Here is a 57,671-nt window from a genome sequence, read left to right as displayed (position 1 = left end):
TATTAAAAAAGAAATTTTATCACTTAAAATAAGTGATAAAGAAAAGTCAATGAATGTAGAAGGTAGAGACTTAATAGACGCTAAGCCTAAGCGTATTAAATTAAGAAGTGAAGAGTTAGCTGAAATTATTCTTCCTTTTGCAGATAAGATAGTAGATATGATTTATCTTGTTTTAGAAAAAACACCGCCAGAACTTTCGGCTGATATAAAAAATGATGGTTTTATAATGACTGGTGGTTTATCTAATATAAAAGGACTTAAAGAATTTATAGAAAAGAAAATAGATCTTAAGGGACACGTTTCAGATAATCCAGAACTTGATGCTATAAAAGGAGCTGGAATTATACTTGAAGATCCTGATAGATTTTTTAAATATAAAAGTAGGTAGTTATGTCATATAGGAGAAAGAAGAAAAGTAATAAATCTTTTATAATTACAATAATTTTATTAATTATATTAATATTTACATCAAATATGTCGGAAGGACTAGTTAAAGCTGGTAATAATCTAACTAATACAATTTTTGAACCAATAAATAAAGTTTCATATGCAATATCTTCAGAGATAATAAATGCTGTAGAAGATACATTTGGCTCCAAAAATACAAGATCTGAGTTAGAAAAGATGAAGGCAGAAAATAATAAATTATTAAAAGAAAATGCTAATTTGTCAGAGATAATTAATAGAGAAGATTATTTAAAAGCAGAAAGAAATGCAATAGAAAATAGTGACTATAATTATATAAAAGCACAAATTATTAACTCTGATGTTAACTCTATGCATGAGTCATTCTTTATAGACAAGGGAAAAAATGATGGTATTAGGGTAAATGATGTTGTACTTCAAGCTATAGGAAACACTGATTATTCATCAGCAGTAATAGGTAAAATTGTTTCTGTAAATGATACTACAGCAGAAGTTGAAACTATCAAAAACTCATCTAATGACGTTTCTTTTGTTAATTCAAGAAGTGGTGATTATGGAGTTATAGATGATTACAAGAATAAAACTATAAGTGGTTATATGCTTGAAGTAGATAGTGATGTAAAAGATTCTGACATTCTTTTGACTTCAGGAATAGGTGGAGTTTATCCAAAAGGGTTATACCTTGGAAAAATTTCTAATGTAAATATGTCCAATGATTCTTTAAGAAAAAACATTACAGTAGATTCTCCAGTAGATTTTTCTCACCTATATAGGGTTTTAATACTACAAAATAAAGGGGGGACAAAATGAATAAATTTAAAACATTAATTGTTGTCTTTGTGAGTTTTATCTTACAAATCACAGTTTTTTCTAAAGTTGATATATTTGGTGCAAATATTAATTTAATCATAGCTATGACAATAGCTTTATCATTAACATTGAGACCAAAGACTGGAGCATATTCAGGTTTAATTGTAGGATTATTGGAAGATTTGATGTTCGCAGATGTAATAGGTATAAGGGCACTTTCTTATTTTCTCATAGGAACATTTGTAGGAAATGATAGATTTAGGTTTAAGAGTGATAAAAATACTGGACTTTTGTTAAGTTTTGTATTCACCTTTATTAACTTTTTATTTGTAGGTCTTATAACTTATTTATTTAAAGGAGATTTACAAGTAATTAAAAACTACCTTTTTATACCAGTTATAATTGAAGCGATATTAAATACAGTGATTTATTTGATTTATCATTTAGTAGTAAACAAAATTATGTATATTCCAACATATAGAATATGAGGTGTAGGTTTTGAAAAAACAAAAAGAAAATAGGCTAACCTTGGTTCAAGTAATATTTGGCTTCTTATTTATTGCAATAGCTATAAAATTATTTTCTTTAATGGTAAGACAAGGAGACTATTACAGAGATTTATCTGACAATAGAAAGGTACAAGAAGTTGATGAGATAGCTAGTAGAGGAGATATCCTTGATAGAAATGGTAATGTTTTGGCTACAACTGTACCTTCTTTTGTAGTTCAACTTTATAAAGATCAATTAACAAACTTAAAAGATGAAGATAGGATAAAGGCTATTAATTCTTTGGTTAATATTTTAGAAGAAGCAGGAGTTAATTATCAAAACGAATTTGATATTAGATTAAATTCTTTCCAATATGAGAAAAAAGATGATTATTTCAATGAAGATAAGTCTCCAGAAGATAAGATTGTAGATATAATTGTTGATAATAATTTAATGAGAGAAATTGTAACTTCAAATTCAAATGAAAATGGAATACAATATGATACTATGAAAACAGCTTTGCTTGCTTTGAAAAAAAGAGGGATAGATATACCCTTATTAGTAAATAATGATGAAGATGGTCTTAACTTAAAATATAAGGATAATGCTGAGAGTAAATTAAAGTCTATAGGACATAGTATTAATGATGATCCAGTTAGTGTAGTGGTTGAATCAATTGGAGATGATAAATCTGTAATTAAAAATATTTTAGAAAATAATCAAGCTAGAATATTAGCTTATAATATAATTAAAAAACAAGGCCTGAATTCAAATATTATTTTAAAAGACTATGCTATAAGTGCAGACGAAAAATTTATACAAAAAAAAGCAAGCCTTAATAATATTTATCCTAGTATTGATTTAAATTCTAAGGCAAGTGATGATTTTTATGAAATAGTTAAAAAGTCATCTGTTAAAGAGTTTCTAAAATCTGCAAGTATAAATGAAAAAGATGGGTCTTATATGATACCAGCCAATGAACTTATAGAAAAATTGGAAAATAAAGGGATTTATGCAAATTTTACAACAGAAGTAAAAACTGAAACAAAAGATGATAAAAATATTTATTCTGTAGACATCAAATTTAAAAATTCCCAAGCAGGTGATCCTGTAGAAGAGCTTGCTGTACTTGCTGATAAAAATAATCTTTTAAAACCTGTTATTTTAGATAAAAATTATAAGTATTTAGCTCAAAATGCCAATACTCTAAATAATGTCTATCCTTCAATTGATATATCAGAAGATGACATCAAGGATTGGGATTATACCTTTAATATTGATAAAAAGAACTTTTTTGAATATTATGCTACAAAAGATAAGCTTCATGACAAGGATACTGTAATAAAAACTCTTAGTAAGTCAGATAGTGCTAAGGAAATTCTTGATTATATTAAACTTATATCAGGAATAGAAAATGATAACGATTATGAATCTATAGGTGTGCTTACTATTGATAATCTAATAAATAGGCAAGGATCTTTTGGTTTTAGGCCTATAAATTTGGTTTATAATCTAGATGAAGCTACAGTATTAAGAATAGAAGAGAATATAGATAAGGCAAAGGGAATAAGTGTTGCAACAATTCCTATAAGGTCTTATCCTAATAGAAATTTAGCAAGTCATATCCTAGGTTACATGGGGCCTATTGCAACAGATAATGAAGTTAAAAAATATGTTAATGAAAAATCTTATCTAAGAGATGAAATTATAGGTAAGACTGGAGTTGAGGAATCATATCAAGATAGCTTAAGGGGAAAAAATGGTAAATCAGTAGTGACTGTAGATTCATCTGGTAATAGAATTGAAACTTTATCAAAAACTGATTCAGAACCAGGCAATGATGTATATCTTTCAATTGATGCTAATTTGCAAGCACAAGCAGAAAATTCTCTAAAGGATGTACTGGCTGCTCTTAGACAAGGTAAATCATATAGTTCAGAATATGGAAATTTCACTCCTTTAAGATCAGCTCCTAATGCAACAAGTGGAGCAGTTGTAGTAAGTAATGTTAAAACAGGAGAGGTTCTCGCTATGGCTTCCTACCCAAGTTATGATCCAAACTTATTTGCGACAGGAATATCTGCGACTGATTGGGAAAGCCTACAAGTTCCTGATGATGCTAGTGTACTTGAGGCAAGGCCAATGATGAATATAGCAAGTCAAACAGCAGTAATGCCAGGTTCAACCTTTAAACTTGTAACAAGTTTAGCAGCACTTGAAAAAGGACTTGATCCACAAAAAACAAATTTGTGTAATGGTTTTATGGACATTGGTAATAAAAGATTTTCATGCTTAATTTGGTCAGAAACAGGTGGTACTCATGGTGAAGAGACCTTATATGGCGCTATAAGAGATTCATGCAACTATTATTTCTATTGTTTAGCTTTGGGAGAAAATCCAGCAACTGGAAACTCCTTGGGCATAAAGTTAGAGTTAAATGATATAAGAAAAGCAGCCGAGATGTTAGGACTTAACAATATTACTGGTATTGAGATAAATATACCCCAAGAAAGTAAGGGTAATATTCCATCAACCGATAAAAAACTTGAAGTAACAAAAGCAATGATGAAAAAATATCTTGATGGAAATCTTAAAAAATATATTAAGGAAAACACTAAAAAAACTCAGGCAGATTTAGATACAGATATTGATACAATACTTAAGCTTGCTGAAAATCCAAATTCTTTAGATAGAAATGGACTTATAAAAATGATAGATGAGATGGGATATGAACCTATAGAAATAAAAGAAGGGGATAGTGCAGGTCTAGTAGATACCTTAAAATATACTTATTTAAATCAAGCACAATGGGATATTACTGATATGTTAAATATAGTTATAGGTCAAGGTCAAAACTCCTACACTCCACTTCAAATGAACAGAGTGATATCTACTTTATCAAATGGTGGATATTTAAATAAATATACACTAATAGATAAAGTAACTAAGCATAACTCTAAGGATGTCTTATTTGAAAATCAAACTGAAAACAAAAAGATTGATATAAAAGATTCAAAATATTTAGAAGATATTAAATATGGTACTCTATTAGTATCTCAAAATAATCCAATCCTTAAAACAATTCCACTGGATATAGGTACAAAAACAGGTACGGCTGAAGTAGAAGGAAAAAATGCAGATGGAACTTTGTATGATCCTTATGCATGGATGGTTGGATTTGCTCCATATGATGATCCGGAAATAGCTGTATCTATGGTTTTAACTCAAGGAGATACTTCCTATAATTGTGCTCCTATAATGAGAGATATAATATGCAAATATTTTGATATTAAAATAAATCCAGAAGACCAAAAAATAAATAATCTAAAAAATGAACAAGAGCAAGGAATAAATCCAGCTGATAGACTTGGCGAGATTAATCAAGTAGATGAACATGAACATGGAGATGAATAATGCAAATATATTTAATTGAAGGTAAGCTAGAATATAGGCTTCCTTTTATGAATAATTTATCAAAGGATTTGTCTAAAGATAAAAGATGTCTATTAATATCATTTAAGAGAAATACTAGTCTGAATTTAGAAGACATTTACGACATGGAAGGAATGATTACATATGATATATGTGATCATTTCCTAAACTATGTTAGTTTAGAAAATGTGATTAACAAAGCAGATGAAAATATAGATTTTATAATAGCTCCTCTATTAGAGGATAAGTATGAAATAAAAAAGGATGATATAAATAAATTAATTGAGGACTTATCTTGCTATGATTATTTGATTTTTGATAACTTAGCTAAGAATATGATTGAAAATAAAAAAACCATAACGATAGTCAGCGATGAGGATATAAATAAGAAAATAGATGCAGATTATTTTTTTATAGAAGCAGAGGATGGCTTTGATGAGAGAATAGTGAGAAATGAAATCCTTGAAAAATCTTCTAAATTTTTAGGTGTAAAAAGAAAAAATGAAGACTATATAGATATTATTAACAATCTTAAGGATGACAAAAAAGCTGATATTGAGAAGCTTAGCTTTATAGAAAAAATAAAAATGAAATTTAAAAAATGACAGATTATATATTTATAGATGACAAAAATAAGGCCTTTGGTAAGGTAGTAGAAGATAAGCTTTATGAATTGAATTTTTACAATCCTGAACTATATAATATATACAGGGCTAGAGTTGTTGGAAGAATAGATTCCATAAATGCTTATTTTTTATTATATGATAAAGATAAAAGGGGCTTTTTAAAAACAAAAAAAAGCTTTAAAATTGGAGATTCTATTATCGTACAATTAGTAAAAGAAGGATTTGATGATAAACTTCCAACTATGAGTGCAAATTTCAGGATAGAAAATGAAGAATATTATCTATATAGATTTAAAAATAAAGGCTATCCTAAGTTAAAAAAGAACAGATTTTATAATAAGAAGTCATACAATGATTTGATAAATCTTAGAGATAAGATTATAAGAGAAGAAAACTTTACACCTAGTCCAAAGTTAATATTATCTCAAAATGAATTAGACTTCTATATTGAAGAAAATAAAGAATTAGAATTAGCTAAGGTGGATATAGTAAATGATAAATTATTTAAAGAGTCTTTAAAAAGTGTAAGAAAAGATAAGCTATATAGAGGCAATCTATCAATTATAATAAATGAGTTAGAAACTCTTACAGTAATAGATGTAAATTCATCAAAGAAAAATTCTACTCTTAATGAAAGCGACTTTTTCTATCAGATAAATAAATCCATACTCGAGTTTATTTTTTATAATATAAAATTAAGAAATATAGGGGGTATGGTTATTATAGATTTTTTAAGATCTAGTAGAAATGATAATTTAATTAATTTAGTTAAAGAAACAATTGTTAAATTCTTTGAAAATTATGAAATATTTGGATTTACTAAGATGGGTTTATTTGAATTAAGTATTGAAAGGAAAGGAGAAAGACTTAAAGATAAATTAAAAAAAAGGGGCTACCTCAAATAGCTCCATTTTTATTTTGGAAATTTCTTACTATGTTTTCCTTATATTCCTTTTTTAAATTTTTTAATTTAATTTCAAGCTTTAAAGCTTCACTTTTACTATTTATCTCTTTAAAAAAAACCAACTTACAGGGTCTACGACTTCTTGTATATTTAGCTCCTAATCCGCTATTATGTTTATTTAACCTATCATCAATGTTTTTACACCATCCAGTATAAAGACTGTTATCAGAGCATCTTAACATATAGACATATCCATAAGTCATTGGTATAAGTCCTCTAAAACATTCTTAATAATATCATAAGAAAATGCCCTATTAGCTAAAAACCTAAATACTTTATCCTTATCATGACCTAGGTCAAACCTTTTTTGAGCTAAAAAATTAGCCTTTTCGTATTCATCCTTATAAGTAATTTTATCCAGATATTTATCAATTAGCTTATCATCTATATGCTTAGCCTTTAACCTAAACCTGATTTTAGCCTTAGACCAAGATGAAATTTTTGACTTATCATTAACAAAGCTTCTTACATAGTAATCATCATCTATAAAATTAAAGGATTTTAAGAATTTAATAACCTTACTAATGTTATCATCTGAAAATCCCTTTCTATACATTTTATTTCTTAAATCAAAGCTAGTATTGTTAGAATATGAAATTTGTTTTAAGGCATAAGATTTACATCTATTATAGTCATTTTCATTTAAAATTTTCTTATAAAGATTAAAATCAACTTCATCACCAATGTTTATATCTAAATTATTATAAAACTCATAAGATAAATAAAAAATTTCGTTTGATATTGTAAGTTTTATAATATTTTCTTTTTCTGAGTAATCTATATTTTCTAAAATCATAAAGACTCAACAGCATTCATAACTATAGGAATTATCATAGATAGGGCTATAACAATAGCGAAAATTTTTAAGATAAGTTTACTTTTTGACTTTTTTTTCATGAAATCACCTCAATTTCTAGTCAATCCTAAAAATATTTTACTATAAGAGTTCTTTTTTGTAAAACTATAAGTTTTTAAAAAAACTTGCATTAACCATTAAAACGTGGTATTATAATCAAGTCAGAAGAGACAACTTAGAGTAAATATGAAAAATAAAAAGAATATTTTTAAATTTATTTGACAAGTAGCTTGATTGGATGTATACTTATATAGTAAGTTATTTACTTGGTGGGTATGGTCCAGTTGGTTAAGACACCTGGTTGTGGCCCAGGAGATCGAGAGTTCGAATCTCTCTACTCACCCCATATGCGGGATTGGCGGAATTGGCAGACGCGCTAGACTTAGGATCTAGTGAGATTTTCTCGTGAAGGTTCAACTCCTTTATCCCGCACCAATATTTAAAAGAAGTGTTAGTGTTTTAACGCTTCTTTTTTTGTTGTGGTTAATGAGTGGGAAATGGATTGTTTATCCCACTTTTTTATTTGATTTTTTGTGATTCTTTAAAATATATTACTCTAAATATTAGATTTAGGAGTATGTGTGCCTTAAAATTAGTAAAACCTATTAATTTTTGCAAAGCTTTGCCATCTACATTATTATTATGTACAAAAATTATAAAGCTTTAATTAAAAGAATAAGATATCTTTTTCTTAATATCAGCTTTCTTAAAATCTGGATAATACATTTTTTATTAAAAGTATTTTCTCTAATATTTCTATTTTCAAAAACACTTCTCTAAAAAATATATTTTAAGTTTTTTTCGTCAAATATATAATTTAAGTATAAAGTCTATTAATTATATGGGTAGTGGACGTAATTACACCTTAGAATCAGCAAGTAAGATGATTGTAAGAACTACTTTAAATCAAATGACGGGCGAGATATCTATGGATAATGCTAAGGATATGGGGCAAGATTTGATGGAGATATCGGCTCATGCTGGAGCTAGACCAAGCCATGCGGTATGGCAAGGGCAAGTTGTGTCTATATCGGGTGAGAATAGTAAGTATTTAAGTTTAGATGACATTGGATATGGAGAAGTTACTGGATTTATGGGTGCAAATTGCAGGCATAATTGGTATCCATTCTTTGAGGGGATATCAGAAAAAGAGTGGACTAAAGAAATGCTTGACGATATAGATCCAGAGCCTTTTGAGTTTGATGGTAAGGAATATACTTATTATGAAGCAACCCAAAAGCAAAGACAGATTGAAAGAACTATAAGAAAATATAAGCATAGGGTTATGATGTATGAAAAGGTGGGAGATGAAGAAAGTAAGCTAATAGCCCAGGTAAGATTACAAAGGCAAAGACAGTTATATAAAGATTTTAATAAGGCTGGAAAACTTTGCCCTGCCAGTGTAAATACTAACGTTTATGGGTATAATAGAAGTAAGGCAAGTAAGGAAGTTTGGGCGAATAGAAAATTAAATCAAACTTTATATGGGGATTATTTAGGTACAAAGAATTATAAAGATGCTGATAGAATTGTTAATAGGATAAAAGACAATAATCAGATGTGGCTACTTGAAGGTTTTAAAAAAGCTGTTGATAATGAAGATATTTCTGTTTTAGTAGGAATTGACAGATACATTGAATTTGCCAAAGAAATTGATGATAAACTAGTAGGTATAACAACCAAAGATGGGATAAAAATAAATGAATACGGGACCCATTTTATAGATAGAGTTATCGGTCAACATGCCCATGATGATATACCTAAAAAAGGTATGAGAAGGGGCGTTGACATAAACGAAATAAAAAAATCATTACTGAATCCTAATAAAATAAAACGCAGTATTGTAAAAAATGAAGAGCGAAACCAATATATAAATAGTGCAGTAAAAGTTACTTTAGATATAGACAGAGGTAGGCTAATACAAACTAGTCAAAACAAAAAAAGAAGGTAATTATGTTTATAATAACAGATTATGAGAGAGAGTTTATTACTAAATATCTTAAAAATGGAAAAGAAAAAATTAAAGAGGCAGAAACGTTAAACGATTTAGAAGATTTATTATCGGATATAGATTTGGAATTAGTCTGTGGCGAAAATGGTATGGATGAAAATTTTGATTTGACTGATTTTGGAAGAAAAGCTCAAAATATTCATGATGACATTTTCTTTAGAAATCATGATTATGATGAAAAAACATACTCTTATATAAGCAACTATTAATAACATATGAATTTTAAAATAAAGCACACTAGCACTTGTTAGATGTGCTTTTTTTAAGGGGAGTAATTATGGAAAGTGAAAATTGTAATGGTAATGGTATAGGTTTTTTCGGTTTATTAACCTTGTTGTTTATATTTTTAAAACTCACTAATCATATTAATTGGTCGTGGATTTGGGTGTTGTCGCCCTTATGGATAAGTTTATTAATTGGGATAACATTTATAGTAATAGCTTTAATAATAAATAAAAAAATAATCTAAAATAATCGTGCGATAATCGTGAGTTATTACGTTTAGAGGTAGTCATAGCCTAGTAATAATCATGAGTTAATCGTGCGATTTTTTTTGGAGCTTTAGTTTAATCAGGAAAAACACCAGACTCCAAATCTGGAAGATAAAGGTTCAAATCCTTTAAGCTTCGCCATGGTCAAAGCAGACCTAAAATGCAAAAAAACAAATATCTAAGTCAGAGCAACGACTTAAAAAGCTTAAAAGGAGATGTTTTATGAAGACGGAAGAATTAAAAGAGATAGGTTTAAATGATGAACAGATAGCGGCAGTTTTTAAGTTAAGAGGAAAAGAAGTTGAAGATTATAACCAACTTAAAAATAACTTTGAAACTTTAAAAACTGAAAATGAAAATTTTAAAAATCAAATTGCAAGTGCAAATGAGCAGATAGAAGCGTTTAAGGATATGGATATTGAATCAATTAAGGCAAGTGCGAAGAATATAAAAACAAGTATGAACAGGCACAAATCAAAGCTAAAGAGGATATGGACAATATAACTTTAAATAATGCTATAGATTTAGGCTTGGTTAATGCTGGTAGTAGAAACTTAAAGGCAGCTAAGGCTTTACTTGATATTGATAGTCTAAAGGATTCTAAAAACTTAAATGATGATTTAAAGGCACAAATTGATGGGCTAAAAGAAAGTGATTCATACCTATTTAAAACTGAGGAAGAACCAAAGCAAAGAAGCATGGGTAAGTCTGGATCTATAGGAGAAAAGGAATTAAAAGATATGACTTATGAGGAAATGCTTGAAGCTAACAAGAAAGGTATTTTATAGGAGGATTTAGATGCCTAAATTATTTGATAAGACATATTTTAATGCAGAAGTATTTGAAAAATACGTTGATACAATCGAAAGAGAAAGAACTAATTCAATAAATAGAAAAAACATTACAGCACTGGTCAAATATTTTAATAAAATGGGCTGTTGCAAAATTATGAATTCTAAAGTTGAATCATTACAAGTTACTTTTAGACAATTTGAGTATAGCCTGTCGGCTTATAGAGTCCAAATTGTCGTGGAGGAGTTTGTAATAATTTTAGAACGATTAATTTATTCTGCAATAGTCCATCGTACTATAGACAAAATATATTAAAATTTTAAGGATTTATCTGATTTATCCATAGGCTGAGTCAAGTGAAAGCTTGACTATTTTTTATAAAGATTTTATTTTTCTGATTTGGGTAGATATACATATAGTAAACTATCTAATAAAATTTTAAAACTTATAACTTATAACTTTATGAAAATTTCAAAATAGGATATAATTTTACTAATAGGAGGAAAAGTTTTGCGCAATATTAAAAGAGTAGTTTTAAAATTAAGTGGAGAAGCGCTTGCCAAAGACAAAGGATTTGGATTTGATGATGCTACAATAGACAATATTTGTAACAATATCAAAAAAACCAAAGAAATGGGTCTTGAAATAGCCATAGTTGTAGGCGGAGGAAACTTCTGGAGAGGTAGAAGTGGTAGAAATGTTGAAAGAGCTACTAGTGATACTATAGGTATGTTAGGAACAGTTATGAATGGTCTTAGAGTTCAAGATGCACTTGAGAAAATGAATCTTGAAACAAGACTAATGACAGCTATAAATATGCAAGAAGTAGCGGAACCATATATAAGAAGAAGAGCAGCAAGGCATCTTGAAAAAGGGAGAGTCGTTATTTTTGCAGCTGGTACTGGACTTCCATATTTTTCAACAGACACTACAGCTTCTTTAAGAGCTCTAGAAATTGGTGCAGATGTAATACTTTTAGGAAAGAAAGGTACTGATGGTATTTATGATAAAGACCCTAATAAGTATGACGATGCAAAAAAATATGATAGGTTAACCTACAGTGAAATTTTACAAAAGAGATTACAAATTATGGACTCCACTGCGACAAGTTTATGCATGGACAATAATATGCCGATTTTAGTTTTTGGTATAGATGATCCAAGTAATTTAGTTAAGATAGTTGAAGGAAAAGAAATAGGAACAATTGTAAAGGAGAGTTTTTGATGTACGAGAAGATTATTAAGGATACAGAATCTCAAATGAAAAGGGCGGTAGAATCATTCGAAATTAGAATTTCCAAAATTAGAGCAGGTAGAGCCAATGACTCAATATTAGATGGGATTACATTTTCATATTATGGAACCCAAACACCAATCAATCAAGCCGCAACAATTTCTACACCAGAACCAAGATTGTTAGTTATTAAGCCTTGGGATAGGTCAAATATTAAAGAGATTGAAAAAGCTATTAATAAATCAGATATAGGAATCAATCCTCAAAATGATGGTGAAGTAATTAGGCTTCCTTTTCCATCTCTTACTGAAGAAAGAAGAAAAGAATTGACAAAGCAAGTATCAGAGTATTCTGAAGATAGCAAAATCCAAATTAGAAATATAAGAAGGGATAATATGGATGTTGTAAAAAAAGCAGAAAAAACTGGGGATCTTACAGAAGATGATAGATATTCTATAGAAGAAGAAATTCAAAACATTACTGAAAAATATATTGATAATATAGATATAATAGTAGATAAGAAAAATAAAGAATTATTAGAAGTATAATTGAATAATATTAACTTAAAAAAGCTCAAGGAATTTTTTAATAAAGATATTGGAAATATTAAAATTAACTCCAATATCTTAGCTTTATTTTTAAAGCAACTCGCCTTATTGCTTGATTCATCAATATCGCTTTATGATAGTTTAGAAATAATAATTAGTCAAGGACTTGATAAGAAGCTTAATAAGTCTTTGACTAATATAAAGACAAAACTTAATGAAGGTTACCAGGCTTATGATGCCTTTAAATTTGAAGAAAAAGCCATGGGACCTTTAATTATAGCTTTTATAAAAAGTGGTGATGAAAGTGGAAACCTTTCTTATATATTAGATGAATTATCAAAATATTTAACCGAAGACAGCAAAAATAAAAGTCAGATTAAACAGGCTTTTATATATCCAGTAATACTTTTGTTAGTGACATTTATAGTTATTATTATAATGACTACAAAAGTTTTGCCCACATTTATATCGGTATTCGAAAATAGTCATAATGAGCTTCCACTGGCTACAAGATTTCTTTTGTCAATATCTGAGTTTATGACAAAGAATGGACTAAATATATTATTAATATTAATAGTATTATGTTTATTTTTAATATATTTAATGAGTAAGAAAGAATATAGAATAAAAATAGATAGTATTTTATTTAAATCTTTTCTATTTAAAAAATTTAGGATGCTTAATGTAGAATACCAAATCACTTCTCTGCTTTATATATTAAAAAGAGGTGATATTTCTATAATTGATTGTATGGATATAATAAAAGATTCTTTTAAAAATAAATATATTAAAGCTAAGTTTGAAAATATCAAAAGCAGCCTAAGGCATGGTTTGTCCTTATCAGATGCAATTAGTAAAGAAAATATATTTTCAAATCTTATGATTTCTATGGTGAAAATTGGAGAAGATAGTGGTAATATGTCAAGATCTTTGGAAAAGGCATCATCTTATTATGCCAATGAATATATTTTTAGGCTAAAAAGAATTTCTGCCCTCGCTGAACCCGTTCTTATACTTATAATGGCAACGATTGTAGCATTTGTTGTATTTTCTGTAGCAATACCGATGTTTGACTCGGTAAATAATATAGATTTCTAAGGAGGATAGTTATGAAAAAGATAAGAAAGAGAAATGGTTTTACCTTAATTGAGCTTGTAATAGTGATAGCAATCATAGCAATACTTGCAGCCATTGCTATACCTAGATATCAAAAGTCTAAAGATCAGGCAGCTATAACTGCTCATAATTCAAATGTATCTATGCTTAAGACAGCTGGGTTGGTTAAGCTAAATGAAATGAATGGCGTTGGCGAAGAAGTTACTTGGACAAAGGAACAACATGAAAAAGCTTATGTAGATAAGTGGCCTGAACTTCCAAGATTTGAGAATGATAATTTTGATAATAAGGTAACATATACTGTAACTATAGATCCTAAAAATGAAACGGTTACTGTAGATCCAGATGAAGTCAAATGATATACTGGATATTTGTATTTTTTCTGGGAACCATATTTGGTTCCTTTTCTCATTTATTAGTAGATAGGAATATTAGACAAATAAGTATAATATATCCAAGAAGTCATTGTCCAAACTGTAAGCATAAGATTTCTAACATTGATCTTATACCATTAATTTCTTTTATAATGCTTAGGGGAAAGTGTAGAAATTGCAACTATAAGATAAGCTTAACTTATCCCTTATTTGAATTGTTAGGTGCTGTTCTTTCAGTACTGGTCTTTAGATATGGAATTACTATTCAGAGCATTATTATTTTTTTTAGTTTGATTCTTTGCTTAGTAATATCAGCAATCGATATCAAAAGCTTATATATAGATATGGTATATATTTACATATTAATGTTTTTAGGACTCATTTATAGGTTTTTTTACCTATCTTTTAATATAGGATTTCTAAAAATTGTATTGATATTCTCCTTTATTTTCTTATTTATATATATTATTTCAAAAAGAAATATTGGAGATGGTGACTATTTTTTCTATCTAAGTTTATTTTTATTTATAAAGAATGAAAATATTGTAGAATTTTTATTTTATTCTATTTGGATAGGAGCTTTTTTTGCTATAATAATGGCTATTAAAAGAAAGTCTACTAAAATAATGATTGCTTTTTGTCCATATATATTTTTGTCTTATCTTTACATTATAAATATATGAGGTGGGTTATGAAAAAAAGAGGATTTAGCCTTGTAGAGTTGATTGTAGTTCTAGCAATAATCTCTGTATTATCAAGTATTTTTATTATTAGAAGCGGTATCTATAGAAATATAAAAGAAAAAAATGAAGCTAAAACCCTATTGGCAGATCTTAATTATTGTAGGGAAAAGGCGCTTTCTAGTGGTCACATCTATAGCTTTAAAGCTGTTGATGATACATATACTATAAAAAATATTACTGATATTAATAATAATGATGATAAATATGTAAAGTTTAGGTATTTAAGGGCAAATAAGACATACAAACTAAAATTTAGGTCGAATGGTGTTGTAGTTAATGCTCAGACTATTTATTTTAGTTCAGATAAGAGAAGATATGGATATATAATTTCTCCAATAGCAGGAAGGATAAGAATGAATGAATAAAAAACTTAAGGCTTTTACTTTGGTTGAAGTAATAATTGGTCTATTTTTAATTTCAGTAATTGCAATGTATCTTCTACCTTCCCTATATTCTGTATATAATGATTCAGATAAAATAAAAAGTGATTCAAGGTTAATTTTTGCTATGCAAGAAGTACTAGAATTATATAAGGAAAATGATGAAGGCACATATATAGAAAATTGTAATGGCTTTGACATAAATGTTGAGATAAGTGAATATAATTATAAGTTAAAACATATAAAAGTTTATAAAAATAAATATGTTCTTGACTTGGTGGTAGAAAAATGAAAAAACGTGGATTTACTTTATTAGAACTAATATTGGTTTTATTTATAAGTTCTATATTGATTTTATTGATAAACAATTTAATCTTTGTAAATTTCAAATTAAGCAATAGAAGTTTTCATCAAGAAATGGACTACAAGAATTCTACTAATTGCATGCTTTATATAGAAAATCTTATAAGAAGTTCTAAAGAAATAGAAGAAAATAATTCTAAATCAAATTTTATTCTTTACGTTCAAAATGAAGAATCACTATCCACTTATAGGTTTGAACAAAATGGCAATAATCTTTATGCATATATAAGAAATACTGATTCTAGAAAAAATAGGGAGGTAGCTGTTCCTATAGGTATTTGCAAAAATTCCAATATTGTTTATGATAAAAAAAGGCAAGGATTTGATATAAGTATTGATTTTATAGAAGAAGAATCGACTTCTTTTTATAAAACTTTTATAGGAAAAACTTATGAAAAATAAGGCATTTATAAGTATATATGTATTAATAATTCTTAGCATTATATCCATAAGTCTAAGTTTCATTTACAGGCAAAGTTTGAATAACCAAGATTTAAATGAAGATATTTACAATAAGAAAAAAATAATTTATAAACTTGAATCTTTAAATAATATAGCTCTAAGTAATGATGAGAGGCTTACTGAGTTTTTAGAACAAATTAACGAGAAGAAAGCTAGTAGACAAAAATTTTCTTATAAGATTGATTATATGGGAGAAGAAGAGAAATTATTAATATCGAAAATATCTGATAATAATTTTTTAATGGAAAAAGATATTTCATATAAAAAGGTAAGAGCGGAAAGTAAAGTTTTCTTGGAATTATATGATAAGTACCAACTATACAATGAAGATAAGATAATTCTTAATGACAAATTTGATGAATTTTTTAAAAATTTAAAATTCAAAGAATATGAATTTAAAGAATATGAAAAACTTGTTTTAGACAGGGACTTAGATTCAAAGATAAAAGTTACAAATGAGCTTATAATTAAAAATGATAGAAAAAATTCAATAGTAGAAGCTAAATCAAGCGAAAATAATGATAATAAGAGTCTAGATGATTTTAATGATAAATCAAAGACAGCTTGTAAAATAAGTGGTATACTTATAATTGATGGAAATTTAATATTAGAAAAGGATTTAGAAATTAATGGATTACTTATTATAAGTGGTGATATAAAATCGATAAATGATTGCAATTTAAGCTTAAACGGACAAATTATTGCAAAAAATGATTTTGATATAGACTATAATTATGATAAAAGCAGGTCATATGATTTCATAAAAGATATTTACAATCCTAAGATTCTAAAAGTTAAATCAAAAGAAGTATATTAAAGTATTTATGGAGGATGAAATGAAAATATTAGTAATTAACTGTGGTTCTTCATCACTTAAGTATCAATTATTTGATATGGATAATGAAGAAGTTCTTGTAAAGGGTCTTGTAGAAAGAATAGGAATTGATGGATCAAGACTTAAGCAAGAAAAAGGTGAAGATGAATTTATAATTGAAGAAGACATGAAAGACCATACCCAAGCTGTAAAACATGTATTTGATGCTTTAACAGATGAGGATAATGGTGTTATATCAAATCTTTCTGAAATTGATGCAGTAGGACACAGATTCGTACACGGTGGTGAAAAAATTACAAGCTCTGTGCTAATAGATGATGAGGTTAAAAAAGCAGTTAAAGAATATTCTAAATTCGCACCATTACACAATCCAGCAAATATGATGGGACTTGAAGCTTGTGAAAAACTTCTTCCAAATGTTAAAAATGTTGCAGTATTTGATACAGCATTCCACCAATCAATGCCAGAAGAAAATTTCCTTTATGGAATTGATTATAAATACTATGAAGAACAATCAATTAGAAAATATGGTTTCCATGGAACAAGCCATGACTTTATAACTCAAAAAACAGCTGAACTTCTAGGAAAAGATCAAAGTGAACTTAATATGATTTCATGTCATTTAGGAAATGGTTCAAGTATATGTGCAGTTAAAGATGGTAGGTCATATGATACAAGTATGGGACTTACACCTCTTGAAGGTCTTGTAATGGGAACAAGAAGTGGTGATTTAGATCCAGCTGTAGTAACATTTTTAATGGATGAATATGGATATGATACTAAGAAAATAGATAATGTATTAAACAAAGAATCTGGGGTATTGGGAGTTTCTGGAGTATCTTCAGACTTTAGAGATTTAGAAGATGCAGCTAATAATGGAAACAAGAGAGCTGAGATAGCACTTAAAATGTTTGCAAATAGAGCCAAAAGATATATAGCAGGATACATGGCAGAAGTTGGAAAAGTTGAAGCTATAGTATTTACTGGAGGAATTGGCGAAAATTCAATCACTATGAGAGAAGATATAATGAATGGATTTGAACAATTTGGTATAAAGATTGACTCTGAAAAGAATAATGTTCGTGGAGGAGCTCACCTAATATCTACAGATGATTCTAGAGTAAAAGTATTTGTTGTTGCAACTAATGAAGAATTAATGATAGCTAGAGATACTAAAAGACTAGTTTAACTTGACAATTTTAAAATTAGCTTATATAATATTTAAGATTGCTAAAACTCATAGCTAGGAGGTGTTAGAATGGCAGTACCTAAGAGAAGAACATCAAAAACAAGAAAAAATAAAAGAAGAGCTTCAGCTTACAGATTAAACAAAGCATCTTTTGTAGAGTGTCCAAATTGTAATGAACCAATGTTACCACATAGAGTTTGTCCAAGCTGTGGTTATCATAAAGGCAAAGAAGTTCTTGAGTTAGATTAAGATAGTGGTAACACTATCTTTTTTTTAATTTTAAAAAAAGAGGAAATTATGAAAATTATAGTAGATACTTATGGAGCTGATGATGGCATCGAAATACCTATAGAGGGTACTATAGAAGCCTTGAAAGAAAAAGATTTTATACCAGTCTTTGTTGGAGATAAAGAGGAAATTGAAAATATAATTTCACAAAGAATAGATATCTATGAAATTATAGATGCAAAAGATAGAATAGATAACAATGAAGATCCAGTAAGAGCTATAAGAAAAAAGAAAGACTCAAGCCTAGTAAAGGGATTTGAAAAATTAAATGAAGATAATTATAGTGGTCTTGTTTCGGCAGGATCAACTGGAGGACTTTTAGCAAGTGGCTTATTTATTTCTGGAAGAATAGAAGGAGTAAAAAGAGCCTGTATAGCAACAAGTTTACCAACTTTTGAAAATAAAACACTTTTATTAGATACTGGAGCAAATATGGACTGTAAGGCAGAGTTTTTAAGAGACTTTGCAATTATGGGAAGTGTATTTGCAAAAAATGTACTTCATATAGACAATCCAACAGTTTCTTTATTAAATGTGGGAGTGGAAGAGCATAAGGGAAATAAAGTAAGCAAGGAAACTTATGCACTATTAAAAGATACAGACCTTAATTTTAAAGGCAATATCGAAGCAAGAGACCTTTTTACTGGAAAAACTAATATAGTAATAGCTGATGGATTTGATGGTAATATTGCTATAAAAACTGCAGAAGGTATAATTAGCCTGCTTAGTAAGGAAATTAAAAATTCAATATATAAATCATTGAAAACTAAAATTGGTGGAGCACTTTTAAAGGATAGTTTAAAAGAAAATTTATCAAAGTATAATACGGATGATATAGGTGGAGCACCACTTTTGGGTATAAATCAATATGTCTATAAGGCACATGGAAATTCTAATAAAAAGGCTTTTAAGTCAGCAATTCTTGGACTTATAGACTATATAAATACAAATACAATTGAAAAAATAAGAGGAGAATTAAAATGATTAGAGACGAATTAATAGAATTAGTATTAGAAAATTTAGATATTGACAGGGATGATATTGATTTTGACAAAAATATATCTGATTATGACATAGATTCAATAGATATGCTTGATTTTATAATGGCAGTAGAAGATAAGTATGATATTGAATTTTCTGATGATGAACTAGATGAGATAGAAAAATTCTCAGATGTAGTATCTTTAATTGAAAGCAAAAATTAATGAATTTATCAAAAGAAAGACTTGAAAAAATAAAAAAATTTGAAGAAAGTATAGGTTACACATTTAAGGATAAAAATCTTATAGATGTGGCCTTTACACATTCTTCATATATAAATGAAACAAAAGAAGAAAATAAGCATTCTAATGAGAGACTAGAATTTCTTGGGGACTCAGTTCTTGATTTAATTGTAAGCGAAGAGCTTTATAAAAATCATAAAAATTACCCTGAAGGTAAGCTTACAAAAATCAGATCGAGAATTGTTTGTACTTCGTCATTTTCGAAAGCAAGTGAAAAATTCAACTTATCTGATTACTTATTATTTGGAAAAGGTGAAATTAATCATCAAGGAAAAAATAAGAAGTCTGTTAAGGCAGATACTTTTGAAGCATTTTGTGCAGCACTTTATCTAGATGCAGGTTATGATTATCTTAAAAATTTTTTACTTAAAAATTATTTAGGAACTGTTAAGAAACTTTTAAATGATGACCTTCTTTTTATAGACTATAAAACTAAACTACAAGAATATTTTAATAAGACTTCAAAAATTATATTGAAATATAAGCTTGTAAAGGAAGAAGGACCAGAGCATGACAAGACTTTTTATATGGAAGTTTATGCGAAAAATAAAAAGCTAAGTCAAGGCTTTGGAAAAAATAAAAAAGAAGCTGAGCAAATGGCTGCAAAGAAAGCATACAAGAAGTTAACAAATGTCTAAAAAAGAATATATTATTCCAATCTTTATACCTTTTTTAGGATGTCCACATGATTGTGCATTCTGTAATCAAGTTAAGATTACAAATTATAAGGATTCAATAAATACAGAAAATACAATTAAACAAATTGAAAGCTACCTATCTTATTTTCCCAAAAATGATAATTTAAAGGAGATAGCATTTTTTGGCGGGTCTTTTACAGGGCTAGACACAACTCTTATGATTTCTTATCTTAAAATAGCACTAGACTACAAAAAGAAGGGAATTATTGATAGAATCAGATTATCGACCCGACCTGATTATATAAATAATTCTATTCTTGATATATTAAAAAAATATCAAGTAGATATAATTGAACTAGGTATCCAGTCATTGGATGATGAAATTCTAGAAGCAAATGAGAGAGGGCATACAAGTCTGGATTCTCTTAATGCATCAAAACTTATAAAAGAATATGGTTTTATCCTAGGTCATCAAATTATGCCAGGGCTTTTTAAGGATTCTTATGAAAAATCTATAGAAACAGCTATAAAGTCTGTGAAAATGGAACCTGATATGGTTAGAATCTATCCTACCCTTGTAATAAAAGATACTAAACTCGAGATCTTATATAATGAAGGTTCATTTGAAGCTTTAAGCCTTGGTGATGCTATAAGAGTTTCATCTGAAATATATATGATTTATTTCTATAAAAATATTAATATAATTAGGGTAGGTCTTCAGCCTACTGATAATATAAACAAAGGTAAGGACGTGGTTGCAGGTCCTTTTCATGCTGCTTTTAGGCAATTGGTAGAATCTTTCATTAATAGGATTTATTTAGAAAAATTAATAAGAGACTATAATTTAAAAGAGTTCATAAAAATCAATATAAATCCTCGAGAAATTTCCATAATAGCAGGAAATAAAGCTTCAAATAAGAAATACTTTTATGATAAATATGGAATAAAGCTTAATTTCAAAGAAAGTGATAAGTCATATATATCTTATAAAAATGTAAATATAACATATGATATAGGTAAATTTATAAAAAATTATGTGGAGAAAACTTACGGTGGTGAATTAGTATAAAACTTGAAAGCGTTGAATTAAAAGGATTTAAGTCTTTTGCTAAAAGGACTAAAATAAAATTTGATAATCAAATTACTGCAATAGTTGGTCCGAATGGATCAGGAAAATCCAATATAGCAGATGCTGTAAAATGGGTGCTTGGAGAACAATCTGCGAAATCACTCAGGGGAAGGAACATGAATGATGTAATCTTTCAAGGAAGTGATGATAAGAATCCAATGAATATGGCGGAAGTGAATCTGTCTTTTGAAAATAAAGATAGGAAACTAGATAGCAACTATGATCTTATAAAAGTATCAAGAAGAATATATAGAAATGGAGATAATGAATATAGATTAAATGGAAAAAGAGTAAGGCTTAAGGATATAAAGGAACTATTTTTAGATACAGGTATTGGAAAAGAAGGATATTCTGTAATAGGTCAGGGGAGGATAGATGAAATTTTAAATTCATCTAGCCAAGAAAGACGAAATATATTTGAAGAGGCAAGTGGAATTGCAACCCACAAGTATAGAAGAGAAGAATCACTTAAAAAACTAAGTAAGGTAGATGAAGATCTTGAAGTTATCCAAAGGGAATGGGAATATAAGAAAAAAGATAATGAAAGATTAGAAGATGAAGCTAAAAATTTTGATAAGCATAAAGAAATAGTTGATAAGTTAGATTCTCTATCTCTAATATATTTAAAGTCTAAATCAAAAGGATTAAATGACAAGAAGAAAAGTTTATATAAAAAGCTAGACGAGATAAATCTTAAAAAAGAAGAAAAAACTGCCTATTTTAATAAGGTAAAAAAAGCTCTTGAACCTATAGCTAAAGAGTTGAATGAATTAGAAGAATTAAATGATTCTATGGAAAATGAATCTCAAAATCTCGAAAAAAAGATTGTAGATTTTAATAATCAAATTAAACTAGATTTTCAAAAGTTAGATTATAATCAAAAAGATTTAGATAGAAATACAAAAGATAAGGAAAATTATAAAAATAAATTAGAAGATACTCAAAATACACTTGAAATTGAAAACAAAAAATTAGAAAAAACTAAACAAGATATTAAAAATATGCTTAGTCTTAAAAGCAAAAAAGATAAAGAGAAGTCGAATATAATAATAGATCTTGATGGAAATAAGAAAAACTTAAAGAATATTTCCAAAGAAATATCTATTCTTGAAAAAAATGTATATGATTATGATTTAAATCAGAAAACTAAGTCTATTTTAAAAAAACAAAGAGAAGAAGAAAACCAAAGAATAAAAGAAAGACTTAAGAATTTAGAAAAAGATATTGAAAAAATATCTTCTTATAGTGAAATTCTAAGAAACAAATATCAAGATTTAAATGATAAGAAAGAAGAAAGCGAAAATAAACTCAGTGATATTTCAAAAAAAATTAATGAAAATTCCAATGAGATAGAAAGATTCAAAAATCTTATTAATCAAAATAATATCTCTAGTAAAGAAGAAATTTCAAACTATAAGATTCAAAAATCTCTTTTAGAAAAACATGAAGGGTATTTTTATTCTGTTTCTGATTTTTTAAACAAAAGTAAGGGAACCAAAATAGAAGACTTATATATTGATACTTTAGCAAACCTAATAACGGTTAAAGAAGGATATGAGAATATAATAGAAAATCTTATAGGACAAGGTCTACAAAATATTGTAACAAGGACTAAGATAGAAACTAGGGAAATAATTAATTTTGTAAATAAAAATAAACTAGGAAGGCTTACATTTTTACCTATTGACTCTATTAAACAAAGTAGAAAACCAAAAATTAATGAAGACGAAGTAATAGCTATGGCATATGAGCTAGTAAGATATGATCCAAAACTTGAACATATTGTTAACCATTTTTTATATAATACAGTAGTTGTCAAAAATATAGATGATGCAATTAGTTTATCTAATAAGATAAAAGGGTATAGAATAATTTCGTTAAATCTTGATCTCATAAATACTTGGGGTTCAATGGTTGCAGGCGTCAATAAATCCAGAAGAAGTAATACTGCTATACTTAATAGAAATAAGAAAATAAGTGATATAAGAAATAGGATTTTAAAATTAAGAGAAGATAAAAAAGACTTATCAAAAAAAATTACTATAGAAGAGAATAAGTTTAATGATAAAATTAAAGAAAAAAACAAGATTAGTCAGTATCTAGATGAGTTAAAAATGTCTATGGATAAGCTTAATAGAGAAATTGATAAGTCAAACTATGAATTAGAAAGTAATAGAAAAAGAATTAATGAATTAAATGAATCACTTAAATTAGAAGATTTAAAAGAAGATGACTCAAACATTGATGTTTATAAGAAAAATTTAGAAAATCTAAAAAAAAATAGAGAATCTTTAGAAAAGGTAATTGAAAATCTTACAACCACTTTGAATGATTTATCTAATAATATATTTAAATTAGAAAATAATATTGAAATAAATAAAAGGGATTTAAATATATATGTTAATAATATAAGAGATAAAGAAAGTGAAATTCAAAATTTACAAGATTCTATATCTTATTCTAATAAATTTGAACAGTCTATAAAAAAAGATATAAAAAAATTAGAAGATACAGTTGAAAAAATAAGACTTAAGATTGACTATTCAAACAAAAGAAAAATTGAATTAAAAGATAAAGTTAAAGCTATACAAAATAACATCGAGGATAAGAAACTCAAAAATTCTAAACTTATTATCGAAGCAAAAGAAATTGAGAAACTATTAAATGATCTTTCCATGCAGAGTGTGAAGATAAATTATAGTCTAGAGTCTATATCTAAGGACTATAAAAATTTGGAAGATGAAATTAGACCTTTTATATCTGAATCAATTGAGCTCTTAAAAGATAAGAAAATCTTTGATAATAAAATTTCTGTTAAAAAAGAAGATTTATTTAAATTACAAAAAGACCTATCAAAAGTAGGATTTTTCGATGAAAACTCTAAAGAATCTTATAAAATATCAAAAGATGAATTTGATTTTCTAGATAAACAAAAAACTGATTTGGAAGAGTCAAAAAAAGATATAGAAGAAATGATAAAAAAACTTGAAGTAGAGATGAAAAAAGAATTCATTAAAAATTTCAATATAATAGATGATAAATTTCAAAGAATATTTAAAGAATTGTTTATGGGAGGAAAGGCGAAACTTAGCCTTGACTCAGATGATTTCTTAAATGCAGGAATAGAAATAAGTGCATGCCCACCAAATAAAACTACAAAGTCACTTTCACTTTTATCAGGAGGGGAAAAGTCTTTGACAGCAGTAGCTTTATTGTTTGCAATATTTGAAACAAATCCAGCGCCATTTTCACTATTAGATGAAATTGATGCAGCAATGGATGAATCTAATATAAAAAGATATATAAATTATCTAAAGTCTTTATCAGATAAAACACAGTTCATAATGATAACCCATAGACAAACCACTATGCAATTAGCTGATAAAATCCATGGTGTAACTATAGAAGATAACGGAATTTCAAAGATATATTCTATTGATTTTGATAATTGAAGCTAAATTCTATTAAAGTAAAGTATTTAAAGGAGGCTTATATGGCAATTAGAAATATAAGACAAGTTGGAGATCCAATTTTAAGAAAAAAATCAAAAGAAATTAAAGAAGTTACAGATAAAATAAGAGTTTTACTTGATGATATGGCTGATACAATGTATCAAGCCGATGGTGTGGGACTTGCAGCACCACAAGTAGGTCTTTTAAAAAGAGTTATAGTAGTAGATGTTAGAGATGAGGATGGTTTAATCAAGCTAATTAATCCCGAAATAATAGAAGCTGATGGCGAACAAATTGGAGTAGAAGGTTGTCTTTCTGTACCTAATTTTAATGCAAATGTAAAAAGACCAGCACATGTTATAGTAAAATATTTAAATGAAGATGGAAAAGAAAAACAGATAGAAGCAGAGGGACTTAAGGCAGTCTGTTTATGTCATGAGATTGATCATTTAAATGGCAAACTTTTTATTGATGATTATGAAGAGGAAGTCAAAGATGTACAATAGAAAAATAAATATATGTTTTATGGGAAGTCCAAAGTTTGCTCTAAAAACTTTGGATGTTCTTTATAATAATGAAAATATAAACGTAGATTTAGTTGTTAGTGGTAAAGATAAAAAAAGAAATAGAAATAAATTTAGACCAACACTTGTTAAACAATATGCCCTTGATAAAGGAGTTGATGTCTTAACTCCTGATTCTGTAAACACTGATGAATTTCTAAAAGAACTTACAGATAGAAAAATTGATTTTATAGTTGTAGTTGCATTCGGGCAACTTATAGGAGAAAAGCTACTAGATAAATTTGAAAATAAGATTATAAACCTTCATCCTTCATCTCTACCAAAATATAGAGGAGCTAGTCCAATCCAATATACCCTCTTAAATGGTGAGAAAATAACGCATGCTACAGCAATGCTTATAGAAAAGGGGATGGATAGTGGAGATATATTAAATCAAAAAGAATATGAAATAAAAGAGGAAGATGATTTTATAAGTTTAAGTGAAAAGATGTCGGATCTTGGGAGTAAGGCGATTCTTGAAGCTGTTCTTAACTATGAAGAAAAGTTTGCCAAAAGAATAAAGCAAGATGACACTAAGGCAACTTTCACAAAAAAGATTGATAAGAAAATGGGTAAAATCGATTGGAATGAAAATAAGCAAGATATAGTAAATAAAGTTAGAGCCTTTGTAGAATTTCCTAAGGCATATTTTAATTATAAGGGTGAAAATATAAAGATTCTTAAAGCTAAGGCGATAGCTAAAGAAGACTCTAAACCATCTTTTGTATATGAGGCTAATAAAAATGACTTGATAGATATAGGATGCAAAGATGGGGCTATAAAAGTAGAAATTATACAATTTCCGGGTAAAAAAGCTATGGATGTAAAATCTTTTTTATTGGGAAATGACTTTGAAAAGGGAATATACATAGATTAGTATGGATGACTTTAAATTGATAGTAGATGGACTTTATGAAGTTTTTTACGAAAACAAAAAGTCTACAGATATTTTAAATAAAATAGCAAGCGAGAGAGAGGATATTTCATATATAACAAGAAATATATACGGAGTTATTGAAAGAAAACTCTATCTTGACTATATTATTAGTAAATTATCGAAGATAAAAATAAAAAAATTAGATAAAAAAGTCCTTCTAATTCTCGAAGTAGGTATATATAATATTCATTTTTTAGATAGGAAAAACTATGCTATTGTAAATGAATTAGTAAATGTTACCAAAAAAGAATCTAATAAATCAAAAGGTTTTGTAAATGCTATTTTAAGATCTTTTATAAGAGATGAAAAAAATTTATCTAAGATAAATATAAAAAATGAATACGAGTACTTATCTATAAAATATTCTTGTCCAATTTGGATAATCGAATATCTAAACCTATCCTATGATGAAGATTTTACAAAAAAATTTCTTTTATCATTAAATGATAAAAGATTCATATCTATAAGAGTAAATAACAAAAAAATAAGCAGAGATGATTTAAAGAAAATTCTAATAAAGAGGGGATATAAGGTTTCAGATTCAAAAATTTCCAAATTGTCTTTAAGAATTACAAATCCAAGTAAACTTGCAAGTACAAATGAATTTAAAGCAGGTCTTTTTACTATCCAATCTGAAGCATCCATCAAAGTATGTGAAGAACTTAATCCTAGAGAAAGATCAAATATTCTTGATCTATGTGCAGCACCTGGGACAAAGACTTCTCTTATAGGAGAATTAGTAAATAATAATGCAAATATTATTGCAAATGATATTTCTTTTAATAAACTATCAAAAATTAATGAAAATATAGAGAGATTAAACCTTAAAAATATTGAAATTACAAATTTTGATGCAAGTGAATATATAGCTGAATATAAAGAAAAGTTTGATTATGTTCTTTGTGACCTACCTTGTTCAGGACTTGGTGTTATGGATAGAAAACCTGAGATAAGATATAATAGAGATATGGATGGAGTGAAAAAACTAGCAAGTCTTCAAAAAAGAATATTAGATAGGGCATTTATGTATTTAAAAAAAGGAGGAATTCTTCTTTATTCTACTTGTACTCTGGGTATGTATGAAAATTTAGACAACTATATTTATCTTACTAAAAAGAAAAGACTAAAAAATATAGCAATAGATGATAAACCATATATTGAATACACTCCATTTGAAGATAATACAGACGGATTTTTTATGACGAAATTTGAAAAGATATAATTATGAAAAGAACTATTAATGACAAATCAATTGAGGAATTAGAAGAAATATTTGATAATTTAGGGATTAAAAAATTTAGAGCTAAGCAAGTTTTTAGGCAAATTCATATTAATAAATTAAATGATTTTTATAAGATGACTGATCTTTCTAAGGATTTAAGGAAAAGACTTGACTCGCTTTTTTACTTTCCTAAATTAAAAATAGTAAAAAAATTCAAATCTAAACTTGATAATACCAAAAAATATTTAATAGAATTAGATGATAAAAATATTATAGAAGCAGTTTTCATGCAATATGAGGATAGGGTGACAATTTGCATATCATCTCAAGTTGGTTGTAGGATGGGATGTAAATTTTGTGCCTCTACAAAAAATGGTCTTGAAAGATCCCTGCATGTATCAGAGATTATAGAAGAGATTTATCTATTAGAAAGAGAAAATTCAACTATAAACAACATAGTAGTAATGGGCATAGGAGAGCCTTTAGATAATTTTGATAATATTATTAAATTTATAGAAATAACAACAGATCCTAGAGGAAGAAATCTTTCTCATAGATCCATTACTATTTCAACTGTAGGACTTGTTGATAGGATTAGAGAACTTGCTGATTCTAAATTAGATGTAAATTTAGCAGTATCTTTACATTATGCCTTTGATGAAAAAAGAAAAAAATATATGCCAACTGCTAACAAATATAAGATTTCTGATATAGTGAAGGCTTGTGATTACTATTTAGATAAGACAAAAAGAAGAGTATCTTATGAATATGTGGTAATAGACAAGGTAAATAATCTAGAAGAAGATGTTAAAGAATTGTCTAAACTTTTTAAAGGTAAAAATATCCACATTAATTTGATACCTCTTAACCCAATTGAAGAGTTTAGACACTCAAAAACTAAATCCAGCATTATGAATCAATTTCAAAATAAACTCAATAAATATGGTCTCAATACTACAATAAGAAGATCTATGGGAAGGGATATTGATGCATCATGTGGACAACTTAGAAATAACTATGCGAGGTAGAAATGAAATTTAGTACGATTTCTAACATCGGCAAGGTAAGAAGTCAAAACCAGGATTACTATGGAAATTTAGAAATAGATAATCAATGTTTTTTTATTGTAGCTGATGGTATGGGTGGTTATAAGGGTGGCGAAATAGCCTCAAGGCTTGCTACAAAATATTACATAGAGTTTATTAAAAATTCTGATATAAAATCTTATAAATCACTTATAGACTTACAAGAAGACGCCTTAAAGGATGCAAATATTAAAATATTAGACCTTTCAAAGACCCATGAGGAATATTCTAATATGGGTACTACAGTGGTTTGTGTTTGCCTAGATTATGATAAAAAAACTTATCATATAACCCATATTGGGGATTCTAGAGCATATATTTATACTGATAATGAATTGCACCCTATCACAAGAGATCATTCTTTGATTAATGACTTAATTGATTCTGGATCTCTTACAAAAGAAGAAGCAATGAATTTTGATAATAAGTCTGCTATAACGAGAGCTGTTGGAGTAAGTGAAACTCTTAGACCAGAATCGAGATCTTGCGATATGAAAGATGGAGATTATGTCTTGATGGTTACTGATGGTTTAACAAACGAAGTATCAGACTTAGAGATTGAATCTATAATAGCTTCTAATAATTCTGCAGATATAATATCTAGTAATCTTGTCGATTTAGCAATAAAAAAAGGCGGTCATGATAATATCACAGTTACTACAATTATGATTTGAGGTTAGAATGGATAATATAATATTAGGAAATAGGTATCAGTTAAGAGAACTTATTGGCGTTGGAGGAATGGCCAAGGTCTATAAGGCTACTGATAGACTATTGCAAAGAGAAGTTGCAATAAAAGTATTAAAAGATCAATATGAAGAAGATGATGAGTTTGTAAAGAAATTCTCAAATGAAGCCTTATCTGCGGCTAGACTTAGTCATGTTAATATAGTAAGTGTATATGATATAGGTGAAGATTTAATATCTGGTAAAAAAATACATTATATAGTAATGGAGTATGTCAATGGAGAAACCTTAAAAGATCTTATTGATAAGAATAAAAATGGACTTTCAAATCATGATATAGTTGACTATTCAATACAAATTGCTCAAGCCTTAAGCTCAGCTCATCAATCAAATATAATACACAGAGATATAAAACCACAAAATATATTGATGGATAAATATGGCTTATTAAAAGTCACAGACTTTGGCATAGCAAGAGTATCAACCAATGCAACTATAACTTATACATCATCGATTCTTGGAACAGTTCACTATATTTCACCAGAACAGGCTAAGGGAAAATTTGTTGATGAGAAATCAGACCTTTATTCTCTAGGCGTAGTTATGTATGAAATGGCAACAGGAAAAGTCCCTTTTGATGCAGATAATTCTGTTGGTATCGCTGTAATGCATATACAAGATGAGGCTGTTGAGCCTAAAGAGATAAATAAAAATCTATCCAACAGACTAAATGATATAATAATGAAATTACTTGAGAAAAATCCTCAAGATAGGTTTACAAATGCTAAGGAGCTAATAAGAGCCTTAGAAGATGAAAATTATAATATAGGATCTATAAAAAAAGAACAAACAGCCAAAATTCCTGTAGTTGAAGATAATATAGAAGAAACAAGCTTTATTCCTATAGTTGAAGAAAAGATTCCTGCAGAAGAAAGAAATGATGAAGATAAAATTTTAGAAGAGAAAAAAGAAGATAAAGAAGATGATGAAGCTATATATGTCAGTCCTGGAGATGATAATAAAAATCTTAAAGAAAAAAAGAAGAAAAGAAAAATTTGGCCTATATTTCTTGTAATTTTAGCTTTAGCTTTAGGCGTATTTTACTATGTTAGAAGTTCTAACTCAAATATGGTTGAAGTTCCTACTGTATTAAACTTAAGTGAGGATGAGGCAGTTAAGCTTCTAAAATCAAAAAACTTAAAGGCTAATGTTTCACGCTATGCAGAATCTAATAACTATGGTGAAGGAAAAGTAATGGAACAAGATCCAAGTCCCAAGGCAAAGGTAAAACCTTATTCAACAGTAAACTTAGTTATAAGTCAAGGTAGAGAGGTTAAAGTTCCAGATCTTTCAAATATGACTGTAAGTCAAGCAGAAGAAAGCTTAAAAGAGGTAGGACTTTCTTTAGGAAAAACAAATAGTGAATATTCTGATACAGTCGAAAAAGATAAAATTATTAGTCAAAATCCAAGAGTTGGAGAAACAGTACAAAGTGGTAGTGAAATTGACATCAATGTAAGTCTTGGTAAAAAAGAACCAGAAGTTAAGAATGTAAGCGTACCTAACCTTGTAGGACAAACTGAGGAAAAGGCAATATCTATTGCAGAAAATTCTTCTATAAGTGTAAGAAATATAAATTATGAATATTCTGAGTCAATCGAAAAGGGAATAGTAATTTCACAATCTATATCAGCAAATACAGAAGTTGCAGAAAATTCTAAGATAGATCTTGTGGTATCAAATGGTAAGGATCCAAGTCGCAAAGAAAATACTGATAATAAATCTAATGAAGAAGAAAAAGATGGAAAAGACAAGAAAAAACAACAGGAAGCTGTAAATGTTAGTTTTTCAATTACTCCACCAAAAGATAAAGAAAGTTTTAATATAAAAATATATAAGCTTTCAGATGATAATCAAAAAACAGATTTATTATATAACCAAAATCATACTAGCAAAGAAGTTGGAGATGATGGTACCTTAAGTTTAAATTTTAAGTCAGTTGTAGGTACAAGGGTTCAAATTTTAGTTGATGGAGAATCCAAAGGAGTATATGAAGTAAATAAATGATTGGTAAAATAATAAAAGCCCAAAAAGAAATATACTATGTTTTAGCTAATGATGAAAGTTATATGTGTAAGGCAAGGGGAGTTTTTAGAAATCAAAATATAAAACCTTTAGTTGGGGACAATGTTGAGTTTGAAATTAGAGAAGATAATAAGGGATATATAAATAATATCTTAGAGAGAAAAAATGAAATCAAAAGACCAAATATAGCGAATATTGACCAAATCTTATATTTTGTAACTATAAAAAATCCCAGTCTAAACTTATTTAATATAGATAAGTACTTAGCCATGTGTGAATATATAAATATAGATGTTGCTATAATATTATCCAAAAAGGATTTAGCTGAAGAAAAAGACTTGGAATTTATAAGAATGTATGAAAATATTGGTTATAAACTAATATTTATAGATAATTATAATGACTTTCCAAAAGACAAAATTATGAATCTTTTAAAAGGTAAAACATCTGCAGTTTCTGGGTCATCTGGCGTTGGCAAATCTACATTTTTATCAAACCTTGTTGACTATGATATTGAAATAGGGTCAATATCTGAAAAGTCAAAAAGAGGTAAGAATACTACTAGACATATAGAAATATTCAATCTAGGTAAAAATACCAACATTTTTGATACACCAGGATTTGATAGTTTTGACCTAGACTTTATAGATGATGAGAAAAATCTTAAATACTGTTTCAAAGAATTTGACAATAAGTCATGTAAATTCAATAATTGTAACCATATAAATGAACCAAAATGTAAGGTTAAAGATGATTTACTAAATGGATATATTAGCAAGACAAGGTATGAAAATTACTTAACTTTATTTGATGATATAAAAAGAAGGAGAGAAAAATGGTAGAATTAGCACCATCACTTTTGTCATCTAACTTTTCAAATATCCAAGCTGACTTGGATAAGTTAAAAGATGCAAATATAAAATATCTTCATCTTGACATAATGGATGGGGTTTTTGTGCCAAATATTTCATTTGGCTTTGGATTAATAAAATCAATTAGAAAAAATAATGATTTTATTTTTGATACTCATCTTATGATAGATGAGCCAATCAGATATTTAGAAGAATTTAAAGATAGTGGATCTGATATAATTACTGTTCATTATGAAGCATGCTCAGACCTTAATAAAACTCTTGAAAAAATAAGAAAGTTAGGACTTAAGGTAGGACTAACTTTTAAACCAAAAACAAAAGTCGAGTGTATACTTCCATATCTTAAAAAAGTAGATGTATGTCTTGTTATGAGTGTAGAGCCAGGATTTGGTGGTCAGTCATTTATGGAAGATTCATTAGATAAAGTAAGAAATATTAAAAAATATATTGACGAGAATGAATTAAATTGCCTTATTGAGATTGATGGTGGAATAAAAACACATAATTTAAAAAGGGTGATTGATAGTGGAGTAGATCTTGTAGTAAGTGGATCAGATATATTTTCAAATGGTGAAATTAAAGACCAAGTTTTTAAATATTATAAAATATTTAATTCATAAAAAAGGACAGTTGCAAAAGTAATCTTGCAACTGTCCTTTTTTATGAAAAAATAATGCTTTTAGCACTATTGTCATTAAATATTAAGCTTTTTCAACTTTACCGCTTTTCATACATTTAGTACAAACGTTGATTGTTTTAACGCTTCCATCGATTTTAGCTCTTAATTTATGAACGTTTGGTTTAAAGTTTCTGTTTAATCTTCTATGGGAGAAAGTAACTTTGTTACCGAATTTTGTACCTTTTCCGCAGATATCACACTCTCTTGCCATACTTTACACCTCCAAGTCTTAGTTTAATCTTAGTCATTATATCAAATTTATATTAAATTATCAAATATAATCGCCTTTAGCTATTATATATAAAAAAAGACAAAAAATCAAATAAGAGTATAATAAAATTAGTTAAAGTAAAGAAAATAGATAGGAGGCTTTATGGATTATAAGTCAGTATATGAAGGTAAAAATTTTGGAATTATACTTTTTGATGAGCCTTTAAAACTTCATACAAATTTTGGAATAGGTGGACCATGTGATGTATTTGTGGAGCCTAGCAAAGAAGATGAATTAATTAATCTTATAAAATTTAATAAAGAAAATAACATAGAAACTACAATTATAGGAAATGGCACTAATATTCTTGTAACTGATAAAGGGATAAGAGGGTGCGTTATAGCCTTATCAAATAATTATGATAATATTGAAATAAAAGAAGACCACCTCATAGTTACAAGTGGAACTTTGTTATCAAAAGCATCAAAACTATCATTTAAAAATGAACTTACAGGAATGGAAGAGGTCTCAGGAATCCCTGGTACTATAGGTGGGGCTGTAGCTATGAATGCTGGAGCTTATGGGAGAGAGATGAAAGATATAATTGAATCTGTAAGACTTATAGATAGGTCTGGTAATATAGTTGAACTATCAAATCAAGAGATGGATTTTTCATATAGGCATTCTAAAGTTTTTGATGACGATTTAATTGTATCCTCTGCAAGCTTTAGATTGAAAAAAGGAAATCCTGAAGATATAAATGAAGCTTATAAAGATTTCACATATAGACGAACAAGTAAGCAGCCACTTGAGAAAAAATCGGCTGGGTCAACCTTTAAAAGACCGGTAGGATCTTTTGCTTCAAAACTTATAGATGAAAGTGGACTAAGGGGATATTCTAGAGGAGATTGCCAAGTAAGTGAAAAACACTGTGGTTTTATAATAAATAATGGTGATGCCAGTTTTGAAGAGATGGATAATTTTATAAAGGAAATTGCATCTATAGTTAAGGAAAAAACTGGTTTTATTCTAGAAAGAGAAGTTAAAATACTAGGTGATTTGTAATGAAGGTTAAAATAATTACAGGTCTTAGTGGCTCTGGAAAAACCACAGCCTTAAGAATACTTGAAGACTTAAATTATTATGCTATGGATAATGTGCCAGGATCCTTAATAGAAAGTTTTATATATTTAAGCAAGTCACAAGATAAGCCAATAGAAAAATTAGCCTGTGTAGTTGATTTTAGATCAATGGAAGTAGAAAAAAATCTTAAGGAAACTTTAACAAATCTTAAAAAAATCAACAAGGATACAAGCATCATATTTCTAACAAGTAGGGATGATGTAATAATTAAAAGATATAATGAGTTAAGGCGACCTCATCCTTTAGGCTCTTTTGGTGATGTTAAAGATGGTCTTGAAAGAGAAAAGATAATGTTATCTGATATAAAAGATATGGCAGATTTAATCATAGATACTAGTAATTATAATAACAAAAACCTAAAACAAGTTCTATTGAATATATCTGATAGGAAAGAGAGTTTTATTATTAACTTATTTTCTTTTGGATATAAAAATGGTTTAAGTCTTGACTTTGATGTAGTATTTGACATGAGATTTTTACCTAACCCTTATTATATTGATGATTTAAAACAATTAAATGGCACCGACAAAAAACTTAGGTCATATTTAGATGAATTTGAAATAGCTCAAGAATTTAAAAATGAAGTTTATAAAAACCTAATTAAACTTATACCATATTTTGCTAAAGAAGGAAAGAATTCTATATCAATAGGATTTGGATGTACAGGTGGTCAACATAGATCGGTTTATATGTGTGAAAGTATATACGAAAAGTTAAAAGAAACAAATTATATAGTAATAAAAAAACATAGGGATAAGGATAAATGGAGAAAATAAAATACTTAAAAAGACTGCCCTTTGAAAGTATAAAAAATGCTAGAGACCTTGGAGGTATGCCTACCTTAGATGGAGAAATTACCTCTTGGTCTAAATTTATCAGATCTGCAAATCTTGATGATATCACAGATAAGGATATATCATTATTAAAAGATTTAAATGTATCTACTATAATAGATTTAAGACGTGATGATGAAGTTTATAAAAACCATAAGAGATTAGAAAAAATAAATGAAAATTTTTCTTACCATCAGGTTTCACTTTCACCAAGGGCCATGAGATATGAAGAAATACAAAGAATAATAGATAAAAAAGATTCAATAGGAAAATCATATATATCTATAATAGATAATTACAAGGCTATAAGAAAGGTTTTTGAAATACTAGCAGATAATGATAAGGTTACACTTTTTCATTGCCAAGAGGGAAAAGATAGAACAGGAATCATAAGCATGGTATTATATGGTTTAGCTAATGTAGCAAGGTCGGATATAATTGCAGATTATGAGATATCTTCAGCAAATCTTGGTTATATTGAAAGGTATGATCAAGATGAAAAGGGATCTATTTTTAGAGTAACCAATCCTTATAATATGAAAGAGGCTATATCTTACATAATTAGAAAATATCAAAGTTTTGAATCTTATCTGTATTATGCTAAACTTGATAGAAATTCTATAGATAAATTAAAAAAGAAATTAATTGAATAGAGAGTGATTAGATGTCTTTTTCAAAAAGATGTAAAAAAGAAATATTAAAAAAAGAGCCTGAAACAAGTCAAATAGATGTGGAATTATTAGCCTACCTATACTTCTCAGGTTCTATTAGAATTAGAAATAATTCATACAAAATATTATTTAAAGCAAGTGAGAATATAGAAGCAAGATATATTTATAAAATTATAAAGGCAAAATATGATTATTCTCCTGCCATAGAAATTCAAAACAAAAGAAAATTTTCTAAAGATAGATCATATGTTGTCATAGTTGAAGATAGTTACATAGCAGATTTAATACTTGATTTAGCAGATTATTATCAAATATTTGATTTGGAAAAATTTTTAAAAAAAATAAAAACTCAAAAAGAAAAAAAAATTATATTGAAACTAGCTTTTTTGTTAAAAGGCTCAATCAATGATCCTTACAGAGGTTATAACCTTGAAATAAATTTATCTGATAAAAATGAGGTTTATTTAATAGAAAAACTTATGAAAGATTTCAATATAGATGCAAAAATAAATAAAAGAAATGATAATTATAGTGTATATATAAAAGATTCAGATAAGATATCAGACTTTCTAGCTATAATTGGAGCAAATAAATCCTTATTTGACCTTGAAAATGTAAGAGTTATTAAATCAATAAGAAATGATATAAATAGGCAAAATAATTTTGATAAGGCAAATATAGATAGAACAATAAAAGCATCTTTTAATCAAGTAGAAGCAATCAATAAGCTTAAAAGAAATAAAATTTTTGATAATCTATCAAAAGAATTAAAAGAACTTGCTGACTTAAGAGTAGAATACCCTTATATTTCTATAGAGGAATTAGGAAAGATGGCAAATCCTCCTTTAAGTAAAGCCAAGGTTAATTATAGATTACAAAAGTTTATAAAACTTGCAGAAAGTGATAATAATGATGAGTGATTTTACACATTTACACCTACACACAGAATATTCTTTATTAGATGGATTCACAAAAATTGATAAGCTAATTAAAAGGCTTAAAGAGTTAAATATGAAATCTTGTGCCATAACAGATCATGGCCAAATGTATGGAGTTATTGAATTTTATCAAAAATGTAAGAAAAATGGCATAAAACCAATAATTGGTTGTGAAGTTTATGTTTGTGAAGATGATTTATCTATAAAGACACCTGCTAATAAAAGATACTATCATTTAATACTTCTTGCCGAAAACAACGAAGGTTATAAGAATCTTTTGAAAATAGTTTCAAAAGGATATACTGAAGGATTTTATTATAAACCTAGAGTTGACTTTGATACTATAAAAAAATATTCAAAAAATATAATTGCCCTATCAGCTTGCTTAAATGGTGAGATTAATCAAAGAATTTTAGAAAATGATATAAAAAGAGCCTATGAGACTTGTGAAAGATACTTAGATGTTTTTGGTAGAGATAATTTTTATCTGGAAGTTCAAAACCATGGTTTGAAGGAACAAAAAAAAGTAAATGAAATCTTATTAAAGATGCATGAAGATCTTGATATTGAATTGGTTTGTACTAATGATGTTCATTATGTCGATAAAAAAGATGCTTATTATCAAGATGTACTCTTGTGTATACAAACAGGTTTTTTACTTAAAGATGAAGATAGGATGAAGATGCCTGTTGATGAATTTTACTTAAAAGATTCTTCTATGATGAAAGAAATTTTCAAAGAATTTCCTCGTGCATATGAAAACACTAAAATAATTGCAGATAGGTGTAATGTTGAAATTAAATTTCATGAGCCACATTTGCCTTATTTTACAAAACTTCCAAAAGATTTATCTAATCTAGAATATTTAAAAAAACTTGTATATAAAGGGCTAAAAAGAAAATATAAAAATATAACAAAAGAGATAATAGATAGGACAAAAAAAGAAATCAATGTAATTAATAATATGGGTTATGTAGATTACTTTCTTATAGTATGGGACTTTGTAAGATATGCAAAAGACCATAATATAGCAGTAGGCCCAGGAAGAGGATCTGCAGCAGGTTCTATTATTTCATATGCCCTAGATATAACTAAAATTGATCCTTTAAAATATAATTTACTTTTTGAAAGATTTTTAAATCCTGAAAGAGTATCTATGCCAGATATAGATATAGATTTTTGCTATGAAAATAGGGACAAAGTTGTAGATTATGTCTATGAATTATATGGAAAAGACCATGTATCTCAAATTGTAACTTTTGGTAGAATGCAGGCAAGAAACGCAATAAGAGATGTTGGTAGGGTTATGGATGTATCCTATAATAAGGTAGACAAGATAGCAAAACTTATTCCTCAAGCAATAGGAATGACAATAGATCTTGCCCTAGAAAATACAGAAAAATTAGCCTATGAATACGAAAATGATGTGGAAACAAAAAGAATGATTGATACAGCAAGGGCTATAGAATCCCTACCACGTCATACATCAATTCATGCAGCAGGAGTAGTTATCTCAAAAGATATTTTAACAGATATAGTTCCTCTTTCCATGAGTAATAATCAGATAGTAACTCAATTTAATATGGTAGAAATAGAAGAATTAGGGCTATTGAAGATGGACTTTTTGGGTCTTCGTAATTTAACCGTAATACAGGATACTGTAGAAGATGTAAAGAAAAACAAAAATATTGATATAAATATTGAAGATATAGATGAAAATGATTCAGAAGTTTTAAGTCAATTTACTAAAGCTGAAACTATAGGTATATTTCAATTTGAATCAGCTGGTATGAGAAATTTCCTAAAAAATTTAAAACCTAGAAAATTTGATGACTTGGTAGCAGCAAACTCATTATTTAGACCAGGTCCTATGGATCAGATTCCAAATTATATAAAAAATAAAAATAATCCAAAAAATATCACTTACATTGACGATAGTCTAAAACCTATACTTGAGCTAACATATGGAATTATTGTCTACCAAGAACAGGTAATGCAAATAGTACAACAACTTGCTGGATTTTCCTTAGGAGAGGCAGATAATCTAAGACGTGCCATGAGTAAGAAGAAAATGAGTGTCATGGAAGAAAATAGGGATATTTTTGTAAATGGAAAACTTGATGAATCTGGAAATGTGGAAATTAAAGGTTGTGTTAGAAATGGTATATCAAAAGAAAAGGCTAATAAAATATATGATGAGATGATATCTTTTGCCAAATACGCATTTAACAAATCACACTCAGCTGCATACTCATTAGTTGCCATGCAAACTGCTTATTTAAAATATAATTTTAAGGAAGAATATATGGCAAATCTTTTAACTTCTGTAATGGGAAATACTTCAAAAGTATACCTTTATATTTCTGAAGCTAAAAGGTTGGGAATAAAAATTCTACCACCTGATATAAATAAATCAAAAAAAAGATTTGTAGTAGATGATAATAAGATAATATTTGGTCTATCAGCTATAAAAAATGTTGGAGCAAATTTGATAGATGCTATAGTTATGGCAAGAGGAAATTCTAGATTTAATAATTTTAAAGAATTTCTTGAAAGAGTAAATGAGGTTGATAGGACTGCTTTAAATAAAAAGGCTTTAGAATCTTTGATAAAGGCTGGGGTATTCGATTCTTTGGGACATAATAGGTCAACTCTTATTGCAAGATATGAGAATGCTTTAATATCTGTTCATGAAAATGAAAGGATAAATGTAAAAGGTCAAATCAATTTATTAGATTTTGCAAATCAGAGTAGTACTTATAAAAAAAACCAGGAATCTATCAAAGAAATAAATGAATATTCTCAAAAAGAGAAATTAAAGAATGAAAAGGAGGTCTTAGGTTTTTATATATCAGATCATCCTTTGAATGCAATTAATAAAAAATTAGAAGGTTTTGTTAATTTTAATTGTGGTATAAATGAAGAATTAGATGAAATTAATATTGACAATTATGATAAAAAAGATGTAATATTGCTTGGAATTATTACTAATAAGTCCGAGACAATGACTAAAAAGTCTACCCTAATGGCATTTCTAAATATTGAAGATATGTCAGGAACTATAGAAACAATAATTTTTCCTAATATATACAAAGACTATAGGTCAATGATAAAAGAGGACGGAGTTGTATTAGTTAAGGGAAGGCTTAAATCAACTGATAATGAACTTAAGTTAATAGCATCCTCATTTATAGATGTTGAAGATCCGGATTTTAAAATTTTATATATAAAATTGAAATTTATAAGGTATAATGAGATAAGAAATGATTTGTCAAACTATAGAGGAGATACACCTGTAGTTTTATATTTCTATGATAAAAATAAAATCAGATATATGAAAACAAATCTTTGGATAAATAAAGAATCTGATCTTATTAACTTATTAAAACAAAAATTAGGAAAAGAAAATGTTATATTAAAGTAAGGAGATAAAATGAAGACAATTGGTATACTTACTAGTGGTGGAGATGCTCCAGGTATGAACTCTGCCATAAGAGCGGCGGTTAGGACAGCTCTTAATAATGGAATGAGAATAAAAGGTATCAGAAATGGATATGATGGTCTAATGAAAGGCGACATATACGAAATGAATGTATCATCAGTTGCCGATATAATCCATAAGGGAGGTACCATACTTGGTACAGCAAGAAGCACTGAATTTAAAGAAGCAGAAGGTCAAAAAAGAGGAGCACAAATACTCACAGACTACGGTATAGAAGGACTAATAGTTATAGGTGGAGATGGTTCATATAAGGGAGCTAAAGCACTATCTGATCTAGGTATCAAAACAATAGGAATACCAGGAACAATTGATAATGATATGGGTTATACTGACTTTACTATCGGATTTTTTACAGCAATTGAAACAGTAATAGATGCTATAGGAAAATTACGTGATACTTCATCATCACATGGTAGAGCGGTTGTTATAGAAGTTATGGGACGTCATTGTGGAGATTTAGCTTTATTTTCAGGGCTTGCTGGTGGAGCAGAATCAATAATAGTTCCAGAACATAAATTTTCTATTGATGAAATAGTTGAAAAAGTAAATCATGGTAGAAAAAGAGGTAAACTACACCATCTAATCGTACTTGCAGAAGGAGTAGGTAATCCTTATACAGTAGCAAAAGAAGTAGAAGAGAGAAGTGGAGTTGAAACAAAAGTAACAGTTTTAGGTCACGTTCAAAGAGGTGGTTCACCATCTGCTACAGACAGACTTTTAGGCTCTATTATGGGAGCTAAGGCTGCTGAACTACTAAAAGATGAAAAAACAAATATTGCATTAGGCTATACTAATGGACAAATTACTCAAGTAAGCCTTGATGAAGCTGTCTCAATAAAAGGTGACTTTAATGAAAGTCTATATGAATTAGCCAATAAATTATCAAAATAAGAGGAGGATAGTATATGACACCTGAGATACTAAAAAAAACTAAGATAGTTTGTACTATAGGACCAGCTTCAGAATCACCTGAAGTTTTAGAAAGATTAATTAAAAATGGTATGAATGTTGCAAGGTTAAACTTCTCTCATGGTAGCCATGAGGAACACCTTGAAAAAATAAAAACAATAAAAAGAATTAGAAGAAAACTCAATGTACCTTTAGGAATAATGCTTGATACAAAGGGACCTGAAATAAGAATAGGAAACTTTGATAAAAAGGAATATTTTTTAAAACCAGATGATACCTTTGTTCTAACAACTAGAGATGTAATTGGAAATCAAAATATAGTTTCAGTTTCTTATGAAGGGCTTCCTAGAGATGTAGAAAAAGACTCAATTATTTCTATTGATGATGGTTTAATCCAACTTAAAGTTTTGGAAATAAAAGATGGAACAGACATAGTTTGTACAGTCCAAAATAATGGTGTAATTTCAAATCATAAGGGAGTTAATCTTCCAGGAAGAGTTACCAATTTACCAGCTATCACACCAAAGGATGTTGATGATATCAAATTTGGTATAGAAAATGGAATTGATATGATAGCAGCTTCATTTATAAGAAAAAAAGAAGATATCTTTGATATAAGAAAAGTACTTGAAGATCATGGCGGAGAAGATATCCTAATTATTTCAAAAATTGAATCACAAGAAGGTGTAGATAATGTTGATGAAATAATTGAAAATAGTGATGGAGTAATGGTAGCTAGGGGAGACTTGGGTGTTGAAATTAGAACTGAGTTAATTCCTTTAGTACAAAAAGATATTATTAGAAAATGTAATAAAGCAGCTAAACCAGTTATAACAGCAACTCAAATGCTCGATTCTATGCAAAGAAACCCAAGACCAACAAGAGCTGAAACTACTGATGTTGCTAATGCCATAATAGATGGGACTGACTGTGTAATGCTTTCAGGTGAAACAGCTGCTGGTAAATATCCAGTTGAAGCTGTAAAAACAATGAGAGATATTTGTATTACAACAGAACTATCTGATGACTTTGAAGAAAATATCTATAAGACAAATATTGACTCAGAGATTACAACAACAAACTCAATTTCAAGATCTACATGTACTATAGCAAGTCAATTAAATGCAAAGGCAATAATTACATGTACATCTTCAGGTAATACAGCAAGAGCTGTATCTAAATTTAGACCAAGAACAAATATAGTTGCTTGTACTTTAGATGAAAGAGTTGCGAGAAGACTTTCAATTTCTTGGGGAGTATATCCTGTAGTAGTAGAAGCAGCTAAAGAAACTGATGAACTCATAGAAAGAGCTATAGTAGGTGCTTTGAAAGGAAATTATGTTCAAGAAGGGGACCTTACTGTAGTAACAGCAGGAATTCCTCTAGGAGTATCAGGAACAAGCAATCTGATAAAAGTTCACGTAATTGGAGATATAATTGCAAATGGAACAGGTGTTGGTAATAAATCAGTATCTGCAAAAGTTGTAAAAGGATCTACAAAAGAAGAACTTGAAGGAAAATTTGAAGATGGTGATATAATTGTAGCAGAATATACAGATAAAGATCTTAATGAATTTATGGAAAGATCTTCAGGAGTAATAGCTGAAAATGGAGGACTAACAAGTCATACAGCAGTTGTATCAATTCATTTTGGAATACCAGCAATACTTGGAGTAAAAGGTATCTTCGATGCTGTAGAAGATGGAGAAGTAGTAACTCTAGATCCTGTAGGAGGAATCGTATATAAGGGAGAAGCAAAGGTATTATAATGGTAATTAAAGATATCAAAATAATTGATATCCTGCAAGATGGTAGGGGAGTTGGAAGAACAGACACAAAAATTGCTTTTATAGAAAAGGCGATTTTTGGCGAAACTTGCCATATAAAAGTAAATAATGAAAAAAAGAATTTCTATGAAGCAGAAAAAATTAAAACTTCAAAGAAATCTCCCTACTATAGAAAACCACCATGTCCATATTATAATGAATGTGGTGGTTGTTCTATTATGGATATAAACTATGAGACACAAATTGACTTAAAGAAAAATTTAATAAAAAATGCCATAGAGAAATTAGCCAATATAAGAATTGATAAAATTGAGTTAGAAAAAAGTCCAGAGTTTTTTTATAGAAATAAGATTAGATTGAAAGTGGACAGAAAAGGAAGACTCGCCTATAACAAAAAATATTCAAATGACCTAGTTTTGATAAAAGACTGCCTACTTGCAAGGGACATAATTAGAGATAATTTAGAAGAAATAGAAAAATTAACTATGGACATATCACAAAAATATCCAGAGTCTATAAGTGAGATAAGTATTAGGACAAATAATAAAGAAATAATGCTTAATTTAACTATTAATAATGAAAAAGCTAACTCATACATTAAGAAAAACTATATAAATTCTAACTTTCATATTAACTTAATAACTGATAATAGTTTAGTTAATATATCAGGTAAAGATTATCTATTATATAAGATTGATAAGAATAAATTCAAAATTTCCTTAAATGATTTTTATCAAGTAAATGATTTTATGGTTGATAAATTATATAAAATAGCAAAATCTAATCTAGATAAAGACAAAAAAATTCTAGACCTATTTTGTGGGTCAGCTACAAGCTCTATTGCTATAAATAAAGATCATATAATAGGCGTCGAGATAAATAAAAATGCAATAAAAGATGCAAATGAAAATGCAAAATTAAATGAGCTAAATGATTATAAATTCATAGCTAAAAATGCTAATTTTATAAATCAAAAATTTATAAAAGAAAATAATGTAGAAGCAGTAGTACTAGACCCACCAAGAGCGGGACTTAGTAAAGAAATAATAAAAACAATTTCAAAAACAAATATTGAAAAAGTAGTATATATATCCTGTAATCCTCAAACTTTGGCAAGAGATATAAATAGATTTCAAAATAATGGTTATAAAATGAAAAATATAAGAGCAGTTGATATGTTTCCACAAACTATGCATGTTGAGAGTGTCGTATTGATGACAAGAGTTGCACACACTAAGTAAATAAAGTGTAGAAATAAAAGGCTTATTCAACTGCTATCGTTAAAAGGTATAGGTGGGCTGGAATAAGCCTTGTTTTTTGGACTATAAAATAGGTGTGTGGAAACTTATCGACAGCAAAAGGTCGACAAGACAGAATGGATATTTACAAAAATGCACCCACCTGCACCCACCTTTAAAAGATAATAGTAGGTTGATAATAGACTAAAAATAGGTTAAAATAAGACTAATTAAAGGAGGCGTATTTATGAAGGGGAAATGTATATTTTTAGATACATATGTCTTACAGCAGGATATGCGAATAAGGTTACCTAAAGCAGTTTTATCCAATTTGAATATTCAAAAAGGAAAAACAAAGTTTGATATATATTTAGATTCAGAAAGTGAATGTTTATTGCTAAAAATACATGATGAGGATGGTGAAAATTAGTGGATAAAATTCAAGCGATTTCGTTATTTAGCGGTGCAGGAGGAATGGATGTAGGATTTGAGAATGCAGGAGTGTCTGTGTTACTGGCTAATGAAATTGTAAGTGATGCTAGTGAAACATATCGTGCCAATCATCCACATACAAGGATTATTAACGATGATATTAACAACATAATTAATACTTTAGATAAGTATTATGGGATTGATCTTGTTTTTGGTGGACCACCGTGCCAAGGGTTTTCAGTGGCGGGGAAAATGAATCCTTCTGATGAGAGGAGTAAATTAATTTTTACTTTTTTGGATGCCGTAAATAAAGTACAACCTAAAATGTTTGTAATGGAGAATGTTAAAGCTTTAGGTAAGTTAGACAAATGGAGTTCGGTTAGAACAAAATTTTTAGATAAAGCCAAAGCAATGGGGTATAGATGTGAGCTTTATATTTTAAATGCAATTGAATATGGGGTGCCTCAAAAACGTGAAAGAGTGTTCTTCATAGGAATAAAAGATTGTAAAGATGATAATTTTGAATTTAATATTCGAAATCTTTTACAGAAGCAAAAAAATCAAGCTCCTTTCATAAGGGAAACTCTAAAGGATCTTGGTAAAGCAGGAACTAAGGTTAATCCAAATACTTGTACGGCAAAAATTACTTTTGCTACTAAGCCGATTATGAGAAAATCTCCATATGCAGGTATGTATTTTAATGGTCAGGGAAGACCTATAAATGTTGATGAATATTCGAATACACTCCCTGCCTCAATGGGAGGAAACAAAACCCCTTTTGTAGATGAAGACTATTTATATGGAAACTCGGAAAGTGATTGGGTAGTAAATTATCATAAAGGGCTTATGGAAGGAACTATAGAACCTGAATTTGTGGAAGCTCCCAAAAGATTGAGAAGAATTACGATCAAAGAAGCTGCTAGAATACAAACATTCCCAGATGATTATATTTTTTGTGGAAACAAAGGTAAGATTTATACTCAAATTGGTAATGCGGTTCCTTGTAAATTAGCTGAAGCTGTCGCCAAAGCGATAATGGAGTATTTAAAAAAATATTGCTAGTGTTATAGAGGAGCATAAAAAATGCTCCTCTATTGATATAAAGAGGCTGTAAAAAATTTACTGATGTAATTCTTGCCATTTTATTTTTACAATTTCCGCAGTATTTATATCAGATATATAATTGTTTAAGTCGGAATAGAAATTTTTCCTGGCTAGAGGTGTCATTCGTTGTAAAGTATCTGACATCCACTCAAAAATATTCCAATAATAGTATACTATGTCTTGATAATTATAGTTTCCCATATATAAAGATAGATTACTTTTTGTCATTTCTTTAGGACAATCTTCTTCACGGCAGATCACAATTACCTCATTTACATTATTTCCATTATTATCATTATATATATGGATGCAGTCATATGAATCACGGATTCTAGCTATGTCAAAAGGTTTAACGGTGATTTCATAGACTTTATAAATTATGCCGTCAATAGATTCTTCATTAACATCACCAGGTTTTTTGCTAGTGGTACTTGTAACAGAAGCTCTATCTTCTTCTCCAGTAACTATTACTCCAGTATTCATAGCAAGATGAAAGTTTTTTAGAAGATAAGCTGCTATCTTTTGTGGAGTATTTCCCGAATCAGGGACTTTTGTAGTTAATTCATAACAAAGCTTATATAGAAATAGAGGATCAGAAGAAGGTTCCACATTAACACTAAGGGCTTCTATGCGTTTGGATTCTCCAATTAATTTACGAATCAATGAAACAGAAACATCATCAATTATTGTTTTATCTGATTCGAGTAAATTTACCAAGTTAACAACTTCTTCAGCGACATTAGAAGGTCTGCGCTGAGTAGCCCAAGTCATGTCTAAGCCTACAGTTGCTTTAGCGACATTCAAAGGACCAGACTTTCTATGTGGAATTTCTTTATTGATTAAAAATTCTTTTATAGGTCCTTCATATATTGCTCTGGGATTACAATCATATAAGCCCATAGAGGCTTTGAATGATGAATCTAATTTCATTCCTACAATTACTACGAGTAAAATTTCTCTGAATCCCCATGCACTTGTGGTAAATAGTTTGTTTAATGAATTGCTATATTTCGATTCATCAACTAAATAATCATCATTGATTGCATTTGCATAAATACTATCTAAAATAGATGATACTTTTTTATTTCTTTCATTTGTCGTGCTCATTTTATTTAACTCCTTAACGATTTTTTGTGTATTAGGTTAGTGTTTAATAATTACCTTAAAGTGATGACCTTATTTAATGCAGATGCATAATAGCCATTGATTGGATGTTACTGTTCATCTTCCTCATCTATAAACTTTGTTTCTAAAATATCTTCAATGCCACATTTAAGAACTTTACATATTTTTAGTAAAACATCTGTTGTTAGATTATCTCCACGACCTAGTTTTGCAATTGTGTTAGAACTAACGCCACTTTGTATTCTTAAATCTTCACGTGTCATGTTTTTAGTTAGTAGTATGTGCCATAGTTTTTCGTAAGTTATTTTCATATTGTCTCCCAATCTATTTATGTTCAGCGTTTACAACGTCATTAAGAAAACCATATCTCCCAGAGTTTGGATTTCTTGTAAATTCTATTACATTGATGCCTTTATCAGGACAATGCTCTGGTACGAAAGGTAACTCATCCTTCTGTTCAATCATAATTATTTGTCTATTATGATTCTGTTTGAGAATAAATTCTAGGAAACCTTGCTTAACTGAGTTAATTGCTTCCACGTATTCTGCTTCAGATAATTGAGTTAAGGCAGAGTCAATTGCAAAGAAGTTAGGGGAGTACCCATTTCTTTCTAATATGAAGCTATGCATTGAATAGGATACTAAAGCATTTAGTATTGCACAGTATCCACCACCCATACTAGAAGCTTTGTTTATATTATCAATTTCAATGTCGAATGATTTCATGTTAAGTCTAGCTGAAGAAGCGCCTCCAATTTTTGATTTTTCTAAAGCGTATTTTAATTTTTCTTCAAATGCTTGTATTAACTGAAGGTCGAATTGACTAAATATGTTGTACTTGTTGATTGCTTCATCTTCTTTAGTTTCTTGAATAAATAAATCTGTACCAAATTCAGTTTCAATCTCCTTTAATGAAGCTAATTCAAAATGCATTTGCATTATTTTTAGATGTTTATTTAGTTCTTCATTAAAGGTATCTAATTTCGGTTTTAAAGAAGAGTTAATATAATCATCCAAATCAGCTTTTGATTTTTCTAATTCAATAATTTTCTTTTCAACAATTTCTTTTTTCTTTAAAGCACTGCTCTGTGCATTTTCCAGATTAACAAGGTGCGATTTTAGATTGTTTAATTCTGAAACAGCAGATTCAATGTAATCCTTTTTAGGAGGATTTTTTAATTCATTATTGCAGAAAGGACAGTTTTTATGAGGTATTATGTCTATAGATGCAGTTTGACCATCTATAATAAACTCCAACCTTCGTATATCTGATTTATACTGGTTATTTAATGACTCAAAGTTTCTGAGTAAGGTATTAGTTTCAGAAAGTAATGAGTTATTATTGTACAAGTCATTTAGTAATTCTTTACCTTTATCATTTGCTTCATTTAATTGTTCTTGAAGAATATTTATCTCTGCTTGCAGAGAATCAACTAGTCGTTTTGAATCTTGTACATCATGATTGGGTAGTTTCTTTTCTATAGATTCCTTTTTAGCAATTAGTTGATCCTTTTTGGAACGAATATACATAATTATTGCTTCACGTTTGGCCTTGCTTATAGTAGGGTCTTCTTGTTTTTTTACATCATTGGCATCTAATCCTGTTAATAGAAATAGAAGGGCAGAAGCTGATGGAGTTCTACCTCTTTGATCGGGCATTAAAAGAGCAGAAGTCTCTCTATCAATATCCTTTTGTTTCATAAGGAATAGATGTAATATAGTTCTCCAAGTTAATTTTTGAGTTTTACCTGCTTGAGATGCTAATAATTTATGAGTTGTATCTATACCTATTAAATAAAGTAAAATATCACTAATGTTTTTCTTTGCTTTGTGGTCAGCGCTATAAAATCCACAATCAATATTTGATATACCACTGATAACTTCAATTTTGGTAGAACCAATTTCTCTTTTAAGTGTTAGACTACCATTATCCGAATCCAGTAACAATTCAATATGAGTATATCCGTTATTGTTATCTACAATTTTTGATGGTTTATCTGACTTAGGTGTAAATCCAAAAACATAATCAATACAGTCCATGATTAAACTTTTACCTGTATTAGATGGGCCTATGATTAAATTAACTCTGTCTGAAAAATCAATAGTAGAAGGAGAATGGCCTCCTCCAGATACTGTTAATCGTTTTATTATGAATCCATTCATGTTAATCCTCCAATGAATCAATAGAGTTATAAAGAATAGTAGAATGTAGTTCTATAAAATTCAGATTAGGATACTCACTCATTATAGATTTTATTGCATTTCTATATTCATTACTGTATCTATCGTTGATGGCATCTGCTATTCTTTTCCCTTGGGGTGAGATGGAATAGCTGTATCCGTTATTATTAGAAATAAAATCTACGGATGATTCTAAAACTAATGTTTTTAATGCTAGAGAAATGGACCTTGATTTTGCAGAAAACTCGCTATGTCTAAATATTCCATACCCATGTAAATTTTCATCAGAAATTCCATAATCATTACCATATATGGCAATGAAATCAATAGATGTAATTTGTGATTCATTCAATGGAATATCATTGAGTACATCCAGTAATAACAGTATACGAAGAGAAGATTCAAAAACAGATCCAAATAGTTCTTTTTTAGCCATTTTATTTCACCCACCTAAGCTTGCCGTCATTTACTAAATGATGACAAACGCCTTTCTGTATTTTATTACTTATCCAATAAGGTGACTGGCTTAGTAAATAATTTCTATATTGTAGAGTTGAGGCTTGCTCCATGACAGATAGCATTTTTTCATATCCGTTAGCGTACTTTTTCCTATTTGTATCTTTAACTCCATCAAGCGTTTCTTCCTTTAGAACGTCAAATTGATTGGACAGATTATCAGCATCCAATTCTAATAAACTGCGTTCAATAGAAACTGCGGCATAGAAATCAATCCTGCGATCATTTAAATCGTCTTCGTAGTCAGGATAATGCGGAAGATCCTTATTAGAAAAATTTTTAACTGCTTCTGCATCACCATATGCTGCATAAAGTTCCTGAATATATGGTGATTCGATGGGAGAAGCAATATCTGGTACTTGAACAAATATTGGGCGGGGTAAAGAGGCAACTTTTGTATTAATATCCTTTATTAAATTAAGACTTTCTTCGAAGGGGGAGGAGGTCTTTTTTTTCGCTTTGGATTTCTTAGCAATAGACAGAAAAATCGATGCTAAAAGCTCATAACATTCGATGTCGGGAGCAGAACCAGTTAAACCGTTATTTTGTAACCATTCACATATGTCTGTATAAGAATCAGATTTTTCAATGCATTCATGAACCCACTGAATATATTTGTCTATATCTTTATTTTCAAAGAGAAACAAGGCATCCTTTTTACTGATAGAGTTTCCATTTATATATCTTGCCTGAGTATCAGGCATATTGTCTAAAATTTTACAATTATCCATAACAGAGTCTTTTATAAAATTTCCAATCATGTCTACAAAAAAATCTGCATCGTTTTTTCCGAAGGAAAAATATGGTTTTAGTCCTTGTGCATAATCTTTGAATTCCACGAAATAACCTCCTTTCATTATTTCTTCCGCAAGCTTCCGAATGCTTCCGTAAGTTCCTGAATTCAAATAGGTCGAATTGGTAGGATATAGGTATAGAAATTCTAATATTTTCTATTAAAAATATTATATCAGAATTCTTGGCAATAAACAAGAAACTCTGTGCAAAGAGGGAGGTGACATAAATGGTAAAGAATTCAAAACAGACTTCTAAACGAGTTGCTTCTAAAGCAAGTTCAATTCTTAGAGATGGTCGTTATGGAAGTAAAGCAAAGTCTGTAGCTGGTAGTGCACTAGCACAAACCAAAAAAGGCAGGTAGGTGCCAAAAAGTACTAGTAACTCTTTTATAAATAGTACTTTGCAAATTAGGGGGGTTTTAGAAAACTCACTTACTAAGCAGTGACTGATTAATAATCGGCCTGCACAACTAAATTATCACAGAGCCTGATTAGCTATAGGGCGATGGGATACATCATACGGCACTCACGGATTTATTCGTGGGGTGCTATGTGAGGTACCTCTATTTTTCTATGGCTATTTTTAGGCAAGGAGTCGGTGCTTCATATAGCATCGGCTCTTTTTGTATCCCTTCGTCCTACTGCAATCAGCAGAAAGGCAGGGATTTCAAATGAAAATTCGTAAAACAAGACAAGATGAGCGTGGAGTATATAAATACTCATATCAAGTAAGAGCAGAGAGTGGTGAGTATGTAACAGAAACGGTAGTACTTAGACCGGGAGAAAATGGTGTAACTGAGATGGACATTAAAAGACTCCATGCACTGGATGATAGTGAGGTTTATTACAATTGTAAGAATCTTAGACCGGAAAGAAGTGATGAAGAAAAAGAAAGAATTAAGGCGTTCAAAAAAGAGTATGTTCAAAAATTCAAACTTCAACATGGTTATGAACCAAATAAGGACGCTATCAAAGATGCTGTCAGCGAGGCTTTTCCATCAAACTACAATCTATCTTTAGATTTTGCTTTTGAAAATGAGATTGATGAAGACAAGTCCAGCGTTATTGCAGCAACAGCAGTTCCATTTGATGACAAGTTTGAATGGTCAGAGGAGATGGAAGATATAAGGGAACTTCTATCAGATAAACAGCGGGAGGTTCTTGATCTTAAGTTTATTGACGGATACACACAAAAGGAAATTGCAGATATGCTTGGCGTAACCAAGATGGCAATAACAAAGAGACTGGCATCTGCGTATGATGTAATCAGAAAAAACATGAAAAGATAAAAAATTTTTAGGCAGGGTTTACTACCTTGCCTTTTTCTTTGCCTGTGATTTGTAAGGGAGCATACGAGCCCTACAGAAAGGAGGCAAAGCTATGAAACACAAAGTCGTAATTAATGTAACAAATGAAGATGGAAAAAAGACACCTGTGCTTAAAGGTGCAATCAGAAAACTTCCATCAAAAATTATTAAGTGGCTGTTTGGAGATTATACACAGGTCTATCTTCTTAAGCCCGGAGAAACCGTTGAATCTGTAGATGTCAAAGAAGTATTAAAAGGAGAAATGTAATCATGAAAAAAGAAGTAATTAAAAACATCATCACAGACTTAGAATCGCTCGTGAAAAATCTAAAGGATCTGATAAAAGATGAAAAGGAAGAAAAAGTACCGAAGTCAAAAGAGGTAAAACTGGAAGACCTAAGGGCTGTACTTGCTACCTTAAGTCAGCATGGGAAGACTGCAGAGGTTAAAGAGCTGATTGTAAAGTTTGGCGGAACGAAGTTATCTGATGTACCAAAGGAAAACTACAGTCAGCTATTAAAAGAAGCGGAGGAAATCAAAATTGACTAGACAGAAGGTGAATTGTACCAAAGGTGCAAGAGAGGCTGGCCTGGGCCACGCGATTTTATCTCCATCAAGTTCCCATAGGTGGCTTAACTGTACACCAAGTGCTGTGCTTGAACTAGAGTTTGAAAATACCAGTTCATCTGCAGCCGAGGAAGGAACGGCAGCACACGCCTTTTGTGAGCATAAGCTGAAAAAGGCATTGAAGATGCGAAGTAAAAGACCTGTATCTGATTATGATTCCGATGAAATGCAGGAATGTACTGATGCCTATGTGGATTTTGTTTTGGAGCAATATGAATTAGCCAAGCAGAAATGTAAGGATCCGGCTATTTTGATTGAACAGAAAGTGGATTTTTCAGAGTATGTCCCAGATGGATTCGGAACGGCAGACTGCTTGATCGTTTCAGATGATACGCTTTCCATAATTGACTTTAAGTATGGACAGGGAGTTCTTGTGGATGCCTATGAGAATTCACAGATGAAATGTTATGCACTTGGAGCACTGGCAATTTATGAAAGCCTATATGACATAAAGGAAGTCAGTATGTCAATCTTTCAGCCTAGAAGAGAAAATGTGTCTACTTGGATAATTGCTACAGAAGAACTAAAGAAGTGGGCAGAGGAAGTCCTAAAACCTAGGGCAGAGCTTGCTATTAAAGGCGAGGGAGAATATTGCTCAGGTGATTGGTGCAAATTCTGTAAGGCTGCAGTTAGGTGTAGAGCAAGAGCTGAAGAAAAGCTAAAACTTGCAAAGGATGAGTTTAAATTGCCACCACTATTAACAGATGCTGAAGTAGAAGAAATCCTAGTGGTTATTCCGGATTTGACTTCATGGGCAAATAGCATCTTAGCATACGCTACAGATATGGCAGTTAATCACGGTAAAGAGTGGGATGGTTTTAAGGTTGTAGAGGGTAGGTCTGTAAGAAAGTATAAGGATGAGGAGTCTGTAATCGAAAAAGCAAAAGAAAACGGATATACCGATATCTTTAAAACCAGTCTTATTACTCTTACCGAAATGCAAAAACTAATGGGAAAGAAGAAATTTGAGGAAATTCTAGGGGACCTCATTATCAAACCACCTGGAAAACTGACACTTGTACCAAACTCAGATAAGCGTCAGAAAGTAAATGTAACAAATGCTAAAAACGAATTTAATGAAATAACGGAGGAAAATTAAAATGGCAAATATTAGTAGAACAAAGGTAATCACAGGAAAAGACACAAGACTTTCATATTTTAACGGCTGGGAGCCAAAATCAATCAATGGAGGACCTGAGAAGTATAGTGTATCTCTTCTTATTCCAAAAGATGATAAAGAAACAATTACGGCAATTGAAAAGGCGATTGATGCTGCAATCGAAGAAGGAATTGGTAAGTTTGGTGGAAAGAAACCAAACAAGGCTGCTATTAAATTACCTCTTCGTGATGGAGATATTGAGCGTGATGATGAGGCCTATAAGGGTCATTATTTCATCAACGCAAATAGCGTGACAGCACCTCAAATTGTAGATAAAGCTGTAAAACCTATCCTTGATAGAAGTGAAGTATATTCAGGTTGTTATGCTCGTGTATCCATTAGCTTTTATGCTTTTAACTCAAATGGAAATAAGGGAATTGCCTGCGGTCTTGGAAATATTCAAAAGATTAGAGATGGTGAGCCACTTGGTGGAAGAAGTAATGCTGCTGATGATTTTACAAGCCTAGAAGATGATGACTTCTTGGCATAGGAGGTCATTATGACATTAATTGATTGGTTTATCGCTATTTTCATCGGTACATGGCTTTTGGATTTTGTCGTAAAAACTATGGTTAGCCTATATTTAGATATCAGAGAAAAGATAAATAGAAAGTAGTAAGGTGGGTGGCACTAATCTGCCACCCTTATTTTTATTGGAGGTGATGAAGATGGATAACATCTCTATAGATATTGAAACCTATAGCAGCGTAGACCTTAAAAAGTGTGGTGTATATAAATATGCCGAATCCGATGATTTTGAAATACTCTTATTTGCTTACAGTGTTGATGGTAGTGATGTTAAAGTTGTAGATTTAGCAAAAGGAGAGGAAATCCCTGCTGAAATATTGGACGCACTCACTGATGAGAAAATAAGTAAATGGGCATTTAATGCACAATTTGAGAGAGTTTGTTTATCAAGGTATTTAAGGGATAAAGGTATTAGTCTAGCTCCTTTTTATGATAATCATGAACTTAGTACATCAAAGGCTATGTTTTTAAATCCGACATCTTGGAAATGCACCATGATTTGGTCAGCAATACTAGGACTTCCCTTATCCCTTGAAGGAGTGGGTGCTGTGCTAGGACTTGATAAGCAGAAACTAAGCGAAGGGAAAAACCTAATAAAGTATTTTTGTGTACCCTGCACACCAACAAAGGTTAATTGTGGCAGAATTAGAAATAGGCATTTTCATGATGAAGAAAAATGGGAACGATTCAAATCATATAACAAGCGTGATGTGGAAGTAGAAATAGGTATTCAAACAAAACTATCAAAGTTTCCTGTTTCAGAAGATACATGGGATGAGTTTTATTTAGACCAGGAAATCAATGATAGAGGCATTGCTATTGATCTTGTACTTGTTGAATCAGCGATAGAAATCGATAGTAATGTTAGAGAAAACATTATGAAAAAACTTGTAGATATTACAGGTCTTGAAAATCCTAACTCAGTTCTTCAGATGAGAACTTGGCTATCAGAACATGGACTTGAAATGGAGTCTTTAGGCAAAAAGGAAGTAGCAAAAGAAATAAAGACTGCATCAAAAGAATTAGTAGAAGTCCTTACTTTAAGACAACAGTTATCAAAGTCTTCTGTTAAGAAGTATACAGCAATGAAAAATGCTGCCTGTACAGACAATAGGGAAAGAGGCATGTTTCGTTATTATGGTGCAAATAGAACTGGAAGATTTGCAGGAAGACTTGTTCAGTTACAAAACCTACCACAAAACCATCTGCCAGATTTAGCTGATGCTAGATCACTTGTAAAATCAGGAAATGTAGATGCACTTGAAATTTTATATGAAGATATCCCAGATACCTTATCTCAACTGATTAGAACAGCCTTTGTATCACAGAACAATAACAAATTTATTGTAGCTGACTTTTCAGCCATTGAAGCGAGAGTCCTTGCATGGCTTGCAGGAGAAAAATGGAGAATGAAGGTCTTTGAAGAAGGTAAAGATATCTACTGTTCATCGGCTAGTCAGATGTTTGGCGTTCCGGTTGAAAAGCATGGGGTAAATAGCCACCTTAGACAAAAAGGAAAAATCGCAGAACTTGCACTTGGATATGGTGGTTCGGTAGGTGCCTTAAAAGCTATGGGAGCACTTGATATGGGACTTACAGAAGATGAACTTCAGCCACTTGTAGATGCATGGAGAAATTCAAATCCTATGATTACAAGTCTTTGGTGGGATGTGGATAGAGCAGTCAAAATCTGTATTAAGCAAAGAATAGAAACGGAAACTCATGGCATAAAGTTTTCATGGAAAAGTGGATTCCTTTTTATTGAACTTCCTTCAGGAAGAAAACTTGCCTATGTAAAACCTAGAATTGGTGAGAATAGATTCGGTGGAGAGTCAGTTACTTATGAAGGAGTCGGGAATGCAAAAAAGTGGGAAAGGCTGGAAAGTTATGGTCCTAAATTTGTAGAAAACATTATTCAGGGAACTGCAAGAGATATTTTGCTCTTTGCTATGAAGACATTAAGAAACTGCCAGATAGTAGCACATATCCATGATGAAATAATAATAGAGGCAGATAAAAGAATGAGCCTTGATGCAATTTGTGAGCAAATGGGAAGAACGCCACCTTGGGCGAAGGGGTTACTTCTTCGTGCAGATGGTTATGAATGCGAATTTTATAAAAAAGATTAGAAAAATTTTGAGCGGGGTTTACTATCCGCTCTTTTTCTTTGCCTGTGATTTAGAAGGTAATAGTGCCTTCAAAAAAATTATAGGAGGTCAAATAGATGACTATTGAAGAAAAAATCACCTACTTGGAAACAATGGATAAGGTCAGAGACCAACAAATCAAAGAACTTCAAGTGGCAGTAGAAGAACTAAGCAGATGTGTTATGGGAGGTGTTAATCATGAAAGCAATGATTCCAATGAATGATTATGGCATTATGGCTGACAAACATAACACCGCCAGAGTAGACAGCAGATTTGTTGCACAGTTCTTTGAGAAGAATCATAAAGAAGTGCTAAGGGATATCAGAAAAGTAGTATCAACTGACTCTGGTTTAAGTGAAGAATTCACTGAGCTCAATTTTGCGCTCAGTGAATATAGAGATACTACTGGAAGAAAACTACCATGCTATCTGTTAACAAGAGACGGTTTTACCATTTTGGCAATGGGCTATACCGGACCAAAGGCTATGAAGTTTAAAGAACTATATATCAAAAAGTTTAATGAGATGGAAGATTTCATAACAACGCTTATTTCAGCAAGAGAGATGTTTCCTATCTTAACTGAAAATATTACTTTAATTCATGACCATCCAAAGGCTTACCACTACAGTAACGAATGCGACATGATAAATCGACTTGTTCTTGGGATGTCAGCAAAACAGTTCAGGGAATTGTATGGGCTAGATAAAGGACAAAGTATTCGTCCTTATCTAAACTCTAGTCAAATGTATCTAATAGATAGATTGCAAAAAATTGATGCAGGGTTACTTATTTCAACACCGGACTATCAATCAAGAAAAAGACAACTCGAATGGTATTTAGGAAAGATTGGAAGGGAGGCAGATTATGAGTAAGACATACAAGAAGCACCTTGAAAATCCAAACTTCAGACCACTTGCATATATCTGCTCTCCATATAGTGGTGATAAAGAGTTAAACATTAAGAAAGCCATTCACTATGCGGAACTTGCCTATAAGAATGGTGCAATTCCTGTAACTCCACATCTCTTGTTCCCTTTTATGGATGATAGAGATTTAGAACAAAGAAAGGATGCACTTTTCATGGACATCATACTTCTTGGTAAATGCCAGGAAGTGTGGGTCTTTGGTAGTGAAATTACCGAAGGCATGAAGAGAGAAATTGAAATTGCTGAAAAAAGAAAACAGGTTATTAAGTATTTTACAAGTGAGGGTTTGGAGGTTAAGACAAATGCTAAATTTTGAAATTCATACTGCTACTTGTATTGGAAATAGTAGCAATTGTATATATCCAAATGAGGTCTTGGTATCTGATAGGGATAGCTTTATAAAAGCTATCTCTTTTGACCATGTTTGCGGAAGTTTTAATGGTAGTTACAGAAGTAAAGATAACTTCATAAAGTCAGACTGTATACCGATGGATTGTGATAATGACCATTCTGATGACCCAGATGATTGGGT

General features: G+C 29.6%; 63 protein-coding genes, 3 tRNA genes and 1 pseudogene (1 of these 67 running past the window's edge). 59 read left to right on the top strand and 8 right to left on the bottom strand.

The window, feature by feature from the left end:
• The 6 genes in view from mreB to SOR60_RS04260 are tightly spaced (at most 10 nt apart) and all read left to right on the top strand, a layout consistent with a single transcriptional unit that may run on beyond the window.
• Positions 1 to 388, top strand: partial view of a rod shape-determining protein gene (gene mreB / locus SOR60_RS04285; protein WP_320595288.1) — the 3' end only. The gene continues 626 nt to the left of window position 1, outside the view; the window shows 388 of its 1,014 coding nt (coding positions 627-1,014); the start codon falls outside the window, past its left edge; its stop codon occupies positions 386 to 388.
• Between the two features lie 2 nt (positions 389 to 390).
• On the top strand, positions 391 to 1,236 hold the full coding sequence (gene mreC, locus SOR60_RS04280; protein WP_320595287.1) for a rod shape-determining protein MreC: 846 nt from the start codon (positions 391 to 393) through the stop codon (positions 1,234 to 1,236).
• Positions 1,233 to 1,724, top strand: coding sequence for a rod shape-determining protein MreD (gene mreD, locus SOR60_RS04275; protein ID WP_320595286.1), 492 nt, complete (start codon positions 1,233 to 1,235; stop codon positions 1,722 to 1,724). Before mreC ends, mreD begins: the two co-directional genes overlap by 4 nt.
• A 10-nt stretch (positions 1,725 to 1,734) precedes the next feature.
• Positions 1,735 to 5,139 carry a penicillin-binding transpeptidase domain-containing protein gene (locus tag SOR60_RS04270; protein ID WP_320595285.1) on the top strand — a complete coding sequence of 1,135 codons (3,405 nt, stop codon included), beginning with the start codon at positions 1,735 to 1,737 and terminating at the stop codon, positions 5,137 to 5,139.
• On the top strand, positions 5,139 to 5,762 hold the full coding sequence (locus tag SOR60_RS04265) for a hypothetical protein (protein WP_320595284.1): 624 nt from the start codon (positions 5,139 to 5,141) through the stop codon (positions 5,760 to 5,762). Before SOR60_RS04270 ends, SOR60_RS04265 begins: the two co-directional genes overlap by 1 nt.
• Entirely contained in the window at positions 5,759 to 6,688 is a 930-nt protein-coding gene (locus SOR60_RS04260) for a ribonuclease E/G (protein ID WP_320595283.1), read from the top strand. The genes SOR60_RS04265 and SOR60_RS04260 overlap by 4 nt, the downstream gene beginning before the upstream one ends.
• Here the strand turns inward: SOR60_RS04260 and SOR60_RS04255 are convergent.
• Together SOR60_RS04255 and SOR60_RS04250 are read right to left on the bottom strand one after the other, a co-directional pair.
• Positions 6,681 to 6,950, bottom strand: a complete 270-nt coding sequence (locus tag SOR60_RS04255) for a GIY-YIG nuclease family protein (RefSeq protein ID WP_154539062.1) — start codon at positions 6,948 to 6,950, stop codon at positions 6,681 to 6,683. The genes SOR60_RS04260 and SOR60_RS04255 overlap by 8 nt on opposite strands.
• Positions 6,947 to 7,543: a regulatory protein RecX gene (locus SOR60_RS04250; RefSeq protein ID WP_154539060.1), complete on the bottom strand. Its 597-nt coding sequence runs from the start codon at positions 7,541 to 7,543 to the stop codon at positions 6,947 to 6,949. Before SOR60_RS04250 ends, SOR60_RS04255 begins: the two co-directional genes overlap by 4 nt.
• A 329-nt stretch (positions 7,544 to 7,872) precedes the next feature.
• Between SOR60_RS04250 and SOR60_RS04245 the strand changes: the two genes are divergently transcribed.
• From SOR60_RS04245 to rpe, 33 genes are all read left to right on the top strand, one after another.
• Positions 7,873 to 7,949 (top strand) — tRNA-His (locus tag SOR60_RS04245).
• Positions 7,950 to 7,952: 3 nt separating this feature from the next.
• Positions 7,953 to 8,038, top strand: a tRNA-Leu gene (locus tag SOR60_RS04240).
• A 352-nt stretch (positions 8,039 to 8,390) separates the two neighbouring features.
• Positions 8,391 to 9,554 carry a phage minor capsid protein gene (locus tag SOR60_RS04235; protein WP_320595311.1) on the top strand — a complete coding sequence of 388 codons (1,164 nt, stop codon included), beginning with the start codon at positions 8,391 to 8,393 and terminating at the stop codon, positions 9,552 to 9,554.
• 2 nt (positions 9,555 to 9,556) lie between these two features.
• Positions 9,557 to 9,823, top strand: a complete 267-nt coding sequence (locus SOR60_RS04230; RefSeq protein ID WP_154539056.1) for a hypothetical protein — start codon at positions 9,557 to 9,559, stop codon at positions 9,821 to 9,823.
• Positions 9,824 to 9,891: 68 nt separating this feature from the next.
• Positions 9,892 to 10,083, top strand: coding sequence for a hypothetical protein (locus SOR60_RS04225; RefSeq protein WP_154539054.1), 192 nt, complete (start codon positions 9,892 to 9,894; stop codon positions 10,081 to 10,083).
• 86 nt (positions 10,084 to 10,169) lie between these two features.
• A tRNA-Trp gene (locus SOR60_RS04220) sits at positions 10,170 to 10,246 on the top strand.
• Positions 10,247 to 10,327: 81 nt separating this feature from the next.
• Positions 10,328 to 10,609, top strand: a complete 282-nt coding sequence (locus SOR60_RS04215) for a phage scaffolding protein (protein ID WP_320595282.1) — start codon at positions 10,328 to 10,330, stop codon at positions 10,607 to 10,609.
• Positions 10,597 to 10,893, top strand: a complete 297-nt coding sequence (locus SOR60_RS04210; protein ID WP_320595281.1) for a phage scaffolding protein — start codon at positions 10,597 to 10,599, stop codon at positions 10,891 to 10,893. Before SOR60_RS04215 ends, SOR60_RS04210 begins: the two co-directional genes overlap by 13 nt.
• A gap of 10 nt (positions 10,894 to 10,903) precedes the next feature.
• A complete protein-coding gene (locus tag SOR60_RS04205; protein ID WP_195837838.1) occupies positions 10,904 to 11,212 on the top strand; it encodes a hypothetical protein in 309 nt (102 codons plus the stop codon).
• Positions 11,213 to 11,407: 195 nt separating this feature from the next.
• The gene (pyrH, locus tag SOR60_RS04200) at positions 11,408 to 12,121 is read left to right on the top strand and encodes a UMP kinase (protein WP_154539050.1); all 714 of its coding nucleotides are present in this window, start codon (positions 11,408 to 11,410) and stop codon (positions 12,119 to 12,121) included.
• Positions 12,121 to 12,678 carry a ribosome recycling factor gene (gene frr / locus SOR60_RS04195; RefSeq protein ID WP_176269499.1) on the top strand — a complete coding sequence of 186 codons (558 nt, stop codon included), beginning with the start codon at positions 12,121 to 12,123 and terminating at the stop codon, positions 12,676 to 12,678. The genes pyrH and frr overlap by 1 nt, the downstream gene beginning before the upstream one ends.
• Complete coding sequence (locus SOR60_RS04190; RefSeq protein WP_320595280.1) at positions 12,679 to 13,776, top strand: type II secretion system F family protein; 1,098 nt, start codon at positions 12,679 to 12,681, stop codon at positions 13,774 to 13,776. It abuts the gene before it with no gap.
• A gap of 11 nt (positions 13,777 to 13,787) precedes the next feature.
• Complete coding sequence (locus SOR60_RS04185; protein WP_154539044.1) at positions 13,788 to 14,153, top strand: prepilin-type N-terminal cleavage/methylation domain-containing protein; 366 nt, start codon at positions 13,788 to 13,790, stop codon at positions 14,151 to 14,153.
• Entirely contained in the window at positions 14,150 to 14,851 is a 702-nt protein-coding gene (locus tag SOR60_RS04180) for a prepilin peptidase (RefSeq protein WP_154539042.1), read from the top strand. The genes SOR60_RS04185 and SOR60_RS04180 overlap by 4 nt, the downstream gene beginning before the upstream one ends.
• A gap of 8 nt (positions 14,852 to 14,859) precedes the next feature.
• Positions 14,860 to 15,276, top strand: a complete 417-nt coding sequence (locus SOR60_RS04175) for a pilus assembly FimT family protein (protein WP_320595279.1) — start codon at positions 14,860 to 14,862, stop codon at positions 15,274 to 15,276.
• Positions 15,269 to 15,583 carry a competence type IV pilus minor pilin ComGE gene (comGE, locus tag SOR60_RS04170; RefSeq protein WP_154539038.1) on the top strand — a complete coding sequence of 105 codons (315 nt, stop codon included), beginning with the start codon at positions 15,269 to 15,271 and terminating at the stop codon, positions 15,581 to 15,583. The genes SOR60_RS04175 and comGE overlap by 8 nt, the downstream gene beginning before the upstream one ends.
• The gene (locus SOR60_RS04165) at positions 15,580 to 16,056 is read left to right on the top strand and encodes a prepilin-type N-terminal cleavage/methylation domain-containing protein (RefSeq protein ID WP_154539036.1); all 477 of its coding nucleotides are present in this window, start codon (positions 15,580 to 15,582) and stop codon (positions 16,054 to 16,056) included. The genes comGE and SOR60_RS04165 overlap by 4 nt, the downstream gene beginning before the upstream one ends.
• Positions 16,046 to 16,933, top strand: coding sequence for a hypothetical protein (locus tag SOR60_RS04160; protein ID WP_320595278.1), 888 nt, complete (start codon positions 16,046 to 16,048; stop codon positions 16,931 to 16,933). The genes SOR60_RS04165 and SOR60_RS04160 overlap by 11 nt, the downstream gene beginning before the upstream one ends.
• Before the next feature lie 19 nt (positions 16,934 to 16,952).
• Entirely contained in the window at positions 16,953 to 18,140 is a 1,188-nt protein-coding gene (locus SOR60_RS04155; RefSeq protein WP_320595277.1) for an acetate kinase, read from the top strand.
• A 69-nt stretch (positions 18,141 to 18,209) separates the two neighbouring features.
• Positions 18,210 to 18,389: a 50S ribosomal protein L32 gene (gene rpmF, locus SOR60_RS04150; RefSeq protein WP_154539030.1), complete on the top strand. Its 180-nt coding sequence runs from the start codon at positions 18,210 to 18,212 to the stop codon at positions 18,387 to 18,389.
• A 48-nt stretch (positions 18,390 to 18,437) separates the two neighbouring features.
• Positions 18,438 to 19,412, top strand: coding sequence for a phosphate acyltransferase PlsX (gene plsX / locus SOR60_RS04145; protein WP_320595276.1), 975 nt, complete (start codon positions 18,438 to 18,440; stop codon positions 19,410 to 19,412).
• Positions 19,409 to 19,633, top strand: a complete 225-nt coding sequence (locus SOR60_RS04140) for a phosphopantetheine-binding protein (RefSeq protein ID WP_154539026.1) — start codon at positions 19,409 to 19,411, stop codon at positions 19,631 to 19,633. Before plsX ends, SOR60_RS04140 begins: the two co-directional genes overlap by 4 nt.
• Entirely contained in the window at positions 19,633 to 20,349 is a 717-nt protein-coding gene (gene rnc / locus SOR60_RS04135; protein ID WP_320595275.1) for a ribonuclease III, read from the top strand. Before SOR60_RS04140 ends, rnc begins: the two co-directional genes overlap by 1 nt.
• Complete coding sequence (locus tag SOR60_RS04130) at positions 20,342 to 21,418, top strand: elongator complex protein 3 (protein ID WP_154539022.1); 1,077 nt, start codon at positions 20,342 to 20,344, stop codon at positions 21,416 to 21,418. The genes rnc and SOR60_RS04130 overlap by 8 nt, the downstream gene beginning before the upstream one ends.
• Entirely contained in the window at positions 21,409 to 24,930 is a 3,522-nt protein-coding gene (gene smc / locus SOR60_RS04125) for a chromosome segregation protein SMC (RefSeq protein WP_320595310.1), read from the top strand. Before SOR60_RS04130 ends, smc begins: the two co-directional genes overlap by 10 nt.
• Before the next feature lie 41 nt (positions 24,931 to 24,971).
• The gene (gene def, locus SOR60_RS04120) at positions 24,972 to 25,436 is read left to right on the top strand and encodes a peptide deformylase (protein WP_154539020.1); all 465 of its coding nucleotides are present in this window, start codon (positions 24,972 to 24,974) and stop codon (positions 25,434 to 25,436) included.
• Complete coding sequence (fmt, locus tag SOR60_RS04115) at positions 25,426 to 26,370, top strand: methionyl-tRNA formyltransferase (RefSeq protein WP_320595274.1); 945 nt, start codon at positions 25,426 to 25,428, stop codon at positions 26,368 to 26,370. Before def ends, fmt begins: the two co-directional genes overlap by 11 nt.
• A gap of 1 nt (position 26,371) precedes the next feature.
• Positions 26,372 to 27,652, top strand: coding sequence for a 16S rRNA (cytosine(967)-C(5))-methyltransferase RsmB (gene rsmB / locus SOR60_RS04110; RefSeq protein WP_320595273.1), 1,281 nt, complete (start codon positions 26,372 to 26,374; stop codon positions 27,650 to 27,652).
• Positions 27,653 to 27,654: 2 nt separating this feature from the next.
• Entirely contained in the window at positions 27,655 to 28,680 is a 1,026-nt protein-coding gene (gene rlmN, locus SOR60_RS04105) for a dual-specificity RNA methyltransferase RlmN (RefSeq protein ID WP_154539014.1), read from the top strand.
• A gap of 2 nt (positions 28,681 to 28,682) precedes the next feature.
• Positions 28,683 to 29,411: a Stp1/IreP family PP2C-type Ser/Thr phosphatase gene (locus SOR60_RS04100; protein WP_154539012.1), complete on the top strand. Its 729-nt coding sequence runs from the start codon at positions 28,683 to 28,685 to the stop codon at positions 29,409 to 29,411.
• 7 nt (positions 29,412 to 29,418) lie between these two features.
• Complete coding sequence (pknB, locus tag SOR60_RS04095; protein WP_154539010.1) at positions 29,419 to 31,491, top strand: Stk1 family PASTA domain-containing Ser/Thr kinase; 2,073 nt, start codon at positions 29,419 to 29,421, stop codon at positions 31,489 to 31,491.
• Positions 31,488 to 32,351 (top strand): ribosome small subunit-dependent GTPase A, encoded by an 864-nt coding sequence (gene rsgA, locus SOR60_RS04090; RefSeq protein ID WP_154539008.1) that lies wholly within the window; start codon positions 31,488 to 31,490, stop codon positions 32,349 to 32,351. Before pknB ends, rsgA begins: the two co-directional genes overlap by 4 nt.
• Positions 32,345 to 33,001, top strand: a complete 657-nt coding sequence (gene rpe / locus SOR60_RS04085) for a ribulose-phosphate 3-epimerase (protein ID WP_320595272.1) — start codon at positions 32,345 to 32,347, stop codon at positions 32,999 to 33,001. The genes rsgA and rpe overlap by 7 nt, the downstream gene beginning before the upstream one ends.
• 81 nt (positions 33,002 to 33,082) lie before the next feature.
• Here the strand turns inward: rpe and rpmB are convergent, their stop codons facing one another.
• The gene (gene rpmB / locus SOR60_RS04080; protein WP_154539004.1) at positions 33,083 to 33,271 is read right to left on the bottom strand and encodes a 50S ribosomal protein L28; all 189 of its coding nucleotides are present in this window, start codon (positions 33,269 to 33,271) and stop codon (positions 33,083 to 33,085) included.
• A 162-nt stretch (positions 33,272 to 33,433) separates the two neighbouring features.
• Here rpmB and murB point away from each other — a divergent pair, with 162 nt between their 5' ends.
• The 10 genes from murB (at position 33,434) to SOR60_RS04030 (ending at position 45,786) form a co-directional block, all read left to right on the top strand.
• Entirely contained in the window at positions 33,434 to 34,336 is a 903-nt protein-coding gene (murB, locus tag SOR60_RS04075; RefSeq protein WP_154539002.1) for a UDP-N-acetylmuramate dehydrogenase, read from the top strand.
• A complete protein-coding gene (gene rapZ / locus SOR60_RS04070) occupies positions 34,336 to 35,190 on the top strand; it encodes an RNase adapter RapZ (protein WP_154539000.1) in 855 nt (284 codons plus the stop codon). The genes murB and rapZ overlap by 1 nt, the downstream gene beginning before the upstream one ends.
• The gene (locus SOR60_RS04065) at positions 35,178 to 35,900 is read left to right on the top strand and encodes a tyrosine-protein phosphatase (protein WP_154538998.1); all 723 of its coding nucleotides are present in this window, start codon (positions 35,178 to 35,180) and stop codon (positions 35,898 to 35,900) included. The genes rapZ and SOR60_RS04065 overlap by 13 nt, the downstream gene beginning before the upstream one ends.
• An 11-nt stretch (positions 35,901 to 35,911) precedes the next feature.
• Complete coding sequence (gene whiA / locus SOR60_RS04060; RefSeq protein ID WP_154538997.1) at positions 35,912 to 36,838, top strand: DNA-binding protein WhiA; 927 nt, start codon at positions 35,912 to 35,914, stop codon at positions 36,836 to 36,838.
• Positions 36,828 to 40,280, top strand: coding sequence for a DNA polymerase III subunit alpha (locus SOR60_RS04055; protein WP_320595271.1), 3,453 nt, complete (start codon positions 36,828 to 36,830; stop codon positions 40,278 to 40,280). The genes whiA and SOR60_RS04055 overlap by 11 nt, the downstream gene beginning before the upstream one ends.
• 9 nt (positions 40,281 to 40,289) lie before the next feature.
• Positions 40,290 to 41,249 (top strand): 6-phosphofructokinase, encoded by a 960-nt coding sequence (gene pfkA / locus SOR60_RS04050; RefSeq protein ID WP_154538995.1) that lies wholly within the window; start codon positions 40,290 to 40,292, stop codon positions 41,247 to 41,249.
• Between the two features lie 14 nt (positions 41,250 to 41,263).
• A complete protein-coding gene (pyk, locus tag SOR60_RS04045) occupies positions 41,264 to 43,036 on the top strand; it encodes a pyruvate kinase (protein ID WP_320595270.1) in 1,773 nt (590 codons plus the stop codon).
• A complete protein-coding gene (rlmD, locus tag SOR60_RS04040) occupies positions 43,036 to 44,295 on the top strand; it encodes a 23S rRNA (uracil(1939)-C(5))-methyltransferase RlmD (RefSeq protein ID WP_320595269.1) in 1,260 nt (419 codons plus the stop codon). Before pyk ends, rlmD begins: the two co-directional genes overlap by 1 nt.
• Positions 44,296 to 44,539: 244 nt before the next feature.
• Positions 44,540 to 44,722, top strand: a complete 183-nt coding sequence (locus SOR60_RS04035) for a sucrose-6-phosphate hydrolase (protein WP_070584797.1) — start codon at positions 44,540 to 44,542, stop codon at positions 44,720 to 44,722.
• On the top strand, positions 44,722 to 45,786 hold the full coding sequence (locus tag SOR60_RS04030) for a DNA cytosine methyltransferase (protein ID WP_083307009.1): 1,065 nt from the start codon (positions 44,722 to 44,724) through the stop codon (positions 45,784 to 45,786). The genes SOR60_RS04035 and SOR60_RS04030 overlap by 1 nt, the downstream gene beginning before the upstream one ends.
• 57 nt (positions 45,787 to 45,843) lie before the next feature.
• Here SOR60_RS04030 and SOR60_RS04025 read toward each other — a convergent pair whose 3' ends face one another.
• The 5 genes from SOR60_RS04025 to SOR60_RS04005 all read right to left on the bottom strand — a co-directional run bounded on the left by SOR60_RS04025 (position 45,844) and on the right by SOR60_RS04005 (position 50,489).
• The gene (locus tag SOR60_RS04025; protein WP_320595268.1) at positions 45,844 to 46,935 is read right to left on the bottom strand and encodes a hypothetical protein; all 1,092 of its coding nucleotides are present in this window, start codon (positions 46,933 to 46,935) and stop codon (positions 45,844 to 45,846) included.
• 107 nt (positions 46,936 to 47,042) lie between these two features.
• Positions 47,043 to 47,264, bottom strand: a complete 222-nt coding sequence (locus tag SOR60_RS04020) for a helix-turn-helix domain-containing protein (RefSeq protein WP_070584801.1) — start codon at positions 47,262 to 47,264, stop codon at positions 47,043 to 47,045.
• Between the two features lie 13 nt (positions 47,265 to 47,277).
• On the bottom strand, positions 47,278 to 49,116 hold the full coding sequence (locus tag SOR60_RS04015) for an AAA family ATPase (protein WP_320595267.1): 1,839 nt from the start codon (positions 49,114 to 49,116) through the stop codon (positions 47,278 to 47,280).
• A 1-nt stretch (position 49,117) separates the two neighbouring features.
• Positions 49,118 to 49,570, bottom strand: coding sequence for an ABC-three component system middle component 2 (locus SOR60_RS04010; protein ID WP_320595266.1), 453 nt, complete (start codon positions 49,568 to 49,570; stop codon positions 49,118 to 49,120).
• Between the two features lies 1 nt (position 49,571).
• Positions 49,572 to 50,489: an ABC-three component system protein gene (locus SOR60_RS04005; RefSeq protein WP_320595265.1), complete on the bottom strand. Its 918-nt coding sequence runs from the start codon at positions 50,487 to 50,489 to the stop codon at positions 49,572 to 49,574.
• Between the two features lie 626 nt (positions 50,490 to 51,115).
• Here SOR60_RS04005 and SOR60_RS04000 point away from each other — a divergent pair.
• From SOR60_RS04000 to SOR60_RS03955, 10 genes and pseudogenes are all read left to right on the top strand, one after another.
• Positions 51,116 to 51,733 (top strand): RNA polymerase sigma factor, encoded by a 618-nt coding sequence (locus SOR60_RS04000; RefSeq protein ID WP_320595264.1) that lies wholly within the window; start codon positions 51,116 to 51,118, stop codon positions 51,731 to 51,733.
• 91 nt (positions 51,734 to 51,824) lie between these two features.
• A complete protein-coding gene (locus SOR60_RS03995; RefSeq protein ID WP_063633222.1) occupies positions 51,825 to 52,019 on the top strand; it encodes a hypothetical protein in 195 nt (64 codons plus the stop codon).
• Between the two features lie 2 nt (positions 52,020 to 52,021).
• Positions 52,022 to 52,300: a hypothetical protein gene (locus SOR60_RS03990; RefSeq protein WP_320595263.1), complete on the top strand. Its 279-nt coding sequence runs from the start codon at positions 52,022 to 52,024 to the stop codon at positions 52,298 to 52,300.
• Complete coding sequence (locus SOR60_RS03985) at positions 52,293 to 53,477, top strand: DUF2800 domain-containing protein (RefSeq protein WP_320595262.1); 1,185 nt, start codon at positions 52,293 to 52,295, stop codon at positions 53,475 to 53,477. The genes SOR60_RS03990 and SOR60_RS03985 overlap by 8 nt, the downstream gene beginning before the upstream one ends.
• Before the next feature lies 1 nt (position 53,478).
• Positions 53,479 to 54,027 carry a DUF2815 family protein gene (locus tag SOR60_RS03980; protein ID WP_001933545.1) on the top strand — a complete coding sequence of 183 codons (549 nt, stop codon included), beginning with the start codon at positions 53,479 to 53,481 and terminating at the stop codon, positions 54,025 to 54,027.
• Between the two features lie 172 nt (positions 54,028 to 54,199).
• Positions 54,200 to 56,194, top strand: a complete 1,995-nt coding sequence (locus SOR60_RS03975; RefSeq protein ID WP_320595261.1) for a DNA polymerase — start codon at positions 54,200 to 54,202, stop codon at positions 56,192 to 56,194.
• A 95-nt stretch (positions 56,195 to 56,289) separates the two neighbouring features.
• Positions 56,290 to 56,436, top strand: a complete 147-nt coding sequence (locus SOR60_RS03970; protein ID WP_206152008.1) for a hypothetical protein — start codon at positions 56,290 to 56,292, stop codon at positions 56,434 to 56,436.
• Positions 56,411 to 57,085: a Rha family transcriptional regulator gene (locus SOR60_RS03965; protein WP_320595260.1), complete on the top strand. Its 675-nt coding sequence runs from the start codon at positions 56,411 to 56,413 to the stop codon at positions 57,083 to 57,085. The genes SOR60_RS03970 and SOR60_RS03965 overlap by 26 nt, the downstream gene beginning before the upstream one ends.
• Positions 57,078 to 57,455 carry a DUF7768 domain-containing protein gene (locus SOR60_RS03960; RefSeq protein ID WP_320595259.1) on the top strand — a complete coding sequence of 126 codons (378 nt, stop codon included), beginning with the start codon at positions 57,078 to 57,080 and terminating at the stop codon, positions 57,453 to 57,455. Before SOR60_RS03965 ends, SOR60_RS03960 begins: the two co-directional genes overlap by 8 nt.
• Positions 57,442 to 57,671: pseudogene (locus tag SOR60_RS03955) on the top strand (DUF3987 domain-containing protein); the annotation flags it as partial. The gene SOR60_RS03960 and the pseudogene SOR60_RS03955, both read left to right, overlap by 14 nt.

The sequence above is a fragment of the Anaerococcus porci genome (genome assembly GCF_034090325.1).
Classification (GTDB): Bacteria; Bacillota; Clostridia; order Tissierellales; family Peptoniphilaceae; genus Anaerococcus; species Anaerococcus porci.
This window is presented reverse-complemented; position numbering and strand designations above follow the sequence as displayed.

Coding starts and splice junctions, on each gene's coding strand:
- SOR60_RS04230 (WP_154539056.1), top strand. CDS start 9,557: ATGTTTATAATAACAGATTATGAGAGAGAGTTTATTACTAAATATCTT.
- SOR60_RS04140 (WP_154539026.1), top strand. CDS start 19,409: ATGATTAGAGACGAATTAATAGAATTAGTATTAGAAAATTTAGATATT.
- SOR60_RS04065 (WP_154538998.1), top strand. CDS start 35,178: ATGGAGAAAATAAAATACTTAAAAAGACTGCCCTTTGAAAGTATAAAA.
- murB (WP_154539002.1), top strand. CDS start 33,434: ATGGATTATAAGTCAGTATATGAAGGTAAAAATTTTGGAATTATACTT.
- def (WP_154539020.1), top strand. CDS start 24,972: ATGGCAATTAGAAATATAAGACAAGTTGGAGATCCAATTTTAAGAAAA.
- SOR60_RS03995 (WP_063633222.1), top strand. CDS start 51,825: ATGAAACACAAAGTCGTAATTAATGTAACAAATGAAGATGGAAAAAAG.
- frr (WP_176269499.1), top strand. CDS start 12,121: ATGTACGAGAAGATTATTAAGGATACAGAATCTCAAATGAAAAGGGCG.
- SOR60_RS04035 (WP_070584797.1), top strand. CDS start 44,540: ATGAAGGGGAAATGTATATTTTTAGATACATATGTCTTACAGCAGGAT.
- SOR60_RS03980 (WP_001933545.1), top strand. CDS start 53,479: ATGGCAAATATTAGTAGAACAAAGGTAATCACAGGAAAAGACACAAGA.
- rpmB (WP_154539004.1), bottom strand. CDS start 33,271: ATGGCAAGAGAGTGTGATATCTGCGGAAAAGGTACAAAATTCGGTAAC.
- SOR60_RS04020 (WP_070584801.1), bottom strand. CDS start 47,264: ATGAAAATAACTTACGAAAAACTATGGCACATACTACTAACTAAAAAC.
- SOR60_RS04215 (WP_320595282.1), top strand. CDS start 10,328: ATGAAGACGGAAGAATTAAAAGAGATAGGTTTAAATGATGAACAGATA.
- SOR60_RS04165 (WP_154539036.1), top strand. CDS start 15,580: ATGAAAAAACGTGGATTTACTTTATTAGAACTAATATTGGTTTTATTT.
- SOR60_RS04255 (WP_154539062.1), bottom strand. CDS start 6,950: ATGACTTATGGATATGTCTATATGTTAAGATGCTCTGATAACAGTCTT.
- comGE (WP_154539038.1), top strand. CDS start 15,269: ATGAATAAAAAACTTAAGGCTTTTACTTTGGTTGAAGTAATAATTGGT.
- SOR60_RS04260 (WP_320595283.1), top strand. CDS start 5,759: ATGACAGATTATATATTTATAGATGACAAAAATAAGGCCTTTGGTAAG.
- SOR60_RS04100 (WP_154539012.1), top strand. CDS start 28,683: ATGAAATTTAGTACGATTTCTAACATCGGCAAGGTAAGAAGTCAAAAC.
- pfkA (WP_154538995.1), top strand. CDS start 40,290: ATGAAGACAATTGGTATACTTACTAGTGGTGGAGATGCTCCAGGTATG.
- rapZ (WP_154539000.1), top strand. CDS start 34,336: ATGAAGGTTAAAATAATTACAGGTCTTAGTGGCTCTGGAAAAACCACA.
- SOR60_RS04155 (WP_320595277.1), top strand. CDS start 16,953: ATGAAAATATTAGTAATTAACTGTGGTTCTTCATCACTTAAGTATCAA.
- rsgA (WP_154539008.1), top strand. CDS start 31,488: ATGATTGGTAAAATAATAAAAGCCCAAAAAGAAATATACTATGTTTTA.
- mreC (WP_320595287.1), top strand. CDS start 391: ATGTCATATAGGAGAAAGAAGAAAAGTAATAAATCTTTTATAATTACA.
- whiA (WP_154538997.1), top strand. CDS start 35,912: ATGTCTTTTTCAAAAAGATGTAAAAAAGAAATATTAAAAAAAGAGCCT.
- rnc (WP_320595275.1), top strand. CDS start 19,633: ATGAATTTATCAAAAGAAAGACTTGAAAAAATAAAAAAATTTGAAGAA.
- plsX (WP_320595276.1), top strand. CDS start 18,438: ATGAAAATTATAGTAGATACTTATGGAGCTGATGATGGCATCGAAATA.
- SOR60_RS03975 (WP_320595261.1), top strand. CDS start 54,200: ATGAAGATGGATAACATCTCTATAGATATTGAAACCTATAGCAGCGTA.
- fmt (WP_320595274.1), top strand. CDS start 25,426: ATGTACAATAGAAAAATAAATATATGTTTTATGGGAAGTCCAAAGTTT.
- SOR60_RS04000 (WP_320595264.1), top strand. CDS start 51,116: ATGAAAATTCGTAAAACAAGACAAGATGAGCGTGGAGTATATAAATAC.
- SOR60_RS04015 (WP_320595267.1), bottom strand. CDS start 49,116: ATGAATGGATTCATAATAAAACGATTAACAGTATCTGGAGGAGGCCAT.
- pyk (WP_320595270.1), top strand. CDS start 41,264: ATGACACCTGAGATACTAAAAAAAACTAAGATAGTTTGTACTATAGGA.
- SOR60_RS04160 (WP_320595278.1), top strand. CDS start 16,046: ATGAAAAATAAGGCATTTATAAGTATATATGTATTAATAATTCTTAGC.
- SOR60_RS04250 (WP_154539060.1), bottom strand. CDS start 7,543: ATGATTTTAGAAAATATAGATTACTCAGAAAAAGAAAATATTATAAAA.
- mreD (WP_320595286.1), top strand. CDS start 1,233: ATGAATAAATTTAAAACATTAATTGTTGTCTTTGTGAGTTTTATCTTA.
- SOR60_RS03960 (WP_320595259.1), top strand. CDS start 57,078: ATGAGTAAGACATACAAGAAGCACCTTGAAAATCCAAACTTCAGACCA.
- rpe (WP_320595272.1), top strand. CDS start 32,345: ATGGTAGAATTAGCACCATCACTTTTGTCATCTAACTTTTCAAATATC.
- SOR60_RS04025 (WP_320595268.1), bottom strand. CDS start 46,935: ATGAGCACGACAAATGAAAGAAATAAAAAAGTATCATCTATTTTAGAT.
- SOR60_RS04055 (WP_320595271.1), top strand. CDS start 36,828: ATGATGAGTGATTTTACACATTTACACCTACACACAGAATATTCTTTA.
- rsmB (WP_320595273.1), top strand. CDS start 26,372: ATGGATGACTTTAAATTGATAGTAGATGGACTTTATGAAGTTTTTTAC.
- SOR60_RS04265 (WP_320595284.1), top strand. CDS start 5,139: ATGCAAATATATTTAATTGAAGGTAAGCTAGAATATAGGCTTCCTTTT.
- SOR60_RS03965 (WP_320595260.1), top strand. CDS start 56,411: ATGAAAGCAATGATTCCAATGAATGATTATGGCATTATGGCTGACAAA.
- SOR60_RS04010 (WP_320595266.1), bottom strand. CDS start 49,570: ATGGCTAAAAAAGAACTATTTGGATCTGTTTTTGAATCTTCTCTTCGT.
- SOR60_RS03990 (WP_320595263.1), top strand. CDS start 52,022: ATGAAAAAAGAAGTAATTAAAAACATCATCACAGACTTAGAATCGCTC.
- SOR60_RS03970 (WP_206152008.1), top strand. CDS start 56,290: ATGACTATTGAAGAAAAAATCACCTACTTGGAAACAATGGATAAGGTC.
- SOR60_RS04175 (WP_320595279.1), top strand. CDS start 14,860: ATGAAAAAAAGAGGATTTAGCCTTGTAGAGTTGATTGTAGTTCTAGCA.
- SOR60_RS04180 (WP_154539042.1), top strand. CDS start 14,150: ATGATATACTGGATATTTGTATTTTTTCTGGGAACCATATTTGGTTCC.
- rlmN (WP_154539014.1), top strand. CDS start 27,655: ATGAAAAGAACTATTAATGACAAATCAATTGAGGAATTAGAAGAAATA.
- SOR60_RS04130 (WP_154539022.1), top strand. CDS start 20,342: ATGTCTAAAAAAGAATATATTATTCCAATCTTTATACCTTTTTTAGGA.
- pknB (WP_154539010.1), top strand. CDS start 29,419: ATGGATAATATAATATTAGGAAATAGGTATCAGTTAAGAGAACTTATT.
- SOR60_RS04210 (WP_320595281.1), top strand. CDS start 10,597: ATGGACAATATAACTTTAAATAATGCTATAGATTTAGGCTTGGTTAAT.
- rpmF (WP_154539030.1), top strand. CDS start 18,210: ATGGCAGTACCTAAGAGAAGAACATCAAAAACAAGAAAAAATAAAAGA.
- SOR60_RS04225 (WP_154539054.1), top strand. CDS start 9,892: ATGGAAAGTGAAAATTGTAATGGTAATGGTATAGGTTTTTTCGGTTTA.
- SOR60_RS04205 (WP_195837838.1), top strand. CDS start 10,904: ATGCCTAAATTATTTGATAAGACATATTTTAATGCAGAAGTATTTGAA.
- rlmD (WP_320595269.1), top strand. CDS start 43,036: ATGGTAATTAAAGATATCAAAATAATTGATATCCTGCAAGATGGTAGG.
- SOR60_RS04185 (WP_154539044.1), top strand. CDS start 13,788: ATGAAAAAGATAAGAAAGAGAAATGGTTTTACCTTAATTGAGCTTGTA.